General features: G+C 40.8%; 52 protein-coding genes and 1 pseudogene (1 of these 53 running past the window's edge). 22 read left to right on the top strand and 31 right to left on the bottom strand.

The window, feature by feature from the left end; genetic code table 11:
- Window positions 1-386: the 5' portion of a GNAT family N-acetyltransferase gene (locus CWC16_RS17235; protein WP_138542414.1), read on the bottom strand. The gene continues 103 nt to the left of window position 1, outside the view; only the first 386 of its 489 coding nucleotides appear in the window; the start codon lies at window positions 384-386; its stop codon lies off the left edge, out of view.
- A 147-nt stretch (window positions 387-533) separates the two neighbouring features.
- Here CWC16_RS17235 and CWC16_RS17230 point away from each other — a divergent pair, with 147 nt between their 5' ends.
- Window positions 534-1,739: an anhydro-N-acetylmuramic acid kinase gene (locus tag CWC16_RS17230; protein WP_138542413.1), complete on the top strand. Its 1,206-nt coding sequence runs from the start codon at window positions 534-536 to the stop codon at window positions 1,737-1,739.
- 20 nt (window positions 1,740-1,759) lie between these two features.
- Here the strand turns inward: CWC16_RS17230 and CWC16_RS17225 are convergent, their stop codons facing one another.
- Window positions 1,760-2,245: a hypothetical protein gene (locus CWC16_RS17225; protein WP_138542412.1), complete on the bottom strand. Its 486-nt coding sequence runs from the start codon at window positions 2,243-2,245 to the stop codon at window positions 1,760-1,762.
- Between the two features lie 702 nt (window positions 2,246-2,947).
- Here CWC16_RS17225 and CWC16_RS17220 point away from each other — a divergent pair.
- The 3 genes from CWC16_RS17220 (at window position 2,948) to CWC16_RS17210 (ending at window position 4,233) form a co-directional block, all read left to right on the top strand.
- Window positions 2,948-3,151 carry a hypothetical protein gene (locus tag CWC16_RS17220; RefSeq protein WP_138542411.1) on the top strand — a complete coding sequence of 68 codons (204 nt, stop codon included), beginning with the start codon at window positions 2,948-2,950 and terminating at the stop codon, window positions 3,149-3,151.
- Window positions 3,152-3,190: 39 nt separating this feature from the next.
- Entirely contained in the window at window positions 3,191-3,481 is a 291-nt protein-coding gene (locus CWC16_RS17215) for a hypothetical protein (protein WP_138542410.1), read from the top strand.
- Window positions 3,482-3,609: 128 nt separating this feature from the next.
- Window positions 3,610-4,233 carry an SMI1/KNR4 family protein gene (locus tag CWC16_RS17210; RefSeq protein WP_138542409.1) on the top strand — a complete coding sequence of 208 codons (624 nt, stop codon included), beginning with the start codon at window positions 3,610-3,612 and terminating at the stop codon, window positions 4,231-4,233.
- 329 nt (window positions 4,234-4,562) lie between these two features.
- Here CWC16_RS17210 and CWC16_RS19920 read toward each other — a convergent pair whose 3' ends face one another.
- From CWC16_RS19920 to CWC16_RS17200, 3 genes are all read right to left on the bottom strand, one after another.
- Window positions 4,563-4,700 (bottom strand): hypothetical protein, encoded by a 138-nt coding sequence (locus CWC16_RS19920; RefSeq protein ID WP_171037680.1) that lies wholly within the window; start codon window positions 4,698-4,700, stop codon window positions 4,563-4,565.
- A 298-nt stretch (window positions 4,701-4,998) separates the two neighbouring features.
- Complete coding sequence (locus CWC16_RS17205; protein WP_138542408.1) at window positions 4,999-5,289, bottom strand: hypothetical protein; 291 nt, start codon at window positions 5,287-5,289, stop codon at window positions 4,999-5,001.
- On the bottom strand, window positions 5,289-5,534 hold the full coding sequence (locus tag CWC16_RS17200; protein ID WP_138542407.1) for a hypothetical protein: 246 nt from the start codon (window positions 5,532-5,534) through the stop codon (window positions 5,289-5,291). The genes CWC16_RS17205 and CWC16_RS17200 overlap by 1 nt, the downstream gene beginning before the upstream one ends.
- Before the next feature lie 118 nt (window positions 5,535-5,652).
- Here CWC16_RS17200 and CWC16_RS17195 point away from each other — a divergent pair, with 118 nt between their 5' ends.
- On the top strand, window positions 5,653-6,048 hold the full coding sequence (locus CWC16_RS17195) for a hypothetical protein (protein ID WP_138542406.1): 396 nt from the start codon (window positions 5,653-5,655) through the stop codon (window positions 6,046-6,048).
- A gap of 119 nt (window positions 6,049-6,167) precedes the next feature.
- Here CWC16_RS17195 and CWC16_RS17190 read toward each other — a convergent pair whose 3' ends face one another.
- From CWC16_RS17190 to CWC16_RS17165, 6 genes are all read right to left on the bottom strand, one after another.
- Window positions 6,168-7,259 carry an OprO/OprP family phosphate-selective porin gene (locus CWC16_RS17190; RefSeq protein WP_138542405.1) on the bottom strand — a complete coding sequence of 364 codons (1,092 nt, stop codon included), beginning with the start codon at window positions 7,257-7,259 and terminating at the stop codon, window positions 6,168-6,170.
- Window position 7,260: 1 nt separating this feature from the next.
- On the bottom strand, window positions 7,261-7,848 hold the full coding sequence (locus CWC16_RS17185) for a DUF4956 domain-containing protein (protein ID WP_138542404.1): 588 nt from the start codon (window positions 7,846-7,848) through the stop codon (window positions 7,261-7,263).
- A gap of 1 nt (window position 7,849) precedes the next feature.
- Window positions 7,850-8,767: a polyphosphate polymerase domain-containing protein gene (locus CWC16_RS17180; RefSeq protein WP_138542403.1), complete on the bottom strand. Its 918-nt coding sequence runs from the start codon at window positions 8,765-8,767 to the stop codon at window positions 7,850-7,852.
- 84 nt (window positions 8,768-8,851) lie between these two features.
- Complete coding sequence (locus CWC16_RS17175; RefSeq protein WP_138542402.1) at window positions 8,852-11,413, bottom strand: CotH kinase family protein; 2,562 nt, start codon at window positions 11,411-11,413, stop codon at window positions 8,852-8,854.
- A 235-nt stretch (window positions 11,414-11,648) separates the two neighbouring features.
- On the bottom strand, window positions 11,649-12,776 hold the full coding sequence (locus CWC16_RS17170) for a zinc-binding dehydrogenase (RefSeq protein WP_138542401.1): 1,128 nt from the start codon (window positions 12,774-12,776) through the stop codon (window positions 11,649-11,651).
- 43 nt (window positions 12,777-12,819) lie between these two features.
- On the bottom strand, window positions 12,820-13,497 hold the full coding sequence (locus tag CWC16_RS17165; protein ID WP_138542400.1) for a glutathione S-transferase family protein: 678 nt from the start codon (window positions 13,495-13,497) through the stop codon (window positions 12,820-12,822).
- A 166-nt stretch (window positions 13,498-13,663) separates the two neighbouring features.
- Between CWC16_RS17165 and CWC16_RS17160 the strand changes: the two genes are divergently transcribed.
- The 4 genes from CWC16_RS17160 to CWC16_RS17140 all read left to right on the top strand — a co-directional run bounded on the left by CWC16_RS17160 (window position 13,664) and on the right by CWC16_RS17140 (window position 18,232).
- Window positions 13,664-14,590, top strand: a complete 927-nt coding sequence (locus tag CWC16_RS17160) for a LysR family transcriptional regulator (protein ID WP_138542399.1) — start codon at window positions 13,664-13,666, stop codon at window positions 14,588-14,590.
- Between the two features lie 225 nt (window positions 14,591-14,815).
- Window positions 14,816-16,780 (top strand): hypothetical protein, encoded by a 1,965-nt coding sequence (locus tag CWC16_RS17155; RefSeq protein WP_138542398.1) that lies wholly within the window; start codon window positions 14,816-14,818, stop codon window positions 16,778-16,780.
- A gap of 94 nt (window positions 16,781-16,874) precedes the next feature.
- Window positions 16,875-17,333: a TlpA family protein disulfide reductase gene (locus CWC16_RS17150; protein WP_138542397.1), complete on the top strand. Its 459-nt coding sequence runs from the start codon at window positions 16,875-16,877 to the stop codon at window positions 17,331-17,333.
- 452 nt (window positions 17,334-17,785) lie between these two features.
- The gene (locus CWC16_RS17140) at window positions 17,786-18,232 is read left to right on the top strand and encodes a hypothetical protein (RefSeq protein ID WP_138542395.1); all 447 of its coding nucleotides are present in this window, start codon (window positions 17,786-17,788) and stop codon (window positions 18,230-18,232) included.
- Between the two features lie 123 nt (window positions 18,233-18,355).
- On the opposite strand, the gene CWC16_RS17135 is transcribed toward CWC16_RS17140, so the two are convergent.
- Window positions 18,356-19,234: a LysR family transcriptional regulator gene (locus CWC16_RS17135; RefSeq protein WP_138542394.1), complete on the bottom strand. Its 879-nt coding sequence runs from the start codon at window positions 19,232-19,234 to the stop codon at window positions 18,356-18,358.
- Window positions 19,235-19,356: 122 nt separating this feature from the next.
- Between CWC16_RS17135 and CWC16_RS17130 the strand changes: the two genes are divergently transcribed.
- Entirely contained in the window at window positions 19,357-20,427 is a 1,071-nt protein-coding gene (locus CWC16_RS17130) for a YeiH family protein (protein WP_138542393.1), read from the top strand.
- Between the two features lie 26 nt (window positions 20,428-20,453).
- On the opposite strand, the gene CWC16_RS17125 is transcribed toward CWC16_RS17130, so the two are convergent.
- The 4 genes from CWC16_RS17125 to CWC16_RS17110 form a co-directional block, all read right to left on the bottom strand.
- Window positions 20,454-21,761: a DASH family cryptochrome gene (locus tag CWC16_RS17125; RefSeq protein ID WP_138542392.1), complete on the bottom strand. Its 1,308-nt coding sequence runs from the start codon at window positions 21,759-21,761 to the stop codon at window positions 20,454-20,456.
- 116 nt (window positions 21,762-21,877) lie between these two features.
- The gene (locus tag CWC16_RS17120; RefSeq protein ID WP_138542391.1) at window positions 21,878-22,216 is read right to left on the bottom strand and encodes a transcriptional regulator; all 339 of its coding nucleotides are present in this window, start codon (window positions 22,214-22,216) and stop codon (window positions 21,878-21,880) included.
- A gap of 151 nt (window positions 22,217-22,367) precedes the next feature.
- The gene (locus tag CWC16_RS17115) at window positions 22,368-23,078 is read right to left on the bottom strand and encodes a winged helix-turn-helix domain-containing protein (protein ID WP_138542390.1); all 711 of its coding nucleotides are present in this window, start codon (window positions 23,076-23,078) and stop codon (window positions 22,368-22,370) included.
- A gap of 50 nt (window positions 23,079-23,128) precedes the next feature.
- Window positions 23,129-24,856, bottom strand: coding sequence for a DUF885 domain-containing protein (locus CWC16_RS17110; RefSeq protein ID WP_138542389.1), 1,728 nt, complete (start codon window positions 24,854-24,856; stop codon window positions 23,129-23,131).
- A 228-nt stretch (window positions 24,857-25,084) separates the two neighbouring features.
- On the opposite strand from CWC16_RS17110, the gene CWC16_RS17105 reads away from it, so the two are divergent.
- Both CWC16_RS17105 and CWC16_RS17100 read left to right on the top strand, forming a co-directional pair.
- On the top strand, window positions 25,085-25,672 hold the full coding sequence (locus CWC16_RS17105; protein ID WP_138542388.1) for a DUF4202 domain-containing protein: 588 nt from the start codon (window positions 25,085-25,087) through the stop codon (window positions 25,670-25,672).
- A gap of 39 nt (window positions 25,673-25,711) precedes the next feature.
- Complete coding sequence (locus tag CWC16_RS17100) at window positions 25,712-26,212, top strand: TFIIB-type zinc ribbon-containing protein (protein WP_138542387.1); 501 nt, start codon at window positions 25,712-25,714, stop codon at window positions 26,210-26,212.
- A gap of 110 nt (window positions 26,213-26,322) precedes the next feature.
- Here the strand turns inward: CWC16_RS17100 and der are convergent, their stop codons facing one another.
- From der to ndk, 9 genes are all read right to left on the bottom strand, one after another.
- Entirely contained in the window at window positions 26,323-27,789 is a 1,467-nt protein-coding gene (gene der, locus CWC16_RS17095) for a ribosome biogenesis GTPase Der (protein ID WP_055016097.1), read from the bottom strand.
- A gap of 74 nt (window positions 27,790-27,863) precedes the next feature.
- On the bottom strand, window positions 27,864-29,042 hold the full coding sequence (bamB, locus tag CWC16_RS17090; protein ID WP_055016096.1) for an outer membrane protein assembly factor BamB: 1,179 nt from the start codon (window positions 29,040-29,042) through the stop codon (window positions 27,864-27,866).
- A 10-nt stretch (window positions 29,043-29,052) separates the two neighbouring features.
- Window positions 29,053-29,673 (bottom strand): YfgM family protein, encoded by a 621-nt coding sequence (locus tag CWC16_RS17085; protein WP_138542386.1) that lies wholly within the window; start codon window positions 29,671-29,673, stop codon window positions 29,053-29,055.
- A 19-nt stretch (window positions 29,674-29,692) separates the two neighbouring features.
- Window positions 29,693-30,973: a histidine--tRNA ligase gene (gene hisS / locus CWC16_RS17080; protein WP_138542385.1), complete on the bottom strand. Its 1,281-nt coding sequence runs from the start codon at window positions 30,971-30,973 to the stop codon at window positions 29,693-29,695.
- Between the two features lie 137 nt (window positions 30,974-31,110).
- Window positions 31,111-32,229 carry a flavodoxin-dependent (E)-4-hydroxy-3-methylbut-2-enyl-diphosphate synthase gene (ispG, locus tag CWC16_RS17075; RefSeq protein ID WP_138542384.1) on the bottom strand — a complete coding sequence of 373 codons (1,119 nt, stop codon included), beginning with the start codon at window positions 32,227-32,229 and terminating at the stop codon, window positions 31,111-31,113.
- Window positions 32,230-32,234: 5 nt separating this feature from the next.
- Complete coding sequence (locus tag CWC16_RS17070) at window positions 32,235-33,131, bottom strand: RodZ domain-containing protein (RefSeq protein WP_138542383.1); 897 nt, start codon at window positions 33,129-33,131, stop codon at window positions 32,235-32,237.
- Window positions 33,128-35,023 (bottom strand): type IV pilus biogenesis/stability protein PilW, encoded by a 1,896-nt coding sequence (gene pilW, locus CWC16_RS17065; protein ID WP_138542382.1) that lies wholly within the window; start codon window positions 35,021-35,023, stop codon window positions 33,128-33,130. Before pilW ends, CWC16_RS17070 begins: the two co-directional genes overlap by 4 nt.
- Before the next feature lie 125 nt (window positions 35,024-35,148).
- The gene (rlmN, locus tag CWC16_RS17060; RefSeq protein ID WP_004586995.1) at window positions 35,149-36,279 is read right to left on the bottom strand and encodes a dual-specificity RNA methyltransferase RlmN; all 1,131 of its coding nucleotides are present in this window, start codon (window positions 36,277-36,279) and stop codon (window positions 35,149-35,151) included.
- 184 nt (window positions 36,280-36,463) lie between these two features.
- Window positions 36,464-36,895, bottom strand: a complete 432-nt coding sequence (gene ndk / locus CWC16_RS17055; protein WP_004586996.1) for a nucleoside-diphosphate kinase — start codon at window positions 36,893-36,895, stop codon at window positions 36,464-36,466.
- 217 nt (window positions 36,896-37,112) lie between these two features.
- Here ndk and trhP point away from each other — a divergent pair, with 217 nt between their 5' ends.
- The 5 genes from trhP to CWC16_RS17030 all read left to right on the top strand — a co-directional run bounded on the left by trhP (window position 37,113) and on the right by CWC16_RS17030 (window position 44,212).
- On the top strand, window positions 37,113-38,504 hold the full coding sequence (gene trhP / locus CWC16_RS17050; RefSeq protein WP_138542381.1) for a prephenate-dependent tRNA uridine(34) hydroxylase TrhP: 1,392 nt from the start codon (window positions 37,113-37,115) through the stop codon (window positions 38,502-38,504).
- A 9-nt stretch (window positions 38,505-38,513) separates the two neighbouring features.
- The gene (locus tag CWC16_RS17045) at window positions 38,514-38,768 is read left to right on the top strand and encodes a YfhL family 4Fe-4S dicluster ferredoxin (RefSeq protein ID WP_138542380.1); all 255 of its coding nucleotides are present in this window, start codon (window positions 38,514-38,516) and stop codon (window positions 38,766-38,768) included.
- Window positions 38,769-38,900: 132 nt separating this feature from the next.
- Entirely contained in the window at window positions 38,901-40,226 is a 1,326-nt protein-coding gene (locus CWC16_RS17040; RefSeq protein ID WP_138542379.1) for a methyl-accepting chemotaxis protein, read from the top strand.
- Window positions 40,227-40,550: 324 nt separating this feature from the next.
- Window positions 40,551-43,478 (top strand): TonB-dependent receptor, encoded by a 2,928-nt coding sequence (locus tag CWC16_RS17035; protein ID WP_138542378.1) that lies wholly within the window; start codon window positions 40,551-40,553, stop codon window positions 43,476-43,478.
- A 98-nt stretch (window positions 43,479-43,576) separates the two neighbouring features.
- A complete protein-coding gene (locus CWC16_RS17030; RefSeq protein WP_055018266.1) occupies window positions 43,577-44,212 on the top strand; it encodes a methyltransferase family protein in 636 nt (211 codons plus the stop codon).
- Here CWC16_RS17030 and CWC16_RS17025 read toward each other — a convergent pair whose 3' ends face one another.
- From CWC16_RS17025 to CWC16_RS17015, 3 genes are read right to left on the bottom strand one after another with little or no spacing between them, the layout of a single operon-like run.
- Window positions 44,213-46,246, bottom strand: coding sequence for an EAL domain-containing protein (locus tag CWC16_RS17025; RefSeq protein ID WP_138542377.1), 2,034 nt, complete (start codon window positions 46,244-46,246; stop codon window positions 44,213-44,215).
- A gap of 3 nt (window positions 46,247-46,249) precedes the next feature.
- Window positions 46,250-46,783 (bottom strand): YfiR family protein, encoded by a 534-nt coding sequence (locus tag CWC16_RS17020; RefSeq protein ID WP_138542376.1) that lies wholly within the window; start codon window positions 46,781-46,783, stop codon window positions 46,250-46,252.
- Between the two features lie 8 nt (window positions 46,784-46,791).
- Window positions 46,792-48,852, bottom strand: a complete 2,061-nt coding sequence (locus CWC16_RS17015) for a TonB-dependent receptor plug domain-containing protein (RefSeq protein WP_138542375.1) — start codon at window positions 48,850-48,852, stop codon at window positions 46,792-46,794.
- A 479-nt stretch (window positions 48,853-49,331) separates the two neighbouring features.
- Between CWC16_RS17015 and CWC16_RS17010 the strand changes: the two genes are divergently transcribed.
- From CWC16_RS17010 to CWC16_RS17000, 3 genes are all read left to right on the top strand, one after another.
- Window positions 49,332-50,348 carry a Kelch repeat-containing protein gene (locus CWC16_RS17010; RefSeq protein ID WP_138542374.1) on the top strand — a complete coding sequence of 339 codons (1,017 nt, stop codon included), beginning with the start codon at window positions 49,332-49,334 and terminating at the stop codon, window positions 50,346-50,348.
- The gene (locus CWC16_RS17005) at window positions 50,345-51,061 is read left to right on the top strand and encodes an SIR2 family NAD-dependent protein deacylase (RefSeq protein ID WP_138542373.1); all 717 of its coding nucleotides are present in this window, start codon (window positions 50,345-50,347) and stop codon (window positions 51,059-51,061) included. The genes CWC16_RS17010 and CWC16_RS17005 overlap by 4 nt, the downstream gene beginning before the upstream one ends.
- A 121-nt stretch (window positions 51,062-51,182) precedes the next feature.
- Complete coding sequence (locus tag CWC16_RS17000; protein ID WP_138542372.1) at window positions 51,183-51,980, top strand: response regulator; 798 nt, start codon at window positions 51,183-51,185, stop codon at window positions 51,978-51,980.
- A gap of 172 nt (window positions 51,981-52,152) precedes the next feature.
- On the opposite strand, the gene CWC16_RS16995 is transcribed toward CWC16_RS17000, so the two are convergent.
- Complete coding sequence (locus CWC16_RS16995; protein ID WP_138542371.1) at window positions 52,153-53,466, bottom strand: M20/M25/M40 family metallo-hydrolase; 1,314 nt, start codon at window positions 53,464-53,466, stop codon at window positions 52,153-52,155.
- A 414-nt stretch (window positions 53,467-53,880) separates the two neighbouring features.
- On the opposite strand from CWC16_RS16995, the gene CWC16_RS16990 reads away from it, so the two are divergent.
- On the top strand, window positions 53,881-55,203 hold the full coding sequence (locus CWC16_RS16990; RefSeq protein ID WP_138542370.1) for a hypothetical protein: 1,323 nt from the start codon (window positions 53,881-53,883) through the stop codon (window positions 55,201-55,203).
- Window positions 55,204-55,345: 142 nt separating this feature from the next.
- Here CWC16_RS16990 and CWC16_RS16985 read toward each other — a convergent pair whose 3' ends face one another.
- Window positions 55,346-56,026 carry an SDR family oxidoreductase gene (locus CWC16_RS16985; protein ID WP_138542369.1) on the bottom strand — a complete coding sequence of 227 codons (681 nt, stop codon included), beginning with the start codon at window positions 56,024-56,026 and terminating at the stop codon, window positions 55,346-55,348.
- A 228-nt stretch (window positions 56,027-56,254) separates the two neighbouring features.
- On the bottom strand, window positions 56,255-56,935 hold the full coding sequence (locus tag CWC16_RS16980) for an SDR family oxidoreductase (RefSeq protein WP_138542368.1): 681 nt from the start codon (window positions 56,933-56,935) through the stop codon (window positions 56,255-56,257).
- Window positions 56,936-57,217: 282 nt separating this feature from the next.
- Between CWC16_RS16980 and CWC16_RS16975 the strand changes: the two are divergent.
- Window positions 57,218-57,568: pseudogene (locus tag CWC16_RS16975) on the top strand (mechanosensitive ion channel family protein); the annotation flags it as partial.
- Window positions 57,569-57,671: the final 103 nt, after the last annotated feature.

Here is a 57,671-nt window from a genome sequence, read left to right as displayed (position 1 = left end):
TTTATAGAGCCGGTATTGCCAGCAAACACAGCGCCAAAAATACGGTTTAGGTTTGAGTTTTTAAAGGCCTCATCGCAAATTTGTGTAATTGCGTGAGTTATTATTCCTCGCCCCCAAAAGTGATTATTAAGCCAATAGCCTATTTCGCCACTGCGGCTATATTCAAACTCTCCTGGCGTTATGCCAATGCACCCGGCAAATTGCTCATTTACAATAATTGCTTTAATAATCCCATTTTTAGCGCCTTGGTTTATCCACCAATCGGCATCGGCCTGCGTATACGGAAACGGAATTTTAGACGATAGAAAACGCGTAACCTGTTCATCGTTTAAGGTTTTAATAATGTGTGGTGCGTCTTGTTGTTTAAAGTCTCTTAGGGTGATCATTGTTTTAATTAAGTGTGTGGTGCATACGAGGCAACTTAGCAAGCAATTAGAGATTGCACAATCACAAAGATTAACTGTTTACGCCTATAACTTTGTTTTAAAGTACTCTAATATAAGCAAAATATGATACCTGTTTAAGATACCTTTATGCACCCACACATAGCCGCCCTTTATAATAGTGCCCAAAAACCAAGTCGTTTAATTATAGGTTTAATGAGTGGTACCTCGTTAGATGGGCTCGATGTAGCACTGTGTAAAGTAACGGGCGCAGGTATAAATACGCAAATTGAAGTTTTAAATTTTACCACCGTTGACTATAACAACGAGTATAAAACTAAAATAAAGCAGGTATTTGCCAAACGAGAGTGCGATTTAGAACTAGTAACCTTACTGCATCCGTGGGTAGGTAAACTCCATGGCGATATGGTTAATCAGTGCTTACATACTTGGCAGGTAAAGCCGGCAAGTATTGATGTAATAGCGAGTCACGGGCAAACCATTTACCACTGCCCCCAGTCGCAGCATAATCATAAAGGCTTTACTAATGGCACATTACAAATTGGCGATAGCGACCAAATAGCCGTTACCACCGGCATTACAACAATTGGCGATTTTAGGCAAAAACATATAGCAGCTGGGGGCGAAGGCGCACCACTTGCGGTATATGGCGATTACTTGTTTTTTTCAAGCCTTGTTGAAAACCGTATTTTACTTAACATGGGTGGTATAGCTAACTTAACTTTTTTACCCAAAAGCGGTGATGCAAACAGTGTATTTAGCTCTGATATTGGCCCGGGTAATACAATAATGGATGCCTATGTACAAAAATATTTTGAGGGGATGCATTTTGACGACGGTGCAAAAATAGCAAAAGCAGGGAAAGTAAATATGCCTTTACTTCATGCATTATGCGCAGATGACTTTTTTAATTTAAGCATGCCCAAAACAACAGGGCCAGAAGTGTTTAATTTAGCGTATTTAAAAGCGGCTCAAGGACTCACCAATACGCTTGACTTAACTCACCACGATGTAATGGCAACACTCAATGCATTTAGTGCTAATGTAATAAGCGATGCAATAAAACAGTGTGCTAAACACGAGGCAAATTGTGTGGTGTATGCCAGTGGTGGTGGAATACATAACCCACTATTAATGGAGCAGCTTTTAAACCTTTGCCCAGAGTTTAAGGCGTTTAAAAACACACAGGTATTAGGAATAGATCCCGATGCTAAAGAAGCCGTGTTATTTGCTATTTTAGCCAACGAATGCCTAGCAGGTGAGCAGCAACACCTTAATAATACCGCGCAAGGTATTGCGGGAGTGACTATGGGAAAAATAAGTTTTCCCGACTAACCGCTATTGATAAAAGCGCTTTAAAACAATGATAAAAAGGTCGAGCCTACCCCAGCAAAATACCGGCGAAAACCGTGTGGTTTTGATTGCTCGATATTTACGAGTGGCGCGTTATAGCCGCCCTCAAATGCGTTAATATTCATATCAAACTGAAGGCTATTTTTTAATGTAGCGTATTTTCCGTGCAACATAAGCTGCATTACAAAACATTGGCTATGGGTAATTTTGTTTAAAGTAAGGTTAACGTAACCGCGCTCTAAATCGGCTTGCGTAATAACGTTCTCAGTAAAATACTGAGCGCCACGTGCACTTGGATGTGTTGCGCTAAGCGAAATAACATTACCTTCATGTACAGCATCTGGCAAATCGCATTGCAATGTAATTGCATGAAGCGCATTGGCTTGTACCGAAAGATTTTCGTATTCCATGGTGTGGCTCATAGCCGCAGACATCGGATCATCAAGTGATTGCAGTGCAAATGTTAGTCGCACTAGAGGTGTGGTCATTTACTTCGTCTTCTAGATTATAAAAAATACAGTTTGAGTTTAAATTATCGCCTACTTAGATTGCAGTTTTATGACAAATTGCACTTAATCGGATAATCGCTGCTTTTTGATCAAAAAAGATCGTTATAATGTTCTTTCTCATTCAGTTTTGGAATGGTTTCTCACACATCTGGAATGAAGAGCTATATGTGGCAAGGCTTGTAGTAATGGTATTGTGTTCCTTATTTGGGTTTTTCTCATAGGCTTCTCTTCATAGGGAATAGAATGTGGTTTTTAGGCTTTACCTAATTAAAGCATTAAATAGAGATTCCAAATTAAAATTTCATACTTATCTTTTTTGATTTAATACGGTATGCATTGCGGTTGAATGTTGTAGCACGTATTAAAAGAGTGCCCGCACAAGCCAAGCTATCTTATGCTAAAAATGTAGTAAGGCCTTTATGAGCGATAACAGGTCATTGAGATTGGCTAAATATCGTCGTTAATTGATTGGTTAAACTGCACTTTGCGCATATATTCATGAAAATGAGCGCTGCGCGCAAATTGGATTATTTAAGTTTACCTAAAAACTTTAGAAAACTTAGTAATAGTAATACCTTAGGTAATTTGTTAAAACTATATAAAGTAGATAAGTGAGCGTTAAGTCGGCAGAAATATGCGCGATGAGCGCACTATTAAATTGTTATAAGCCCAAGGAGTATTATGGCTACCACCGAACTAGAAGTAATCGATACAGCAATAAAAATTGGTTTGGGTAGTTTAATTACCTTGGCAGGAACATTTCTGGTTACTTGGCTAAATCACAGAAATGACAGGAAGAAAGAATCTCGAAAGCGTTTCTATGATTCATTAGAACTTATAAGTACAAATATAGAAGAAACCACTCATGCATCTTTACGATATTAGGCTCTAATTGTTGAGTGGGTGAGAAATAATGATCAGGGTATGGAGTTAACGGACAAGCGAAGCGATGAACTAGTAAAAACTAAAGATGACTTATTTGACCAGTTTAAAAACTTAACGGTTGCTGAATCAAAGCTCATGTTGCTTGGATTAACGGATATTTCCAGTCAAATACGTGATTATGGAGAGTTCTTAAAAGAACTTCGCAGAAAATACTACGATGGTAATACCTCACTAAAAGAAAGTGATATGAATGCAGTCAGAAGTAAACTGCTAGACAAAAGAAAATTACTTTTTAGCGAGTTAGCTAAGGCCTACAAAAAGGGCTTATAACAAGCACTTCAAATCGGAACAAAAACAGCGGGCTATGTTTCGTTCCTCAACAAAATTTTAGCCCACTATTTTTGTCCGCTTAAGTGGGCGTTAGCTGCAATAGATTTGGGTTCAACTGGAGAGTATATATGTTAGAAAAAGCAACGGAATGGTTATCGAATCATGCACCTAAAATTGTAGAGGCGCTTCAAGAACCTGCATCGACAGATAAAATTAAAGAACTGGAGATTTTAGTAGGTAAAAATTTACCTGAAAGCTTTTGTACTTTATATCAAACGTATAATGGAATAAATCCAGATATGTTTGCTAATTTTGCGTACGGCATGCCATTCATTTCAATAGAGCAAACAATTAGTCAAATTACGGAATTTGAACTACCTAATGATAAAACCAATTTAAGCTATTCAGATGATGGTATCAAAGCAGGTTATAGCTTTGGAAAGTTAAGGGTTCCTATTGGTGATGATTCGGGAACCTGTTTAATATGCGTAGATCTCGATCCCGACATTAATGGTACTTATGGGCAAGTAATTTTAATAGACTATGACCATAATATAGCTCTCAAACTTGCTGAATCAGTAGAGAATTATATTGAAACATTCACATCTGATTTACTTTCAGGTAAATATTCTCTTCAAGAGGATGCGCTAGAAGATGGTGTACATTGGCTTCAACCAGAAAGCGAAATTGATCCTGGTAATTGGTTTAGTTCGCCTACTTGGCAATATGTGCCTGGTCATAATTGCAGCTAACAAGCTGTTAAACAAGGACAATGCTCCTCACCCGTTTTAGTGGACACCTCCTCATCACTTTGAGGAGGCTAAAATCCCTAGATATACCCAACCTAGAAAGACAGGTTAAAGGGGTCACCCATTAGAAAGTTCCGGTCAAGCAGGCAGCTGTGTTTTCTTGATCTTTTTATTCAAAAAACCAAGTGTTGTTATTTTTAAACTCAATTTAAATATGGCTACGCACCTAGTAATGAACGTCGATTGGTGTGAATATGCACCAGTCACCCATATGAATTTAGGCAGTTTAATTAAGCATTATTGATGATTAATTAAGGCCCTTGGCTTTCGCCTCAGTCATCGTTTAGTACCAATGTTAGTCCAGTTTCTGGCTGTGGGGTTAAAGGGGTCAAATCTTGACTTAATACATCAAGGTTTATCAGTGCCTGCTGATGCTGCACTAGCAAAGTTTGCCAGAGTACGCCTATCAAATTAACTATATCCTTAAACCTTTAATGTACTTGAGTGGCTAGCAACGTACGGGTGATCTCTTCCAGCGTTAATTGAGAAATTAGCTTAATTCCAGTATTGAATGGGGAAATATTCCAACTTCCTATTGGAAATTCACTTATCAAAGCCTCGCCTTATATAAAGCCCTGTTTTAAGCTCAAATGAGAAAGAATATAGCGAGGTTTGTAATTTATCCGCTGTGGTAGATAAAGCATTTATTACTTAAAACCTAATATTGCAAATGTTCTCATAGAGAGTGTCTAGCTTATTTCTTATTTATTAAAGTGGGGCAGACCACCATACAGACTGAAATATAATGACAGGACTAAGCATTAATGCTGAAAGCCAAAATATTAATGCTTGAAGTTTATTTTTGCTAACACGGTACGAGAAAAACCATAAAACAGAGCTGATGATAAGTATAATGAAATATAAGAATACTCCGTAAATTCCCATTCCTTTACCGGCTAAAATAAAGCTTTTGAATGTAATGACTAAATACGTTTCTGTAGTCGCTATTAATAAAATAGCGGCTAAAAGAAGGGTATTTGCTATTAGTTTTCTACTCATTAGCGTAAACCTAAAGCATAAAGCTCGTTAGCTAATGTATTTCGACGTTTATCACTTATATTTGTGGGTTCTGCGTAATAAAAGTGACCTTCAGAATTTGGCATTTGCCCTGCCAGTGTAGGTAGATTAGAAAAAAGTTCAAAAACGCTCATATCTGCAAAAATTGGATCTCCGTATTCGTTTAGATCAATTATAATTAATTTTTTTATTTGGACTATATTTCTTAATCGCTGTAAAAACTCCATACTGATAGGACTCCCAATTAAAACCAAATTATCAATAACAGTACCTTTTATAGCGTATTTTACTCTATTGACAGGCTGTTCTATAGCTAAAAGCGCTGATTCGTTTTCTTTAAGCGAAATGAGTGCAACACAATACTTGCTTGAAACAACAACGCAGCCCACTATTAAAGTTATTGCTGATATGCAAGGAGCTGACGAGCTAGAATTAGTAAGGGTTTATGATTTAACGTGTAATGGTGTTAACTATCAAGTCCCTGCCGTTAAGGGAGATATCGTAAATGCGGAATCTATTGCTGAACACATAGAGTATTTTATATTTAAAAACGTAGGCGATGATTTATCAGCGATTAAAACAATCGGATCTATTGAGGTTAAAAGGCGAAGTGATGGTATTGTAGTGAATGAGCATCACATCGACCCATCACTGACCAGTTTTAATAAAAACCTGTGTAATAGTATTAACCGCAGCGGCGATATGGATTACCCAATACAATTTGTTGATGCTGGTGATTAGTATTTATAAACTAGCTTAAATGTTATTTATTAAGTAACTACAAACCCCCGGTGTTAAACGTAACGTTGAACACCGGAGTTTTAATGTTTTAGCCTAACCGACTAAACACGCAAAGCGCATTAAAACGAATATTGCAGCCTTAATGAGATTGCGTTGCCTGATGTGATAGTACCGCCCGCCTCAAAGTAATCGGCTTTAATGTAGTCGGCCATAAATTTTATGTTTTTGTTTACGGTGTAGTTAACGCCAAGGGCGTAGGTTTTTGCGTCTTGGTTTTCTTGCTTGAGTTTTAGTAAGCTGTAGCGGCCTGTAAGTTCCCAGCCTGGCTCTGAGCTTGCGCCTAGTTTTGCGTTTTTATATTTTCGGTATCCGCCCGATAGCTGATAACCAAATTGCAAATAGCCGCCTTCGTAATCGTTAGTTGTATTTTCAATACTGGTTACTTGTGCTTGTTGCCACTCGGCCATCATGGTAAATCTGTCTTTAAGCCATAGTAGCTCTACGCCTTGTTGCGAAAGGCTATCGGCATTAATTTTATCGCCTTCTATTAATGAGTCGGCGGTATAAACTTCAAGTGGTTCATTTACTCTAAATTCGTTGCCATCGTACTGCCTTTCACTAAATGCAACCCCAAGGTGTAATAAGTTAGTATCTTGCTGCCATGGCACCCAAGCTACGCGCCCTGTAATAGCAGACGTTGCTTCGTTTTCGTCGGGCTCGTAATAGCCTAGTTGCCAATTTACTGAGGCTATGTCTCCCGATAGGCTAATGCCTAAACTACGCCCTGGTGAAAATGCTTCACTTATCATGCTGCGCTCAAGCATTAATAAATTACGAGAGCTAGTTAGTTTTTCTAGGCCAAAGCCTTCTTTTTGCTGGCCTATGGTTAAATCGGCATATTTCCAACCAGAGTATTTTAAGTAAGCGTCTTTTATTTCGGTTTCGCCATCGGCAAAGCCAAGTTGAAATTTACTTTTCCAGTCTTTGCTTATGTCTGATTTAAAACTTAGGCGAGCACGGCGTATTTCAGAGGTGCTTTCTGAGCTGTTGCTGTCGTATTGATCCTCTAATAATGCGGTATCAAATTTGTTGTAGTCGAGCATGATATAGCCACTTAAATCTATATCGTCGTTAATTTTGGCAAAACTTGCATTACTAACAAAGCAAAGTGCTGAAAGTGCCGCATAAGTAATAGTTAATTTAGAGCTCATGTTAGGCTACCTTTGTTTGTTTTTCGGCTAAGTAACTTACTTTTAGTTGCGCTACGTCTCTTAAAAAGTCGATGTGTTCTATATCTACGGCAACGACGTTTAGACCCGTGCGCTGCTTTAAATCGCTGATCAGTGTGGCTTGGTTTTGCGGGGTTATGTTTTCAATGCGTTCGTAGCAAACGCTTTGTACTTCGTAGCGTTTTACAAATACGCTTGAGTCAATCAAAAAGGCAATTAAGCAAATTATGCCATTAAGAATGCTTAGCTCAATTAGGCTCATTTGCCCTACAGAGGTCAGTAAAGCAATGGCAGTAACAAGGAATAGGTAGGTCATCTCTTTAATAGAAATAGACTCAGTGCGGTACCTTAGCATGGTAAATACAGCAAATAGGCCAAATGCAAATTCCATCGACATATCAACGTCGTGCAGCAAAAAGGTGATAATAAAAACACCTACACCAAATAAAATAAATGAGCCTGCCACCACTGCATTTTTACTAATCCGAAAGTAACAGCCATAGCAAAGTACAGCCAGCGATAGGATGTTTACTAAAAAGCGGGAAAGAAAAATAAGATCTAATTTTGTCATTTTAATTATTCTCTAAAGGTAAAAGCGGGTTAGTGCGGTTAAGGTGTTTTAAACGGGCTAAAACAGGTTTAAAGCGGTTTACTTTTAAGCGCTCGGGGTAGAGCAAAGCGCAGCCAATGCAGTATTTACTAAACGATGCCGGGAATATGTGGTGTTTACTCATGAGCTTATAAAATGGCGAGTGTTTTGTTTTTTTATTTTGTTTAAGCTCGGCAATAAAAAAGCCCGGTAAGGTTATTTTGTTATCGCCTTTTGGGGTGTTGTACCACAGGTTAAAATCAAGCGTTAAGCGCTCTGCTTTTTCTTCGTTAGCTAGGGCTATGCGGTTATAACCACTTTGTTGGCTTATGTTTAAATCAGCAAAATTGTTTTGCATTTGCTCTTTTAGGAAAGCCGCGCAATCTGTTTGCTGGTTGTTACCTTGGGAGAGCTTAATACGTGTTTTAACGGTTCTGCTTTGGTTGTTTTTTAGTTTTACTTCTAGGTATTCGGTAGCTGTATCAACGTAACGCCTTTGGCGTACTTTATAGCGATTAAGCTTTCCGTTATGGTGGGCTGTATATAAATCAAGTTTAGGGGTGTCAAAATACTGATTATAATAAGAAAAAAATCGTTTTCCTTGTATATCTAGCACACGGTAATGACCTTGAAGGTGAGCGAGTAACTCCGGTAAAAAAGACAGTGGCAACATAAACTTGCTGTCTACACGGTTCATTAAATTAGCGTTATTAAGATCGTTTAACCCATAACCTTCAAATGGGGTGAGTAGATTTTTAACCTGTATTGAAAGCGCATCGGTTGACTGCGTTTTTGCAATTGTGGCGGGTTTAGTTTTTGCATTTATTGCAGTCAGTACTGCAGATGAGGCTGAAGCATCCTTTTCAAAAAATTCATCCTTAATTTGAGTTTGAATGGTCATAATTTTCTCAGATTATTAAATTACAAAGTAATAAATTGCAGTACCTGCATGGGTGCATGCAGGTACTGCTAAAAGGATGGATTATTATCTAGCGCAAAATCCGCTGCCGTCGCCAGCTGAAGGTAATGAGCCATCAAGCTGCGCGGCCATATTTGCTACGCGGTACTGCATAAACGACGTTAAGCCATAAAACTGCCCTGTAGTTGATGTGAGGTTTTGCTCAAAGTAATCTGAGCCATAAAAACTGGTAGGGTCGTTTTGTACGTGCTCACGAATTAGGTCGGCTATTTCATTTACGCGGGCACTAAAGGTGTCGCTTGAAAGTGAGCCATTAATAAGCTGTGTTAAGTAACTGTGGTATGTATCAAGGTTATTTTGATCAGCAAATACATTAGCAAGCATTGGGCGTTCATTTAATGCGCCACTTACGGGCTCATCTATATAAAGCTCTCTTATATCTACGCTGTTACAGTCCATATTAAAGGTGCCGAATGATTCGTTAAAATCCCATGGCAAAATACTAAATACACCGTCTTGATCATAAATATAATAGTTATGAGCAAGTGTACCGTGGTAACTATCAAGGTTAGATAAAGAAGTGCTTACCGACATATAACGCAGTAATGTATCTTCATCTATGGCGTTGGTTTCGCCGGCATCGAGCGATTCTACAAAGTTAATAAATGCGCCGTTATCGGTGCTCTCTTCGTTGGTTTGTAGGTTTATATCCGTATAGCTATGTATGTCGTCGCCTAGCCATAGCAAATCACTGCCTGTGCCATCTGGTTTGTATAAATCGCCATTACTGTTGGCAAAGTGTTTTTCTAAAAACTCACTATCAATGGCCTCTACCATTAAGTACAAACCAAATAGCTCCCCGTTTACATAAAAATTAACGTAAGCATGCTCAGGGGTAGGTACACCCATTTCGTCCATTAGGTCGTAGGCGATTACTTCACGCATGTACGACGGGTCGTTAAACGAGTTTTGTAATGTAAATTTTTTCAGCCCAAAAAAGGTTTGCCCCGACACGTATTCGTTAATATCAACCTTAAAGCTGTAGCGGTCACTGCTTGAGTTAGCTACGGTGCTTAAACTAGAGCCGCCTTTAGTACGAATTGCCACGCTGTCTAGCGTTACCCCGTTAAAGGTAATACTGGTTTCGTGGTATTCCTCGTCCAGTGGGTTGTCTAGGATGTCTTGCCAGTTTTCGTCGGTAATTGTAATAGAAAGCGTATTAACAGCTGTGGGTGTAAATGCGTTTGCAACTGTATTTTCACTACTTGGGGTAGGTGTTAAAAACGCATGAGTAAAATCGGTACTGTTACTTAGGCCGTAACTAAAGCCCGTGGCTACATCGCTCTCGTCCCAATCAATGTAGTCAATTACTTCGTCGTTGAGCATTAGGCTTAGCTCGTCTTCTTTGCCTAGCTTAAAGGGTACGTAGTAAGTGCCTGGATCTTCGTCGGTGGCATAAATAGTAATGTATTGGCCTGCGTATAAATCTATGTCGGGAAGGGTTACTGGGTCTATATCGTCGCTTTCATCAATAACTTGGTAGTTGGCTAAGTTAATTGTATTGTCGCTGTTATTGTATAGCTCAAACCAGTCGTTGCCATCGTCTGCGGTGCTTGCCACCACTTCGTTAATAACGAGTGGCCCGTGAGTTGCTTTGCTGTTTTGGCTAAGCTCTGTTGGAGTTAATACCGCAGTTGCATCGCTGCCATCTGGATAGCGGCCATAACTGTAACCACTTAGTGCTTGGCCTTTTTTCCAAGCGAGTTGTTCTATAATTACGTTGTTACTGTATAGGCTTACGGTATCACTTGAGCCCAACTTAAACGCTACGCTTGGCAGGTCATCTAAATCGTCGGTACTTGCGTAAATACGGTAAAACTCACCGGGCGATAACGTAATATCAGGCAATGCAAACTGCTCGTTACTGTCATCACTCAGGGTGTAGTCTGCTAGGTAAACATCAGTGTTACCCGTTGCATAAAGTTCTATCCAGTCCTCACCGCCGCTGCTATCTTTAGCTACTACTTCGTTTATACGCAGTGGGGCATCTTCAGCAATTAGGGTTGTAACAAGTGTAGAGGTGTCGGCTGTTTGGTTAGCTGCGCCTTCTGTTGGCGTTAATGTTTGCGCTGTGCCGGTACCATCGGTGTATAAGCCGTAGCTAAAGCCCTCAGCGGCCTCGCCTTCTTCCCAATCAAGTACAGAGACGGCAGTGTCGTCCTCGTATAACGTGACTGCATCGTCGCTACCTAATTTAAAGGTTACGTAATAGCCGTTGTCGGGCGGTGTGTTGGTTTCATCAATGGCTTGAATAACAATAAACTCACCTTGCGAAAGCGAAACGGCAGGTAAAGCTTGGGGCTCTCTGTTGGCGTTATCATCAACAAGCGAAAATACCGATAAATCGGCTATGTCTGCAGTGGCGTAGAGTTCTATCCAGTCGTAGGTGGTATCACTTGGGCTTGCAACAATTTCGTTTATAACGAGTGTGCCGGTGCTGTTGGTTATTTCAGTTTGATCAGTGCTTTGCTCTGAGTTGGTGTCGCTACTTTGTTCGCTACCACCACAACCATACAAAAAGGCAGTAGAGGCAATAACTGAATAAAATAGCATGGGTTTTATGTTCATTGATGCGATCTTTTTTATTTTATTAACGTCGCAAAACTATAAAAATAGAAGGTGCAAACAATGTGTAAACATTCAGTAAGTTACGTTTTTGTGATGATTTTATGAAGGGTTTTAATAAACTGTGATGAGAGGCTTTATACTGTGCATTAACCTCACAGCTAGCCTGTGATTAGCATGTGTATTTATAAAGCAGATACTGCTATAAGTATCTGCTTTATAAGGGTGTAGGTTATAATTAAGCGTGTGGTTTAACTAAGAATTTTTCGCCAGTGGCTTGTTTAGAATAAGCGGCAATTGACTCCAGTTTTAATACCTCAGCGAGGGTAACCTCATGTGTATAATTGCTTGCAAAGGTGGTTGTTATTTCATCTGCTACACGTTTACGCATTTTCATTACAGTTTCAGTGCCTAATTTTCCTAAGGCATTAAATAGTAAAAAGCCACTTACAGCCCATGCAAAACCAAAATTACGATTAAGTGTAATAGGCCCGCGATCTAACGCACCGTATATATATGCTTGTTTAAACGTGTCTGAGCCATATAGGCTATGTTCTTTCATATCGCGTGCGGCCGCTACTTCCATACAGTTTAGTATATCGCTTGTTAATTGGCCGCCACCAATTGGATCAAACGAAATAGTCGCGCCAGTTTTAATAATGGCCGCTGTTAAATCGTCAATAAACGTATCACTGCTTGAATTTACAACGTATTTAGCGCCCATATTACGCAGTAGGGTTTCTTGCTCTGGCTTGCGTACAATATTAATTAAATCAACGCCATCGGCAATACAAATGCGGTTTAACATTTGCCCTAAATTAGAAGCCGCTGCTGCATGAATAATGGCTTTATGACCCTCGGCGCGCATGGTTTCTACCATGGCTAGTGCGGTAAGCGGGTTTACAAAAGACGACGCTCCCTCTTTAGCGGTAGTGCCTTCTTTTAATTCTAAACAGCTTTGTACTTTAGTACATAAATACTGACGATACGTACCACCACCAATAACAGCCACAGTTTTACCCATTAATGCTTGTGCCGCTGGCGATGAACCCGCAGCCACTACTGTACCAGCACCTTCATTACCTACGGGTACAGCTTTGCCTACGCGTTTTTCAAGCGATGGCATAAATTGCGCAGGTACATTTGCTGTAATAACAGGGCTGTGATCAGTTCCCGTTTGTTTTGCTGTGCTCATATCGGCTGCGCTAAATAGCACACCTAAATCAGATGGGTTCAGCGGTGCGGCTTCTATACGTACTACCACTTCATCGGCCTGTGGTGTTGGCATATCTATATTTTTTATAGCAAGCGTTAGGGTGTTGTCGTTGTTAATTGTTGAAGTAAGTTGTGTATTTGTATCTGTCATAATATTGTTCCTATAAATTGAGAATGGGTAGCGTATAGCGTAATTACTTGCTTTGAGCTGCCTGTATTTGTGCTGTTACTTTTTGCATAAACTCAGGCATATTTGCTTGGCGATCTGCCTCTATTTGCTGAGCAATGGTCGATTGGCTCATTTTTGCTTGCCATTCTTTCATACCTGGGATTTCGGCCAGTACATCCCAGTTAAGCTCTTTTGGCGTAAATGCGTTAACCACTGTATTTACGTAGTAAACGTAAATATCTGCCATGCTAAATTGCTCGCCTGCTATCCACGGCGAAAAATGCGTTAATTCACAAAGGGCGTTTACACCGCGCGTTAATAATTTGCGAATGTCGTCTTTCACGTGTTCAGGGGCAGGTGAGCCTGTAAATACATACGGGATCAAGCGTCTGCTTGGTAATTCAAAGTAAAGCTCACTTGTTTTCATAAGTTGGCGAACAAAAGCACGTTCGGCTGAATCTTCAGGGTATAGCGTGTTGCTTGGGTAGGTTTCTTCAAGGTAGTCGCAAATAACGCTCGACTCTGCAATATTTAGCCCATCAGCGGTGGTAATAGCCGGTACTTTTCCCATAGGGTTTACAGCTAAAAACTGCTCGTCGTTGTTGTATATGAGGTGCTCATTAAATGGCAGCTCTTTGTGTAAAAGTACATGCTTAACCAAGTTGTAATAGTTACTAGCTGCGAAGCCGTGCAAAGTAATCATAATGTAGCCTTTGGTTTTAAGCTTTAACTATTGGCGTTAAATAAATTAAAGCGTGTAGATAAGTTAAGGTTATTATTACTTGTTTTAATTTGCTTACATATAGGGGAAAATGCGAATCACTTTTGCCTTTAAGGCAATAATAAAGCTTACTTAACACAGAGGCAGCATGGATCAACTAAAAGCCATACGGTATTTTATAAAAGTAGTCGAAACAGGCAGTTTTACTAAAGCAGCAAAAGCGTTTGGTGTGCCGCCTTCGTCGTTGTCGCGCCGAGTAGCCGATTTAGAAAAAAGTTTAGGCGCTACGCTTTTAAAACGCTCAACCCGCATTGTTAAGCTTACCGAAGTTGGGCATATTTACTACAACGATATGCAGCAAATTTTGGGGCAACTGGCGCAAAGCCAAGAAACAGTGCGCAGTTATCAAACTACACCCATGGGGCGATTATCAATTAGTTGTATGGTTGGCTTTGGCGACAAAATTTTAATGCCGCTACTTGATGAATTTAGTGTTTTGTATCCCGAAATTATACTGGATGTAAGCCTAAGCGATGAGCTTTCTACCCTTGGGCGTGACGACGTTGATATAGCCATTCGTGGAGGGTATGCACCTAACGAGCGCGTGTTAGCAATTAAGCTTATGGATAATGGCTTTATACCAGTTGCATCGCCTGGCTATTTACAAAAATACGGTATGCCTAAAAGTGCTATGGAATTACAGCAGCACCGTGGCCTATATTTTAAAACACCCTCAGGGCCTACGCCGTGGTTATGTAAAATAGATGAACAATGGCACGACGTATCAGCGCCTGCCGTTGCTATTTCAAATAATGGGAATTGGCTGGCTAAAAAAGCCTGCAACGGAGAAGGGATTTTAATGTCGACTCGGTGGGCACTTAAATCCTACCTTGAAGCGGGTGAGTTACAAGAGCTTAAGTTTGAACATGAGTTAGCAATAACGCAAAACACCAATATGGCCGTTTATCTGTTGTACCAAAAGCAGCGCTATTTAGTGCCAAAGGTAAAAGCGGCGGTCGACTTTTTAGTGCAAAGGATAAAAGAAACAGATGAAAGTAATAAGCGAGCAGAATAGCGCTTAAAAGTTGAGTGGGTTGTAAATAAACAAAGTGGTGAATGGTCGAATGGCGATTCGCTTATTCGACCTACGTTTATTCGGTTTTGATTTATGTTATTTATGCTTATTAAATTTATTAATGGGTTGTTTGTATAATTAATAGGTAAAAACCTCTCCTTAAACTAAAGATTCTTATGCTGTGTCCGATAGATTACTTAATAGGTTTAGCGATTAAGGAAAATCATGGTTAACAGCACTCTTGGCAACCACGCCAATTTAAGCGCTTTACTTGCTCAATCAGTTAATAATACGAGTCAAATCTCTTTGGCGGCGCCACAAAGTAGCGGTGACCTTCAAGCTATTAATGATTTACACACTAACGCGCCTAAAATAACCGACGAGCTGCTTAGCCAGTTAAATAACGAAACTATTGACGAAGCACTGGCTAGTAATCAAAAAGTTGAGGATGTTTTACAGCAGCAATTAACCTCACTATTTACAATATCGAGCACACCAAGCCTTAATAACTATAAACCCTCCAATGAAGAACTCGCCCTGCGCACCGTAATTACCTCTCAGCATGAGGGATTATTAAAAAACGAAAGCAGCGATAAATTAATTGAGCGATTAAATACTTCGGTTAAAAATATTCAAGGTGCTTACGCTAATACCAGCGATATTTTGTCAAACTTGGGACAACTTGGGCATGAGCAAAAAACTTTTTTAGCCTCAAGTCAGCAACGTGTTGAGCGCACGCTTAACCCATACATGGAAAGCCTTAATCGCGCAAAATACGGGGATGACGATAACTACCTGTTTGAGCTCTCGGTAAAAACTAAAGAAGGTGATGTTATAAACATTACCTTTAACTCATCGCAAGGTTATGACGAAGAAACCGGTGAAGCGATAGATGGCTTTGGTATAAGTTACGAAGTTAGTGGCAATTTATCTGAGGCTGAACATACGGCTTTAACGCAGGTTATGTCGGGTGTTGGTGAAATGGCCGATGAGTTTTTTAAAGTAAGCGAAAACTCATTTAACCCTATTACTGTGCCAAATCAATCAGACATGAGTTTAGACTTTTTAGCCGGCTTTAATAGTCAGCAGCTAGCGGGTTTTAATGTGTCGTTTTCAACAACGCAAAATGATGCGCTTGATTATGGTGAGAACACACTTGATTTAAGTTACTCCATTGATGAAGCATCAAACCAGCAAGCACTTGTGTTTAAAGCCGAGAGTGGGCAAAACGACATTGATTTTGCACTCGATATGTCAACCATTGGCGCTAAAGACACGCAGCAAATGCAGCTGTATTTAGCGTCGCTTGATGAAAGCTTAGAAGATAGTCGAGTAAACAGTACCGAGGATAGTAAAGACTCGGCATTTGCTCGTAAGGGCGACGAGGCAATGCAACAAGGTTTTGTATTGTTTAAAGGCGCTTTTGCGAGTATGTCAGCGGCGGCTGAGCGTTATAGCAATTTGGAGTCGCTTGCAGAACAGCACTTTAATGACGGGCGCGCCATGGTTGCCGATTTAGTTGATAACATGATTACAAACGATGCCCGTTACCAAGGGCTCGGTAATAAAGCACCCAATACTTTAGGGGAGGGTATTTCTAAGCTCGCTGATTTTGATGCCACTTTTTCATATGCGCTGGATAACGGCGACTATCAACCTAAAAGTACCATTGAGCTAAGCCAAGTAACTGAACAAGCCCAATTAGGGGATCTTAGCGGTGTAACACAAAGTAAAAATGTAAGTAGCTATTTTGATTATCAATACAGTCGCCCCGACTACTACGACAAAGAAGAGAGTTATAACGTAGGTACCGCCGTTAAAAATAAAGAACTTGTGGGGCTTGATCAGTCACACGAGGTTGATGTTGATACAAAAATGTTTGAGTTTAACCCGCAAACCAATCAATACGAGCTGCAAATGGCGATGCAAGAACAAACCATTAGCAAAAGTGACATTCGCTTAATTGACGATATTTGGCTCGAAGAAAACGAAAATAGCTACTCTATGCATAAAAAAGAGCGCGATGAGAGTGATGACAAGCAAGACGATTTTATAGAAACGAACCGCCACTCGCATACTAAGCTTGTAACCTTAATTGGTGATTTAGATAAGCTAGCTGAGAATAAAGACGTAAGGCGAGAATATTTAACTAACTTATCGCAAGTTAACTTTTTTATGGATAAAAAGTAACGCCTGAGAGCTGTTCACTCCACGCTCAATATTGGGTATAGTCGTTTGATATCTAAATTAATACTTAATTAAATACCCAATTAAAGAGTACCTCATGTTTAAAAAATTAATTTTACTGTGCGCTTTAAGCATGCCGCTTGTAAGCTGCGCTGCTACAGCGCCATTTTCGGGCGAGATAAGTACGCAAGCACTGCTAAGCGACTACGACAAATTTAACGAACAATACAAAGCGTATACCCCAACAGCACAAGATATAGCCTTAATGCAAAAGCTAGAAGGCAAGGCATTAGTTGTATTATTTGGCACTTGGTGCCACGACAGCCATCGCGAAGTGCCAAAGCTTATTAAGTTACTTGATGAATCTAAGGTAAAACTTGCAAGCGTTAAATATGTGGCCGTGGGTTACAACAAGCAAGACGATGCAGGCATTGCACAGGCGCACGACTTGCAATACACCCCAACGTTTATAGTAAAAGACAATGGTAAAGAGTTAGTGCGCGTAATTGAAAAGCCAACGGGTACGTTAGCGCAAGATTTAACACAGGGCTTGTAAGGTCTATTCTTATGTTATGGCAATTCAATTAAAAGGATGTATAAAGTTTGGTTTTCTGTGATTTGTTGCTAATAACAGCCTGCCATTTAACATCAATTAGTTAAGTGTTATGTGAGCATCAACTCGCGATTTTTTATAATTAATATGGATATTTATGAAGTGCAAAAAGTGTAAATCAGGAATTACCTCCCCAGTTGTTAAAACGACAAATATTAACGGGACTCCAATCGCGTCATCATCTTGCCCAGTCTGCGGTGAAAATTTAGATGGTTCAAAAAGGTATTGGGTTTTATTAATTATTTTACTTATCGGCATTGGTGTAGCATCAAGGTATTTTTCTTGAGCCTGGTTATATTAACCAAATATGTAAATGAGCAAGGCATTGGTTTTGTTCATTAGTCACTTATTTTATCCGACTCATTTTAGTCCTTTATTTAAAAGTTATGTGACTTATGAAATTAATGCGAACTGAAAAAGTTCAATTGTGGTTTATGATAAATGCCAACAAATTATATGTAGCTGCAGCTATTTTTGGTGCTATTTTTATTTTAATTTGGGGGGATGCTTCTCAATGGGAGTACGAGGAAGATAAAAATCACTTCAGCACCTTTTTTTTATCAATTGATAGCCGAATTAGTTTTGTAAGGCATGGTTATTCAGGTACCAGTTTAAGAGTTGTTTTAAACTTTGATGCCGAAGGGCTCACTCTGGATGAAATAAAAAATATAACGCCAAAATATAAATATTTGATTCTTGAGCGCATTTGCAATGATTTAGAGAGTTTGAAAGTTTTAGAAGACGGCTACTATTTTGATGTGGATTTAAGGGATACCAGTTCTGAACACATGTTTAAAAATTATTTTAATTTAATAGTGAAGCATGAAAGGTGTATCACGTAACACAAGTGAGTTTTAACTTAGCTAATAGGCATTAGAAAGACTAAAGGGCTCAAATTTTGATTTCAAGGATTAAACTTTATGTAAATTTTCTACTGGTGCCTCACTACTAACAGATTGCGAGCACTACTCACTAAATAAACTTTTTTCGAATGCTTGCGCAGCATGTGAAGACGGTCTGTCTTTATAATGCAGTTGATAAAGTGGCCGAGATAGTTGCTCGTTATTTTTTTGGCTCAGGCGTGTTAATTTACCTAGCTGCACTAAATCCTCAGTAACTACATTTGGCAATAAAGCGACCCCCATACCTTGAGCAACAGCCCTTGCTATGGCTTCGTTGCTGCCCAATTGCATACTGCGCTCAGCCTGCACGCCATGCTTTGCTAATAACTTAACCGACATTTCTAACGTGCCCGAGCCTGGCTCACGTAATAACCAAAACTGTTTGTTTAGCCATGTTTTTAAGTTTTTCGTGGGCTTAAAGTTACTAGGTATAACAACACTCATTAAATCGTTTTGCCAGTGTTTACTTATGATATGCGGCTCGGTAGGTGTGCCTTCCACCAATGCTAAATCTATAGTGCACTCTAGCAATGCGTTCTCAATTTGCGCGGTATTAGCCACTTGTACTTCCACTTTTATATGTGGGTACTGCGCGCAAAATTTGGCTAAATAGGGCGGTAGCCAATAACTGGCAATGGTGGTGCTGGTGCCAATAACGAGCGTGCCGCGCTTAAGCCCTGTGCGCGATTTTATATCGTCAATGGCGGCTTTTTCTATAGCAAAAATACTACGCGCATGTTCAAAAAGCGCTTGCCCACCTTCACTTAAAGTGAGTTTTTTGCCTTTAGATGCACGTTCTATAAGTTGAATATTTAACTGATGCTCTAGCTCTTTTAAAGCCTTTGATACAGCAGGCTGACTTATAAAAAGCGCTTCGGCTGCACCTGAAAAGCTACCTAATTTAGCCACTGTATAAAACACCCTAAGTGCATGTAAGTTCATTGTATAACCCTAAACTGTATAACTTTAAGTTATCAAATCATGATTTTAATATATTGGAGTTATATTTTGGCCTTTATTAAAATAAAGTCAACTAATTAGAGTTGTTTGATTGAGGGAATAGTATGCTTAGCGCTATTAAAAATTTGGGTATTAATACTAAGCAATACGGCGATACGCGCTGGTGGTTAGGTATGCTGCTGGTGGTTGTTTTGGCGGGAGCATCTGTTGCATTAAGTAAGTTACAAATAATGCAAACTGCGCAATTTAGCTCACTCACTATTGGTATTGTGCTTGGCATTATTGTGGGTAACAGTGTGTTTTCGCGCATAGCTACGCGTACCGATGTGGGGGTTGATTATGCTAAAAGTATATTGCTTAAAGCGGGCGTTGTGTTGTTTGGTTTTAGAATAACTTTTACGCAAGTAGCTGGTGTGGGCTGGAGTGGCTTACTAACCGACGTTGTTATGCTTGTAGGAACGTTTATATTAGCAGTGCAGCTAGGTAAGCGCGTATTTAAGCTCGATGAGCAAACAACCATACTAATAGGCGCGGGTAGTTCTATTTGTGGCGCCGCAGCGGTAATGGCAACCGAGCCTGTTATAAAAGCACAGGCGCATAAAGTATCAGTAGCGGTAGCAACGGTAGTGGTGTTTGGCACGTTAAGTATGTTTGCTTACCCAATAATGTTTGATTATATGGGGTTGAGTGAGCACGCTTACGGTATTTTTGTTGGCTCAACTATACATGAAGTTGCGCAAGTGGTTGCAGCGGGCACAGCGATAAGCGCCAATGCGGCCGACACCGCCGTGATAGAAAAAATGCTACGCGTAATGATGCTTGCACCATTTTTAGTTGGTTTATCGTTTTGGCAAAGTAAAAAGCATGCAAAAGCAAACAACAACAGGCACAGCAGCGAGCAAAAAGCGGGTATTACAATCCCTTGGTTTGCAATGCTATTTATAATGGCAAGTGGCGTGCATTCGTTATCGGTTATTCCTCAAGGTGCTACAAACGCCATTGTATGGTTTGACAATATATTGCTCACCATTGCCATGGTCGCACTTGGGCTGCGAACCCACGTTGGCGCTATTCGCCAAGCGGGTATAAAACCACTGTTATTAGCAGGCTGTTTATTTTTGTTTTTAACCTTAGGTGGCTTTGCCGTTAATGTAGGCATTGTGCAGCTGTTTTAAATATAACCTGATGGAGGTTGATTGGCTTATATAGGCCAATCAACTTCGTTTAAGCTATCCAACTGCGCGCTGGTATTTTTATTACCTTGCCATTTATTAGTGTAAATATCGTGCGGATCAAACTGCGCGGTTTGCTTTTCAATATTAAAGTGGCGACCGCCACGCGGGTCAACCCCTACACCGGCTATGTACTGCCAGTTGCCCCAGTTAGCCGCTACGTCGTAATCAATCAATTGCTGTTCAAAATAAGCCGCGCCGTATCGCCAATCAAGGCTAAGCTCGTTTACTAAACAGCTTGCTGCAATTTGCCGTGCTCGGTTTGAAATGTAACCCGTAGTGTTTAGTTCTTCCATAATGGCATTTACAAGTGGGTAAGGCGTTGTGCCATTACACCATGCTGCAAAACGTGTAGGTGAAAAAGTAGTGAGTGGTTTAGTCTGTTTTTGGCCTTTAAAGCTAAACAGGCTGCTACCTGCTTTAAGTGCATGCCATTTAAAATACTCTCGCCATAGCAATTCAAATTTAATCCAGTAAGTAGACTCGTTTGCCGTGTTGCTTTGCTCGTAATCTTCCACGGCTTTGTAAACTTGTTTTGCACTTATACAGCCAAAGGCAAGCCAAGTACTAAATTTGGTGGTGTTGTTAAAGCCATCAAGTTCGTTGCGAGTCGTTTTATAAGTGCTTGGCATTACACCTGCAAAATACTGCTTTAAATGTGTTTGCGCGCTGTTAAGCCCGCCATGCATTACGCCTTTATTTGTTACACGTTCTATAGGTTTTTTGGCGCATAAGGTTATTGGTTGAGGGAGCAAACCGTTTGGCAAAGTAGAAGGTGTAATGGGGCTATTGGCGGCCTCTACCTTTTTACGAAACGGGGTAAAGTGTTTAGGTAATTCGCTTAAATCAAAGGGGAGGTCGCTTTGTTTATAGAGCGTGTCTTGCTGCGTTCCTGTAAATTGTGTATTTGGGCAATGTGCTTTGAGTAAGTTTATTTGGCGTTGCTCGTACAGGCCAAATTGCTCGCTGTATACCACTTCATCAATATTTTGCGCAGTTATACGCGCTTTCAAAACCGATACGGGTTCGCCTTCAAGCACATGCAGGGTTTGGCCTCGCTCAATAAGTGCTTGTTGTAATTCGTACAGGCTTTGCATTAAAAACTGCTGCTTATGTATGCCGTAAGGTTTTTGTTGGTAGTTATTATTTTTAAACCAGTGCGGGTTTATAACAAATACAATATCAAGCGCGCATTGCTCGGATGCAAGGCCACTAAAAATAAGGTTATCGGTTAGGCGTAAATCGTTTTGTAGCCAATATAAAATGCGTTTGCTCATACTTAATGCTCTGGTTTTTGTAATCATTAAGTTTACGAAGCAAAAGCGGGTAGGGATTGATTTTCACTTGTATTTTATTAAGGAAGGATGAGCAAGTGTGACTTGCTCATATAGGTTTACTTACAAGATTGAGTTGCTTGGCGTATGTTTTCAGATATATAGGCAATTAAATAAACAAAAACAGTGAGTGGTAACCCAAATATAAATAAGGCAATTTTGTACTTATTAGCAACAGTTGATTTAGGTAATGTAATTGCAAAGCAAACGCTCATGGCTAACCAAAATAAAGCTAAAAGTGGTGATATGTTTGATTGAGAGTTAGATAAATCACAAGTGCCGAATGAAATACTGGCAATAGATGCGTTACCTATTTCTATACACTCGTTGCTGTTGATAAGGCTTAATGTAATTACTGTTATGGTTAATACTAGTAATAGAGGTAATAAGTGTTTCATATTTTTTCCTTAATTGTTTAATTTTGTGAGTCGCTCTATAGCGCCTAAACAAATTAAAACGATTGGCAAAAAATAACGATAACAAAGCCATTAACTAGTTATTATAAAGTTATAACCATGGTATTACCTTGGTTATAACTTTTATAAGTCATTATGATTCAACAGGTTGTGTTTTTACTTCAGCTATAAGCTGATAACCTCGCTTCATTACAGACTTTATATATTTGGGGTTTTTTGTGTCGTTATCGTTAAGGGCTACACGTAGTTTGCTAATAACTCGCCTAACTGCGGTGTCGGTTACTATTTGATTCTCCCATACATTATTATGTAACTCTTCTAGGCTAACTATCCTTGGTTGTTGTTCAACTAAATAGCTTAGTACCTGCATGGATTTAGGCTCTAATGTGAAGTGATTATCTTCTTTAATTAAAGCCTGTTGCATGCTGTCAAAAATGTACTCACCAATTATTTGCTGCTTAACGCTCGGTTTTTCTATAACAGGTTCTGCGCAATCATGGTTAGGTTGGGCTTTATTTTTTGCGGTGTTTGAGTATTTTTTATAAACGCGAGATACCACCATTCCGGCTAAATTCATTAAAAGCACTAGCGGGCTGAGTGGGAATGCACAGAGAAAAAGTAAATATTTGAAACCTACGTGTATATTTGGTTTATTAAGAGTCTGTCCGAATAACACGTTTAAAAGCATCCATATAATAAAATAAGGCGTAAGGGAAATTGAATCTGTTTGCTCCCCACAAACGCCATATTCTACGCTTTCAATGTAGTTTGGTGCGTCTAAACAAAACGCATTAGCTTGGCTGCTAAATAAAATGAGTGATATAAAAATAAGTAGGTGTTTCATTAAAAAGTCCATTTAGAAAGAGGCGGTAAATAATACCGCTACTTTTAATGTTAAATAGCCGATTTTTGTTTTGCTATCCAATCGTTTATTACGTCTTCAAGTACTGCCATAGGGAGCGAGCCTTGACCTATTACAGTGTCGTGAAAGCTGCGAATATCAAATTGTGTGCCGAGTTCTTTTTCGGCTTTTGCACGTAATTCGCGTATTTTTATTTCGCCCATTTTGTAAGAGAGCGCTTGGCCTGGCCATGAAATATAACGATCTATCTGATCCTCCACGGCGCTCTGTGGTAAAGCGGTGTGACTGGCTAAGTAATCAATCGCTCTTTGGCGGCTCCAACCAAAGGCATGAATGCCGGTATCAACCACTAAGCGCACTGCACGCCACATTTCGTAACCTAAACGGCCAAAATCACTGTATGGGCTTTGATAAAAACCCGCTTCTTTACCTAAGCGCTCTGTGTACAGTGCCCAACCTTCGCCAAATGCAGAGTGGCTAAGTGTGCGTCTAAATTCGGGTACATTTAACTCCATAGCAATGGCATTTTGTAAATGATGCCCAGGTATGGCTTCGTGCAGGCTGAGTGCTTCTAAATTATATAAAGGCTGCAGTTTAGGTGTTGAGGCTAAAAAGTAAGTGCCAGGAGAGCGGTTATCAGCAGGTGGCATATAAAACGCACCACGACTCGCTGAGCCTTTTATAGTAAAGGTATTACGCGGTAAATGGCCAAAGTAAGTGGGGAGTTTGCCATACATTTTTTGCGTTATAAAAGCGGCTTTTTCTAGCAGGTCTTGCGCGTCTTTTGCGTAAAATTGCTCATCGGTCGCTAAAAATTCTAAAAACTCACTATAGGTGCCATCAAATTCTACTTCATCAATAATATTTTGCATTTGCGCTTTAATGCGCGCAACTTCTTTAAGGCCTAGTGCGTGTATTTGTTTAGGTGTGGCGTTTGTTGTGGTGTAGTAATTAACCGTGTACTTGTAGTAATCAAGCCCGCCTTTTACGCTTGCAATGCCCGGCTGCGTTCTACAATGTGGCATATAGTCGTTTTCAAAAAAGTCGTAAAAATGCTGATAGGCAGGAATTACTTTATCTTTAATTACAGCTTGGGCTTTTTGTTTTAAGCTTGCTTTTTGCGCTGCGCTAAAGGTATTAGGTATACGCGTAAAGGGCTCGTAAAGGGCGCTGTTTTTGGGGTTGTTAACTATGTGCGCGCTAATGCTTTGGCTGTAATTTTCAAAGGTTTTACAGTAATGGGTAAAGCCTGTTTTTATACCTTCTTTCATTAAATCAATATTTTGCTGATTAAAGCGTGGGTAGTCGGCAAGGCTGATTAAAAATGCGTTGTAATCATCTGCTGTTAAAAAAGCCATATTAGCGGGCGCTTCTGCAAAGTAAGTATGCCAGCCACTTAAAAAATTAACCGGAAAATACTTATCTTGATAGAGGTAGCTTTGTTGCTCGGTTTCTCGCTCATATTTAAATAAGCGGTAGTTCATTAGTTGATCGTTGTTGAGCGTTTTTGGGTCTATGCTGGCTAAGCTTTTTAGTACGCTGTTGTTATAAGCTTGGCGCTTAGCAATGGCTTGCTCGCTCCAATTGGGTAATGTGCCATTTGGTTTCCAGCCGTCTGGGTCGGTTCGAAAAAATATTTTTTCAGCTTTGGCGTTTTGCCAATGGTTATCAATAATGGTTTTTAAATCGATGTTACTGTCGGCAAGGCTTGGTAGCGAGGTGGCTGCTAAGCACATAGCTAAAATACTTTTCTTAAACATATTATTCTCATTTTTAGCGCGTTGATTTTTATTAGTTTACGCACATATGTTATTTTTGTTTCTAAGATAATAACAAGTTAGCTTAATCAATGCGCCTACTTTTATAACCTGTACTTTTTAGTGTAACTTTTTGATTGCACAAATTTCACTGCGTAACTGAGTGGCGCACTAGTTTATTGTTTTATCAGCGTTTAGAATGATTAAAACTTATTATAAAAAATGACCGTCATGTTTAATAAAGTAATCGCCTTAATTGATGAAGCAAACAACCAAGACCCTAACAGTGAGCAACTTAATGGGGAGAGTGTTCCTAAAGAGTATTTATACTCACAGCGTATGAGCAACATGCTTAGCCGATTTAAACCCGATGCCGATGAACTCATGCAAATTGCAGTGCGTGCACAGCATATTCAGCGCTGGAAGTCGCCGCGTAGTGACTTTGCAATGAATAAGCAGGGCTATCATCAGTGGCGCGGTGCACTTTATATATTTCATGCAAGTAGTGTTGTAGCGCTTATGCAGCAAGCTGGGTACGGTGAGGCTGAGCAAAACAGAGTGTACGATGCAGTGGCTAAAAAGAATATTAAACATAACCCCGACAGCCAATTAGTAGAAGATGTAGCTAGCCTTGTATTTATTGAGCATTACATGCTCGGGTTTGCTAATAGCAAGCCTGATTACGATGAGCTGAAATGGATAGGGATTATTCGCCGTACTTGGCAAAAAATGTCAGACGAAGCACATGAGTTTGTATTGGCTGGACATATTACATTGCCACCACCGCTTGTTGGGCTTATTCATAAAGCACTTGAGTAAAGTAGTGTAAGTTAAGTATTAAAATAAAAGGATTTTAGAATGTTATGCCCACGCACAAATACCTCTCTTGAGCCGTTATTAATTGGCGGGATTACTGTTTACACGTCAGCACAAGGCGGCGTATTTTTTGATAACAGCCAAATTTTTAAGTTTAGCTCGCCTGAGTTAAAGCATGGCCAGGTGCTACTTAAGTACTTGGGTGAATATAGCGAGAGTGAATACGATGTATCGCAACGAATTAATTGCCCAAAGTGCAAAAAAGTGGTGATGATGCGCCGGTTTTTTTCACCGCTCAAAGTGGTTGAGATAGACGAGTGCCCAGGTTGCGCTGGCATATGGCTTGATAGCGGGGAGCTTGCAAAAATACACGAAAACCATTTAACCCCCAAAGAGCGAAAACTGTTAGCCCACGAAATGGCAACCAATCATGGGTTTATATCTATTAAGCCGCCAAAATCTAAGTATTACCCCAAAGCGCCTAAAAATAGCCAAGACACCACGGTTGAGCGGCTGGTGCAATTGGCATTACTTAATCTTTAATACCAAGCCTCAAAATAAATTACTCAATTAAGCTAATTGGTATAAAGCATAAAAAACGGCGTACTAAAAAGTACGCCGTTTTTTTTGAAATAAATTAATGCTTATGCAGTTTATTTATTACGGTTTTCTTTAGCAAAGGCACGAATTTTACGTTTTTGCGAAAGGGTTACTTTGTTAGTACGCCCTGCAAATGGGTTATCACCTTCTCTAAATTCAATTTTGATTGGGGTACCCATAATTTTAAGTGCTTTACGGTAGTAGTTCATCAGGTAGCGTTTGTAGCTATCTGGTAAATCGTGAACTTGGTTACCGTGAATTACAATACGTGGCGGGTTATAACCACCCGCATGTGCGTACTTAAGCTTAACACGACGACCACGAACAAGTGGCGGCTGGTGATCGGCCTGTGCCATGTCCATAATACGGCGTAGCATTGCGGTGCTAATACGTTTAGTTGCTGACTCGTACGCTTCATCAACCGACTCAAATAAGTGACCAACACCTGTACCATGAAGCGCAGATATAAAGTGTAAGCGTGCAAAGTCAATAAAGCCTAAACGGCGATCAAGCTCTGTTTTAATACGGTCTTTAACGTAATCATCAAGCCCATCCCATTTGTTCACAGCAATAACTAATGAACGCCCTGAGTTAAGCGCAAAACCTAATAAACTTAAGTCCTGATCAGAAATACCATCGCGAGCATCAACAACAAGTAGTACAACGTTTGCATCTTCAATGGCTTGAAGCGTTTTAATTACTGAGAACTTTTCAACTACGTCGCTTACTTTTTTACGCTTACGAACTCCTGCGGTATCTATTAAAATATATTCTTTGTCGTTACGGGTCATCGGAATATAAATAGAGTCGCGGGTGGTGCCTGGCATATCGTATACAATTACACGTTCTTCACCAAGTATACGGTTTGTAAGTGTAGACTTACCTACGTTAGGGCGACCAATAATAGCCAGTTTTACTGGTTTATCGGCAAACGCTTGATGGTCTGTATCGTCGCCTTCGGCTTCTTGATAAAGGTCGATTAATTCTTCGTCATCATCAGCAACGTCCTCGTCAAGCGCGGCAAGCTCTGCAATTACAGGTTGTAGCGTTTGTTCAAGCAACAGTGTTATACCACGGCCATGGGCTGCCGCGATATGATGTACTTCACCTAATGATAATTGGTAAAATTCAGCACAGTTTGAGTCGGCGTCAATGCCGTCTGTTTTGTTGGCAACCACAAAGCACTTTTTCTCTTGCTTTCGCAAGTGATTTGCAATGGCTTGGTCGGCTACGGTCATGCCTACGCGGGCATCAACTAAAAACAGCACAATATCGGCTTCTTCAATGGCGAGTAATGACTGATCAGCCATTTCGGTTTCGATGCCTTCTTCGGAGCCATCAATACCACCCGTGTCTACCACGATAAATTCATAGCCATCGTAATTAGCTTGGCCATATTTTCTATCTCGTGTTAAACCTGGAAAATCGGCTACGAGTGCATCACGAGTACGTGTTAAACGGTTAAATAATGTGGATTTGCCCACATTGGGTCGCCCAACTAGAGCGATCACGGGAAGCATAAACTACCTCTTTAAAAAACAACAAAAGGCTTCGCAGTGCGAAGCCTTACAAAAAACCTTTAAGTGTTAGCTAGTTAGTTCGGTATTGTAACCGCGCTAACTTCACCATCACGGGTGTATAAAATTAGCTTGTCGTCGGCTACAACCGGCTCTACAAAAAAGCCCGAGCTGTCAAATTCTTCACGAGATACTAACTCGCCAGTGTCTTTGTTTAACCAATGCAGGTTACCTTCTTGGTCACCTAAAGCTAAATGGCTACCTGCTACTGCAGGGCCTGTTAGGTACCAACCACGCAGAGCGGGTTGGCTCCAACGTTCAATACCTGAATTTTTATCTAGTGCGTAAATTACGCCTTCGCTATCTACTAGGTAAATAGTTTGGGCATCCATCGCTATTTCGCGATAGCTGCTGTATTCACGTTTCCATACAACATTACCTGAGCGAATATCTACCGCTGCTAGGTTACCGTTATATGCAATAGCATAAGCGTAAGGACCGCTAATAATAGGTTGCGTGTCTACATCCACTAAACGCTCAAATTCTGATGCGCCTTTAGCAACGGCAATTTCTGCGCTCCATGCTGAGTAGCCGCTTTCTGAAATAAGCACGCTTAGTTTGCCTGTTTCTAGGCCCAGTAACACCCCACCGTTTGCTACAGTTGGCGAGCTTTGGCCGCGTAAAGTAAGCGGTGGCACTTCTTGCTCAAAGTTCCAGCGTTCTTCGCCTGTATCTGGGTGAAGTGCTAATAATTTACCCGAGCCTAAGTTTACAAAAATTAGGCCATCGCCTGCGGCTGGTTTAGACAGCGCTTCGCCAGGTACATTTTTACGCCATACTTCTTCACCGGTTTCACGGTCAAGCGCAATAATAAAACCGTGCTCAGAGCCTACGTAAATTTTACCATAAGCTTGTAGTATACCGCCTGATAATTTTGCAGTGCCGTTATCTGACCATGGCCAAAACGATACGTCTTCACGTATGTCGGTTTCCCATAGTGTATCGCCATTAGTAAGCGACAGCGCTTCAATTTGGCCTTCGCGGCTGGCTACATAAATAGTGTCTTTGTAAACAGCAGGCGATAAGCGAGAAAAATAATGCTCTACACCACTGCCAACCGACTCTTGCCACACTACCTCTGTTTCAAACTGATTAACAATTTCAGGAAGTACTAACTCGTCTTCGTCATCACTTGATGAGCAACCCATAAGTGTTGCCATACATAGTGCGAGCGTTGCTGTTGTTATTTTTTTCATACCTAAAACCTTATGCCGCTGGGCTAGTTACTGCTAGGTCGTCTAATTTAATTTGTAATAAAGGGTTTGTTGCTGAGCCCGCTGCTTCAGCCGCTGCTTGGTATGCAGAGCGAGCTTGGTCTTTATTACCTTGCGCAATGTAAATATCGCCTTTAAGTTCTGCTACATTGGCGCTGTATGCCTCTGGTAGTGGCGAGTTTAAGGTGCTTAGAGCTTCGTCAAACTTACTTTGCGCAAGTTGAATACGGGCTAAACGCGTAATTGCGATGGCTTTAAGCTCTTCGCTTTGGGCGTTTGTAACAATCCAGCTTAGTTTTTCGCTAGCTAAGTCTAATTTTTTTGCATCAACAGCGTCTTTTGCCGCAACAAAAGCGGCTAAAGTTGCATAGCTTGTGTCTTGGTTGTTTTTAATGAATGTATCGGCCGCGCCAAGTACATCGTCACTTTGTACAAGTGTTGTATATTCGTCAGACGCTTGCTCAGCCGTTGTAATTTGGTTTTGGTTGTAGGCTTTCCAGCCGTATAATCCGCCTAAACCCACAATTACACCTAGCGCAAGTGAAATACCGTTTTCGCGAAAAAAGCGCTTAATGGCTTCTGCTTGTTGTTCTTCTGTTGAATAAATGTCCATTATTACCTCTTAAGTTAGCTTAGCTATTGATAAGCTCAGCTAATAGCGCTTTAGCTTGTTCTAATTCTAGTGTGACTTGCTCTTTACGTTCACGTAAATATTTAATGGTCACAACGCCTTTTTCTAATTCATCTTCGCCGATAATAACAGCCACTAGTGCATCGCTTTTATCAGCTCGTTTTAGTTGTTTTTTAAAGTTACCGCCGCCAGCATGCACCATAACGCGTAAACCTGGCACGTCGCTACGCAATTGAGCTGCAATGGCTGGGGCTTGAATGCTTGCTTTGTCGCCCATTGCCGCTAAATATACATCAGCATTGCGGCGAATGTCACCTACACACTCAAGTGCTTGGAGTAACAGCACTAAACGCTCTAGGCCCATTGCAAAACCTACCGCTGGGGTGGCTTTACCGCCAAGTTGCTCTACTAAGCCATCGTAGCGTCCGCCGGCACATACTGTACCTTGTGCGCCAAGGCTATCTGTTACCCATTCAAACACGGTGCGGTTATAGTAGTCTAAACCACGTACTAACTTTTCATTAACCGTGTATATGACGCCAGCTGCGTCTAAACGTTCACATAAATTTGCAAAATGTTCTTTTGATTCAGCATCTAAATGCTCAGACAATTTAGGTGCATCCACTAAGATTGCTTGCACGTCTGGGTTTTTGCTATCAAGTACACGTAATGGGTTTGAATACATACGGCGTTTTGAGTCTTCGTCAAGCACGTCGGTATGTTGTTCAAGGTAGGCAACCAGTGCATCGCGGTAATCGGCGCGCGCTTCGTTAGATCCTAGCGAGTTAAGCTCTAAACGTACGTGCTCGCTAATGCCAAACGCTTTCCATAATTGGGCTGTTAATAAAATAACTTCTGCGTCTATGTCGGCTGTGGCAATACCAAATGTTTCTAAACCAAATTGGTGAAACTGACGGTAACGACCTTTTTGCGGGCGTTCATGGCGAAACATTGGGCCCATGTACCAAAGGCGTTGCTCTTGGTTGTACAGTAAACCATTTTGGTTACCTGCACGTACACATACTGCGGTGCCTTCTGGGCGAAGTGTTAGCAAATCGCCGTTACGATCGGCAAAAGTGTACATTTCTTTTTCTACTATATCGGTTACTTCACCAATAGAGCGTTTAAATAAGTCGGTTGATTCTACAATAGGAAAACGAATTTCTTGATAACCGAACGATGCCACTGTCTCGCGTAAAATGTTTTCTACTTTCTGCCAAACTTGCGTGTCGCCCGGCAGACAATCGTTCATACCGCGAACTGCCTGAATTTGTTTTGCCACTGATAAATCCTAATTACTGTTTATGTGTAATAAAAAAATGCTTACACAACAAGAATGCTAAAAATTGACCTGACATTATAGCGTTTTAGCTATAAAGGTAAACGCCAAACACCGCTGTTTGGCGCTTTATGCGGTATTTATTCGACTATTTTAACGTCGATAGGTGTTTGCTGCTCTTTTTGAGCAATAAAGTCGCGCACGTAGCCTTCAAGTTGGTCAACAATGTTGTTGTTATCAATACGCGCTTTTTGACGCTCGCCATTAATGTATAAACCTGAGCGACGATTTGCACCGGCAAGGCCAATATCACTTACTAGTGCTTCACCTGGGCCGTTAACGACACAACCAATTACTGAAACAGACATTGGCTCAACCACATCTTCAAGGCGTTCTTCAAGCTGGTTCATGGTGCTCACTACATCAAATTCTTGGCGTGAGCAGCTAGGGCAGGCAATAAAGTTAATACCGCGTGAGCGTATACGCAGCGATTTTAGAATATCAAAGCCTACTTTTATTTCTTGTACTGGATCGGCAGCAAGCGATACACGCAACGTATCACCAATACCTTCAGCAAGTAGCATACCAAGGCCAACAGCTGATTTAACCGAACCTGAGCGCATGCCGCCAGCTTCAGTGATCCCTAAATGCAATGGCTGATCTATTTCTTTAGCCAGTAAACGATATGCGCCTACCGCTAAAAATACGTCTGACGCTTTTACGGATATTTTAAACTGATCAAAATCAAGGCGACGTAATATATCTACATGGCGCATTGCTGATTCGAGTAATGCCTCGGGTGTTGGCTCGCCGTATTTTTCTTGTAAGTCGCGCTCTAATGAGCCGCCATTTACACCAATACGAATAGGAATATTATGCTCGCGCGCTGAGTCTACAACAGCTCTAATGCGCTCTTCACTACCTATATTCCCTGGGTTTATGCGCAGGCAATCTACGCCGTATTTTGCCACTTTTAACGCTATGCGGTAATCAAAGTGAATATCGGCTACAAGCGGTATACTAACTTGCTCTTTTATACTTTTAAACGCTTCTGCAGCATCCATTGTTGGTACAGATACACGCACTATATCGGCGCCGGCATCTTGTATTGATTGGATTTGCGCAACCGTGGCATCTATATCTAGGGTGTCGGTATTGGTCATCGACTGCACGGCAATAGGGGCTCCGTCACCAATAGGCACGTTGCCTACATTGATGCGGGTTGATTTTCTGCGTTTAATTGGAGATTCTGAAAACATAGCGACTACTCTGCTAATGGTAATTTAAATTTGGCTAAACGATTTTTAGGATAACCAGAGATATCAACTGGTTCGCCGTTTAGAGAAACACTAACTACGTCGTGCTTACCTAGCACAACTGAAAAAGGCGGGGTACCGCTTACAGCCATTTTATAGCCTGCTTTTTTTACGCCAAATGCAATGCGCTCACCCTCGCCATCGTGTATTTCTACCCAGCTCTCATCGTTAAACACCATGTTAATTGTACTGATGTTACTTTGCGTGTCGGGCTCGTTAGTGGCTGCTTGGGTGTCAGCGGCAATAGGCGCCGTGGCATTAACGGCTTCACTTAAGGGGACTTGTTCAGCGCTTATAGGCATCACCGCCGGTGTGCGCTCAACAGCCTGCGTTGCTTGCATCTGTGAGGTGTTCTGACTTTCGTTATTTAGCGCGTTGTTAGTTTGCTGGTTATCTAAAATTGAATTTTCAATATTGATTGTGCTTGTTTGCTCATCGATAGGGGTGGCATTTTGCCAAAACCATAAGGCAGATGAGCCAATAACAATGGCTAAAATAATGTAGCTCACCAGCATTAGGCGGCTGTCGTGGGCTTCTTTTTCTGTGCGGCGCGAAAAGCTTTGCATGTTAGCCGGCTTTGTAGGCTCAGGCGGTGCAGGCAATCTAGCTAATATAGGGGCGCTATCGACGTGTAGTTCACGGCAATAGTTTTTAATGTAGCCTTTTACAAAGGTAATAGGGCCTAACGTTTGGTACTGATCGCTTTCTAAGCGTTGTAACTGAGAAATAGAAAGCTTAAGTGGGCCAGTAAGTGACTCTAAGCTTACATTAGCCTGCTCTCTGTGCGCTTTTAATAGTTGCCCAACACTTGGCTCATCGCTTTGTTGCGTAGTTTCTTCTGTCATAATAGGTACGAATTTGGATCCACTAGTAATAGTCTGTGCCCAGGTGTAAGTTCTATATCTGGGCTTAATTTATTCCATCGCATTAATTCATCAATTAATACATGCCGCTGGGTAGCTATGTCGTAAAGGGTATCGCCAGCTTTAATCTCGTAATAAATATTAGGATCGTTTAAATAAATTTTACTTCCGTTGATAACACGATCCGACTCCTTTAGACCATTCCACTGCAGGAGTTTTTGTAGTTTAACATTGTATCGCACTGAAATGCTAAATAGGTTTTCACCAAACTCAATAATATGAAAAGGCACCTTTAAGGGGGGGACTTTTGGATTAAGCATTGGTGGCACTTGTTTTACACTTGGTTGATAGTTTTTGAGTGTAATGTCTTGGTTGTAGCTGTATGAATTACCACTAAATACAGCACTGTCTTTTTTAGCCTCGTAAAATACAACCGCATTATTTAAGCCCGTATTCTGTGGGCCATTTGCAGCAGAACGTGCATTTTGTGGAGTATTAAAGTTAGCTTGTTTTGGTGCGCCAAATGAAATTATTTTTACTTCGTCATCCTCTTTAGCTGTTTGTGTAGCGGCAGTTTTTGGCGGCTCAGCTTTGGTTTTAGACGTGTGTTGCGCTTGGTGATCCGTTGTTAATGCCATAAGCACGGCTGCGGTATCTGTTTTAGACTCTGCAGGTGTAGGCTTGTTTACCTCTTGGGCAGGTTGTTCTTTGTTAATTTCAGGCATCTGGGCAGTATTTTTTAAGGTTGGAGCCGCTGCCGCAGCTGGCACTACTGCTTTAGTTGTTGTAACTACTTTAGTTTGCGCGGGTTGTGGGGCTGGCGTGAGAGTGTTAGCGTCATCACTTTGCTCAGCTACGCTTTTTTGTTTGTTTACAGCGGCGATGGTTGCCTGCGCGCTTGGCGTCTCATTTAATACTGAGCTTGAAGGCTCAACCCCTGAGGAAATTAAGCTGGTCGAATTATCGGTAGTTGGGCGTTTTTTACGAATAATTTTAATTTTTGGTTGCTCAACACTAATTTGCTCTTCGCCGTACTGCTCTTGAAGCTCTTCAAGCTGCGCTTTACGGTATTTTTCGCGTAGAATTTCAAACTCAGTTTGTTTGGTACGATTATCGCGAATAGCATAGGCTTGCTTACTTGTCGGATAAGTTTGCATTATGGTGGCGGCAATTTTTTCTGCTTCTTCTATTCTGCCCATTCGCTGCTTAATTAAATAACCAAGCAATAAAGCCCGTGCAGAGACACGGCCGGTGTCGTCATGGCGCTTTAGTACTTCGCTGGCTTTATGCAAATCGCTTTTAGCATAAAAAAGGGCGGCTAAGCTTATTAGGGTCGATGTACGTTGCGAGCTGTGATTAAGTGCTTGTTTAAAGTAACTCTCTGCATTTTCAAAGTCGTTAAATTCAATGGCACATAATGCAAGGTTTTCGTAGCTTTCGGCAACGCGTATATAGCTTGGAATATCAATTGCTTTTAAAAACTGATCGGTTGCGCGATCATACTCTTCAATGCTACATAAAAACACACCGTAGTTATTAAGCGTATTCGGATCGTCAGGCTTAATTGCTAGTGCTTTTTGATAGGCTTTATCGGCACGCTCTTTTTCGCCTACTTGTTGGTAATAATAAGCAAGAGAGTAATGTACTTCAGGCAGATTAGGGGCAAATTCTATAGCTCGCTCAAGGTTGTACTTTGCTTGCGAGTTGTTGCCTGTTTCTAAATATTGTAAAGCGAGGGCGATACGAGTGCGTGCTGCGCCTGCATTATTGATTTTGTTTTCGACGACGGGTTTGTCACTGCCGTTATAACTACTTTCACTTACACATCCGCTAAGGGCTAGTGTTGAAAGTGTTAAAGCAAGTAAAGATCGCATTACCTTGTCTCTGTTTTTCTATCCATAGCGTCTATCTTACCTAAAACCCTTAGTGTTGCATCATTTATTTAAAAATAAACAACTTAACCACCCTGCATAAGCTATTTACGCAGGGTGGTTACAGATTACGCCTGCTGGATATTTACACTAATGGCGTTATCGTCGCGCATTTTCTTTTTCGCCATACGCTTAGTACGGTCAACAACATCGCCAGCTAATTGCCCACAGGCGGCGTCAATATCGTCACCACGGGTACGGCGCACAATACACGTAATACCCGCTGCTTGCAGTACTTTAGAGAAACGGTCAATACGGCTGTTGCTAGAGCGTGTGTATTCGTTACCTGGGAACGGGTTAAATGGAATAAGGTTAACCTTAGAAGGTGTACCTTTAAGCGTTTTAACCAGCTCATGAGCTTGGTCGGTGCTGTCGTTAACCCCGTTTAGCATAACGTATTCAATGGTTACGTCTTTATTGGCTTTAGAGCCATCGATATAACGACGACACGCCGCTAAAAATTCTTCAATAGGGTATTTTTTATTAATTGGTACAAGTACGTCACGCAGTGCGTTATCGGGTGCGTGAAGTGAAATAGCAAGTGCGACGTCTATTTTTTCTTTTAGTAAATCAAGCGCAGGTACAACCCCTGAGGTACTTAATGTTACGCGGCGCTTAGATAAACCAAAGCCCCAGTCGTCCATCATTAGCTCCATTGCTGGCACGACGTTTTTAATATTAAGTAGTGGCTCGCCCATACCCATCATTACTACGTTGGTAACAGGGCGTTTTTCGCTGTTGCCATCAAGGCCTATGTCTTTAGCTACACGCCAAACTTGGCCAATAATTTCCGATACTTTAAGGTTACGGTTAAAGCCTTGTTGCGCAGTTGAGCAAAACGTACACTCAAGAGCACAGCCCACTTGTGAAGATACACATAAAGTGGCGCGGTCTTTTTCTGGGATCCATACCGCTTCAACTTCTTGGCCGCCATCCAGCACTAATGCGTACTTAATAGTGCCGTCGCTTGCTTGCTGGCGAACTGAGATTTCTGGCGCAACAATTTCGCATTCGTTTTTAAGCTTTTCTTTAAGCTTTTTATTAACGTTGCTCATATCGTCAAAGTTATCAACGCCAAAATGATAAATCCATTTCATCACCTGGTCGCCACGAAATGGCTTTTCACCGAATGATACAAACAGCTCGCGCATTGCATCTCGGTTTAAATCTAATAAGTTAATCTTTTTTTGCTCGGTCATGAAACAACCTCAATCGGTGACGGTGGAGATAAAATTTACAAGGACGAATTGTACACAATTCACCCACTTTAATCATTAAGTAAAATATCAAAAATGTACTTAAGGATACTTTACGTAATGACTAAAAAAGGGCTCGAAAGCCCTTTTCTTACTTTGCATTACAGCGTTAGCTGTAAAACTCGAATTAACGAGTACGTGGGCAAAGCTCTTCATCAGCGAAGAAGTACGCGATTTCGCGAGCAGCAGATTCAACAGCATCAGAACCGTGAACAGCGTTTTCGTCGATGCTATCAGCGTAGTCTGCACGTAAAGTACCTGCTAGTGCTTCAGCTGGGTTAGTAGCACCCATGATTTCGCGGTTTTTAAGAACAGCGTTTTCGCCTTCAAGAACAGTAACCATTACTGGGCCAGATGTCATGAAAGATACTAAAGCACCGAAGAAAGGACGCTCGCTGTGCTCTGCGTAGAAACCTTCAGCTTTCTCTTTTGAAAGGTGAACCATTTTAGCTGCAACGATTTTAAGACCCGCAGTTTCGAAACGGTTGTAGATTGCGCCGATGTGGTTTTTTGCTACTGCATCAGGTTTTACGATTGAGAAAGTACGCTCTAAAGCCATCTTTATGCTCCAATAATTTTTAAATAAAAGTGTGAATATTTACGGGCGCGAATTATACGCGTTTTAATTGAAAAAACCTAATTTTATTAAAAACCAGTTTGGTTGCAGTTTTATGATCTTGATCAAAAGCTCATTGTTTGGCGCATTTATAATGCCGCGCTTGTAAATTAATTAATCACATAGCCGATGAGTACTCGGTTAGCTGTATGGAGCGTTTATGCCAGCTGGTTCTTCTATCACTGCTTTTATACCTGAACTGTTATGCCCTGCGGGGAGTTTAAAAAACATGCGCTACGCCTTTGCATATGGAGCTGATGCCGTTTATGCCGGTCAGCCTCGCTACAGCTTGCGGGTACGCAATAACGAGTTTGATTTAAAGACACTACAAATAGGCATTAATGAAGCCCATGCGCAAAATAAAAAGTTTTATGTGGTCTCTAATATTGCGCCGCATAACAGCAAAGTTAAATCGTATTTACGTGATATAGAGCCGGTGATTGCGATGGAGCCCGATGCGCTGATTATGTCAGACCCTGGCTTAATTATGTTGGTACGTGAAAAATGGCCCACTATGCCTATTCATTTATCGGTGCAAGCAAATGCCGTTAATTATGCAAGCGTGCAGTTTTGGGCAAAGCAAGGTATTGAGCGGGTTATTTTATCGCGCGAGCTTTCGCTTGAAGAAATAAAAGAAATTCGCACACTATGCCCAAATACTGAACTTGAGGTGTTTGTGCATGGTGCATTATGTATGGCGTACTCTGGGCGTTGTTTGCTCTCAGGTTATATAAACAAGCGCGATCCAAACCAAGGTACATGCACTAATGCCTGCCGCTGGGAATACGACGTTAAACTAGGTGTTGAAAATGAATCGGGTGAAATGGTTCATAGAATTGATCCTAAAACAGTGATACCAACGCTTGGTGAAGGTGCGCCAACCAATAATATTTACATGCTTGAAGAGCAAGGACGCCCTGGTGAATATATGCCCGCCTTTGAAGATGAGCATGGCACCTACATTATGAATTCAAAAGACTTACGCGCCGTACAGTATGTTGAAAAGCTGACAGAAATGGGCGTACATAGTTTAAAAATAGAAGGGCGAACTAAGTCGTTTTATTACGTTGCCCGCACTGCGCAAGTTTACCGTAAAGCAATTGATGATGCGGTTGCAGGTAAGCCGTTTGATCCTAACTTATTTAAAACACTCGAAAACTTAGCGCATAGAGGCTACACCGAAGGCTTTTTAAAACGCCATGCTCATCAAGATTACCAAAATTACGAATATGGTCATTCGGTATCGACTAAGCAGCAATTTGTAGGAGAGGTGTTAGGGCGCGACGAAAAGGGGTTAGTAAACATAGACGTTAAAAACAAATTTTGTGTAGGAGATTCTTTAGAGCTAATGACCCCGCAAGGTAACATCACATTTGTACTTGATAGCATGCAAAACAAACAGGGCGAAAGGATTAGTGATGCAAAAGGGTCTGGGCATAGTGTAAAAATACCATTAGATGAGAGCATTAATGTAGAGCATGCCATTTTGATGCGTAATTTAGATGAGCAGCAAGATACGCGTAACCCTTATAAAAAAATAGCAAGTGTGTAAGGGATAGGCATGGCACTACTTATTAGTGATAAATGCATTAACTGTGATGTATGTGTAGATGAGTGCCCCAACAGCGCGATTTTTATGGGGGAAGAAATCTATCAAATAGACCCAAATAAATGCACAGAATGTGTGGGGCATTACGATAAACCCACTTGTGTCATAGTGTGCCCTATCAATTGTATTAAAAGCGACCCTTTAAATAAGGAGTCACTTGAGCAGCTCGCACAAAAGTATGTAAACCTTGTTGAAAGTGATAGCTGAACACATAAAAACAAGCATATGCTTAAAAATAGAGTAAAAATTTAGCTTAAACTACTTATTAATTATCGCGTTATCATTAATACCTTCTATACTGGAAGTAACTTTATTTAGTGTTTTTTGGTAGGGAAATTAATGTTTTTTTCAAAAGGTAAGCAAAACGAAATAGCCGCTTTAAAAGCCCAGCTGTATCCCTTGGAGCAGGTATGGGAAGGGCTTTACAAAGAAATGCTGGTACTTAATGTACTTTATGATGGGCGCATTTCGCATGCTAACGATAACTTTTTAAACGCATTAGGTTATAACGAAGATAATTTAACAAATAATCAGTTAGGCGATTTTATTTCTGAGCAGTCGCGGTTATCACCTGAATACGAAGAACTTGAAAAAGCATTCCAAAAAGAAGGCCACTGGAGTGGTGCCATAGAGTTTATACGCCAAGATGGCAATGCAGAATGGCTAAGGTTAATAGTGCACCCAGTGGTGGGCGAGCAAAACCAGTTATTGTATTTTTCTGTGTTTGGCACTGTACTTACCAAAACGATTGCGACTTCTCGTGAGCAAAGCGACACAATAAAAGCGATTTATCGCTCTATGGCCGTGATTGAGTTTGATTTAGCGGGGCACGTATTAACGGCAAACGATCAGTTTTTGTCGGCCATGGGGTACAGTGAATCAGAAATAATAGGTCAGCATCACCGAGTGTTTTGTGAAACCGAAGAAGCTAATTCGGCTGAATACCAAGCATTTTGGAGTAAATTAAGGCAAGGCCAATTTATTGCAGATAGGTTTAAGCGGATAGATAAGTATGGCAACGTGATTTGGTTAGAAGCGACTTACAATCCAATATCAAATGATGCGGATCAACTTTATAAAGTAATGAAGTTTGCCACCGTAATTACTGAGCAAGTAAACCGCGAAATTGCTATATCGCAAGCTGCCGAAATTGCCTACGGCACCTCTACAGAGACAGATAAAACCGCAGAGCGTGGTAGTAGCGTGCTACAAGAAACAGTTTCTGTTATGAATGAGTTAGCCGTAAATATGGAGCAAGCCGCTAATGAAATATCGGCACTTGATCAGCAGTCACAACAAATAGCCAGCATAGTGCAAAGTATTAGTAGTATCGCTGAGCAAACCAATTTGCTTGCCCTTAATGCCGCAATAGAGGCTGCGCGTGCAGGAGAGCAAGGGCGCGGGTTTGCTGTAGTAGCTGATGAAGTAAGGCATTTGGCGTCAAGAACATCAAAAGCAACAGAAGAAATTGTGGAAGTTGTGCAGCGCAATCAATCCCAAACTCAAAGTACAGTGGCCGTTATTGAGCAAGGTAAAGAAAAAGCCGAGCAAGGTTTAGCACTTTCTAAAGAGTCCGGTGATGTTATGGCTGAAATTCAAGATGGAGCACAAAAGGTAGTAAATGCGGTGGGGCAATTTACCAGCCAATTAAACTCTAATAGTTGATTGGCTATAGTGCGATAAAAAACAAGCATATACTAAAACCGCGTTCGCGGTTTTTTGCTTTATGGCGTATTTTACACAATACCCTAGGCGTTTTTTTACACTTAAAACAGCGTTTAAAACTAGCCATATAAACCAAATAGGCTCTAGGTAGTGAGGTGTAAGTCAGTTTTTAAATCATGATAAGGGGAAATTAAGCCATACGTTAACAATAGATTAAGTTTCGCCATGTAAACTTTGCGAGAATTTACTATTGCGTACCTCAATACGTTGACGGAATCACTTATTTGCTTAGCTAAAAGCAACATAAATGGAATAGCTGTAAAAATGATTAATTGCCCACGTCATTACCCCTTTTCTAAAATATATAAATCTTTGTTTTGTGTATCCCTTATTAGCTCAAGTTCGCTTAGTTTAGCCGATGGTGTTACCTCACAAAACGCTAAAACTCAGCTTAAAAAAAACATGGAAGTAATTGAAGTGCGAGGAATACGCACAAGTATGGCTGAGAATTTAGATGTTAAGCGGATGTCTGGCTCTGTGGTGGATGCAATTACAGCCGAAGATATCGGGAAATTTCCTGATAAAAACGTAGCGGATTCGTTGCAGCGAGTGCCCGGTGTTGTTATTGAACGCGACGGTGGAGAAGGGGCATCGGTTAGTATTCGCGGCTTATCATCTGAGCTTACATTTACTCAGCTTAATGGCAATTTTATAGCGTCATCACCCGGGGAGCCTTCTCGTTCGTTCGATTACACTTTACTACCCTCTGCCATGATAGAAAGCGTAGAAGTGTATAAATCGCCAGAAGCACGTTTAGATGAAGGCGGAGTGGGCGGCACAGTATTAATGCATAGCCGCAAGCCTTTAAGCATGGAGGCAAACTCAGGTGTATTTAACGTTGAATCTACTTACGGTGATGTAACAAAAGAATACGAGCCGCAATTTACTGGCTTATATTCATGGAAAAATGACGACGACACCTTTGGCGTATTAGTGGGTTATACCTATCAAGAGCGTACTAATCGCACATTAACAGGCAGCACCGATGCCAATGTATGGCGTTACACTGGTGACAGTCAACCTACTGATATTAATGGAAATGCCGTTGATAACAATAATGGCTGGGATACTATTAATGATGCCAGTGGTAAGAGTTACGATGGCGTGTGGTTTCCGCAGGTAGTACGTGGTTCAGTGCTTAATGAAAAACGTGAGCGTGAAGGTATTCAATTTAGTACGCAGTGGCGACCAACTAACAACTTAGAGCTTGGCTTTAACTACTTTGGGTTTACGCTTGGGCAAGACAGAACTGAATCAGTCATTGATATACCAGAATGGTCACTCAATCCTGATTTTTTAACCGCCGTTACACTTGATCAAACAGGCACTATTGCAACGGGTATGCAATATAATGCCAGTGCTAGCGGTGTTGAAAACGATATGCAGTTTCCGTGGATGCGTGGCAGTTATGTACGCGAAGAGTCTACCTCCGATACGTTTGATTTTAATTTAACCTACGAAGGCGATACCTTTAAAGCACGTTTTGTTATTGGTAACACTCAATCTGAGGGTGGGCCTGAAGAAAGCTGGGAAGCAGCATATAAAAGCTCAAACGCTGGTGAAAACCAAGCCGTTATAGAAAATGCAGCTCAAACAGCTGGCTGGTCAATAGCGCAAGATAATGTATCACTTAATATTGACCCAAATACATTCGCTAACTTGCAAAGTGGTTTGGGCGGCGGCCGTGATGCTGGCTCGTCAAATTCAAGCTTTGTTCGCAGCGAACTCGAAGAGGATTATTACCAGGCCGACATCGACTTTTATGTTGATTGGGGGTTTTTAAAAACCATTAGAACCGGCGCTAAATATCGCCACGCTAACTTACACCGCGAGACCGGCAATACGTTTTTTTTAGACTCTAACTTTGATATTGCTGCAGGTGAAGCAAGTGAGCAAGGTATAACGCAATTTGATAGCTATCAATGGAATGGCGGTATGCCCCTTGCCGAGGATGTGTTTATTAATCAAACCAATATAGTGGGCGGATTTAATATAAACCAAATGCCCAGCATAGATTGGGATACATATCGAGATTTAGTAACCGACAACTACACGCCTTATACCCGCATAGAAGATAACTTTGTATACGATATTGAAGAAAAAATATCCGCGTTTTACATTCAAGGCGATTTTGAATTTAGTGAAGTAAGAGGTAATTTAGGTGTGCGCTTAGTACAAACTAAAACATTAACCTCTTCTACCGATTTATATACTTATCAACGTGACCACACCAATGATGAAACAGGCGAGCCGGTAACTGGCGATGCGCGCTTTGTAGAAGATTATCAGTTGGTTACACAAAAAAACACCGACACTCAAATTCTACCCAGCTTGAATATAGCGTGGGATGCCACCGACGATTTAGTGATTAGAGGCGCTATTGCTAAAGTGATGGCGCGACCAGATTACAGCGATTTAGGGTCGCAGCAGCGTATTACGTTTGTATCAAATGAATGGGCAGATGACAGAGCTGCATTTAACGAGCTTGCAGGCTTTAGTGGCAGTGGCGGTAATAAAAATTTAAAACCTTTTGAATCAGTGCAGGCCGATTTATCTATTGAATATTATTACGCCGAGGGCTCAGCATTGGGGCTAGCGCTGTTTCATAAAAAGGTTGATAACTTTGTTGTGCCGCTGGTAATAGATATGCAGCAAGAGTTTGCAGGCAAAGAAAATATAGTAGAAAGCGGGGTAATTACCGTTGCGCCATACAGCACCGTGGGTAACGGCACTGATGCAGTATCAAAAGGGGCTGAAGTATTTATACAACATGCATTTGCAGGTGGTTTTGGCTTTTATGCTAATTACACCTATAACAAAACCAATAAAGCCGATGTAAGTGTAAATGGTGAAGAATTTGGCCAATCGCCATTAATTGGAAGCGCTAAATACCAATACAACACCTCCGCTTATTACGAAGGCGAGTACTTTACTCTTCGCGCGTCGTACAATAAACGCGGCGAAACAGTACTTGGCTTAAACAGTGGTTTAAATGTATATCAAGACCCTTACGAGCAAGTTGATGTAAATGCCGCCATTAATATATCTGATAGCTTAAGTTTAACAGCCTCTGTTATTAATTTAACTAAATCGGAAACTGTTACGCGTTTAGGTAATGATACCGATGCGCGTTTATTAAGTTCAAGTTACTCAGGTAGGCGCTACTACGCGGGTATAAATTATATTTTTTAGGTAAAAACCCACTATACGTTTTTAGCACACTAACCTTGTTAATAGATAGCATGGCTATTATGATGAAATTATTATAAAAGGATGAAGAAAATAAATTAATGAGCTACCAACCGTTTATAGATGATTCTGCTTCGCTAATCGAATTTACGCGTGTGTATTTAGCGCTTTTTTACACGTTTGTGGCGGGGTTTTACACAGTTAGAATTATTTATAAAAACCGTTCAACGCCTGCGGGTGTTATTTTTCCTGGCGCTAAGTTTTGTACTAGCTGGTGGAATCATATGGCGTTTAAGTTTTTTCGGGCTGCTATATGGTTAGTGTGTGTGCTGCGTGTGTTTGTACCTGCCACCGACAACTACTTAGGTATGTTTAATTCCTTAAATGGGTGGCCAGGTGTTATGTTTGGCAATATTTTGCTCACGGCGGGCTTTGCACTTAGCATGGTGGTGCATTTTCATATGGCGTCACTTTGGCGCTCGGGTATAGATCCAAATGGACCGCAAACGCTTAAAACCACAGGCTTATATAGTTTTTCGCGCAATCCCATGTATGTAGGTGTGGCAACTGCTCAGCTGGGATTCTTTTTAGCCTTACCGAGTGTATTTAGTTTAATTTGCTTGGCCGTGGGCTTAATTGCACTTTATAAACAAATAGTGGTTGAAGAAGCACATTTAGCAACACGCTTTAATAGTGACTACCTAAACTACAAGCAAACCGTACCGCGCTGGCTGTAATTATTCGGTGGTGGCTTTTATTTGCAGATGGCTATTTATAAAGTTTTGCTTTGAAAGTGGCTTTGAATATAAATAGCCCTGAATATAGTCACAGCCCAATGCAATTAATTGCGCTTGTTGAGTGGGTGTTTCTACCCCTTCGGCGACCACTTCTACCCCTAAGTTATGCGCCATTGTAATTATGGCTTTAATTAGCGCTATACTGCTACTATTGGCTTCAATATTTTGTACAAACGATTGATCTATTTTAAGTATATCAATGTCTAATTGTTGCAGGTACGCAAGCGATGAGTAGCCAACCCCAAAGTCATCAATGGCAATGTCTATAGCAAGCGCGTTAAGCCGCTTTAAATGGTGTTGGATTGCGTTATCTGGGTCCATTAAGCTGTTTTCAGTTATTTCAATTAGAATTGTGTGAGGGGGCAATTTATAAAGTTTGCATGCCTCTACCCACTGTGTAACCCACACACCGTCGCGGTCAATTTCTAAAGGTGAGGTGTTTACACTAATTTGCACCGGTGTATAACTTAGTTTATTAAACTCTACAGCATCACGAACAGCTTGCGATTTAACCCATTCTCCTAGCTCTTTTATTAAGCCATTTTGTTCTGCTACATCAATAAATTCGGCAGGGCCAATAATGCCTTTTTTTGGATGATTCCAACGGATCAGCGCTTCCGCTTTTTTCAGCGTATGTGAATGTGGGTCCCATATTGGTTGGTAGTAAAGTTCAAACTGGTTTTTATGCAAGCCGATGCGTATCTCTTCTATAAGACGACGTTTTTCAATAGCGAGCTCTTCCATTTCATAGGAAAAAAATTCGAACCTATTGCGCCCCTTACTTTTTGATAAATACATTGCTTGGTCAGCTCGTTTGATCAACGTTTCTACCGAGTCGCCGTCTTGTGGGAAAAATGCCACGCCCATACTTGCAGTTACCTGAACATGCTCGTTTTTAATAGTTATGGTTCGGGTAAGGCTTTTCATTACATCGTGAGCTATATGGGAGACCGTTGTTGTATCGTTTACTCCTTTAAGTATAAGGGTAAATTCATCACCGCCTAAACGCGCCACTATATCTTGCTGTTTTAAGCAGCGGCGAAGTCGCTTAGCCACCTCGCGGAGTAATAAATCACCAAAGTCATGGCCTAAGCTATCGTTTACCTCTTTAAAGCCATCTAAATCAATAAACACCAAAGAAAATGGTTGCTCAGGGGGACTTACAAGTTGTTGCAGGTGCTCGTAAAAGTAGCGGCGGTTAGGTAGGTCGGTTAGGCCATCTTGATAGGCATATTGATGCAGCTGAACATTGGCATTTTCGAGCTCTTTTGTTCTTCGTTTTACTTGGCTTTCAAGTAGGTTATCGCGCTGTTCTATAGTGTGTAGCATGGTATTAAAACAGCTGGTTAGCTTACCCACTTCGTCCTTTGAAAGCTCTTTAGCTCGTAAACTATAGTCGTTAGATGAGGTAATCTGCTCCGCAGTTTGTGCTAAATATAAAATGGGGTTTAAAAAACGTTTTCTGAGCATTAGCGATACAAGCAAACTTAAAATAAAGCTAAAAATCATTAATACAATAATAAACCGGCCATAAAAAGCGGCTCTGTTGTCTAGGTCACTGTCGTCGGCGCGCACAATAAGTGTACCATAGCGCTGTGCATCAATTTTTAGTGGTGTTTTTACTTCTGTAGTATGCGCAGCTGAGTTTTCTTTATTGTATTTAGGTGCTGCAACGCTTGCGAGTTGTTGGCTAAAATTGTCTAGCACTTCTACAGAAACAATGTCGGAGCGCATTAATAGCGGCTCAATGAGCTCTTTAATGGCAGCAATATCGTAAAAAATTAAGGCCGTACTTATATTGGGAGCCAATATTTGAGATAGCGATTTTAGGCTTTGAGTTTGTTCTTCTTTAGCTGTTTTGAGCTCATACGCGCTAAAAACAGCAGTTACGGTCGCCGTAGAGATAAGCGCAACACTCATTAAAATAAACAGCAGCTTTTTGCTCATTGAGTTAAGCGAGAAGTAGTTTTTCATTATTTACCCCTCAACTACACGAGCTAGGCGAAGCACTTTTGAGCTCATAGTAATGCCTGCTTTTTTGAGCTTGTTAGGGGCAACTTCAAAGCGTACCTTACTACTTGATAGAAAAAATCGAATATGTCCATTTGCGGCTATAAAGCCATCGGTTTCGCCAACTACCATTGTATTTTTTAACTCAAGGGCAGAGTGAGCCTCTAACCATAATTTGTAGGTATTATCGGTAATAAAGACTATATCACAGTCCTCAAGTACGGTTCTCTTAAGGGGGGTGTATTTATTACGTAGGTAGCGATTATGCACTTTGCGATTTTCTAAAGCGGCATTGGCTATGGCTATAAATTGGCTATCGGGACTACAGATTAAAAAATCGGGCGTGTTTTCTTTAGCTGATTGCCATTGGCCTAATCGGGCAAAGTTATATAAAAAGCCTGCTTTAAGTACATATTCTTTTTGCACAGCAAAGGCGCTTGGGCTTGTACAAAGCCCAAGGCATAAAAATAGGTAAAGCAGTCGATTTAAAAGCTTAAGCATTGGCTCTCTTAAAATGTTGCGCTAACAGAAAACGTAACACATTCGTCGATATAGTTTGGCACTGTAAATGTTTCGCGAGTATTGCCGTATTCAATATGGGCGCCTGCAAATAAGTTTTTGCCTGATACGGCTGTGGCCCAGTTGTTGTTTATTTTCCAGCTCCATGTAAGGTCTACCGCCGTGTAGTTATCTGTATTATAGGTGCTTGAGTTTTCGGCTCTTAATGTAGCAAAAACAGTATGCTGTTCATTTAGATGATAGTTGAGTTTTGTAAATAACTGCCTGTTTATCGAGTCGTAGCCAATAGTGGGGCGCGTTGCATTAGGTAAATCATAATCTATTTTAGTGTAGCTGTAGCCAATTTCGCTGCTTAAATCGTCTATTAGTTGTATCGAAAATAACAAATCACCGCCGGTGGTGGTGGTTTCACCGAGCGAGACAAAGTCGTAGTCTAAGCTTGTTCTTTGCAATGCCGCAAACACTTGAGGTATTTGCCCTAAAAGGTAAAAATTTAATGCAGGTATAAATTGTTCTACGTGAGGGTTTAAGCTAATTACGGCAACATCATCTGCTTGCGTATTAAACGCAGAAACATCTAAAGACCAGTCAGCCTTAGATACACGGTAACCTAGCTCGTAGGAGGTATAGTTTTCAGCTTTTACTTTATCGTTACCATTTAAAAATGTGGCTATATGGTATTCATCTATTTCGGGTACGCCCGATTGCATACCAATGACGTCTGAAATTTTTTGGCCATTGACTCTAAAGTTATCATTATATTCAATCAGGGTAGGAATACGGACACTTCGAGAAATTGAGCCCCAAGCTAAGTGATCGTGATTTGGTTGATAGGTAAAACGAACTAAAGGTTGGTTTTCCCAGCCGGTTAAATCGTTATGCTCTATTTTTGTACCAACAATGAGGTTTAACGTATCAGGTATAACACTGTATTGTGCTTGTAGCATGGCACCGTATTGATAAAGATTATCCAAGTCTTTATCGCTATTAATAAAAATACTATCTTGGAAAGAAATATTATTAAAGCGATAATTTAGGCCCCAATCTACCTGTAATGCACCGGCAATAAAGTTCATTTGATAATCAATATCAATCGATTCAAAATCTTCATTTATATAGGGCTGATCGCCTTGCTGTTTAAGCCACGACATTTGCAACATTTGATTTGCATTCTCAGAAAGGCGATGCTCAATACGGGTCATTAAGCGCGTGTCGCGCCTGTCAGCGGTTGTTGGAAACTGCTGGCTACGATTCGACGAATCTAAAACGCCAGTAAGGTTTTGACCGTGCTGCGTGTGAGTATGATCCCCCTGGAAGAGTATTGACCACTCATCGCTGGGCGTAAAATCGGCTCTAAAGCCACCGGAATGTTGCTTAGTAAAGTCATTCGGTTTAATGCGACTGCCTTTTTTAGAAGGTGCAGTATTTTTAGTATTGTAATAGCCCCTGTAACTACCAATATCTGAAATATCGCCGCCACGGCGAAGGCTTATATCAGCATTAATTTGATTACCTGTAATTGCTTTAGCGTATGTGTTGCGTGTATCTATGCTGTTTTTAGTAATGATATTAATAACGCCGTTATTTGCATTATTACCCCATAACAACCCACCCTGACCTCGAATAACTTCAATGCGCTCAATGTCGTATAAGGGCACATGTAATGACTCCCAGTATACAGCGGCGAATTTCGGCGTATATAAGCTTTGCCCATCTATCATTACCAGTAATTTGCTTGAATAACGAGAAGCAACACCGCGGGCAGAAATAGCCCATTGATTGTTATCAAGCTGTCTTACGGCAAGCCCTGGCACCATTTTTAACGCCTCAGGAATAGAGGTGGCTCCCGAACTTTCAATTTGCTCTTTGCTTAGTACGTAAATAGACGAGGCTGTATTAAAGGCCGATTGTGCTCGTTTCATTGCAGAGGTGGCCTGCACATCCATTCCCATTAACGCATCAAGGTCTAAGTCATCGTCGTTTAATGGGTCTGCAACGAGCATTGGTGAAACAATAAGAATTGAGAACAACAACGTTTGAGGTACTTTCACCTAGGTTTTCTCCACACGGTTCAAAAATCAAAAACAAGGTATGTTTTTGTAAAACATTTTACGCCACAAAATATTAACATACTTTATGTCTATAAAAGTACACTTTATTATTAATTCAAAACAAATCATTTTGAATTAACTAATAAGAAAAGGGTAAACCTAAAGAATTAAGTTATTGCTTTGTTTACCTTAATATACAGCACATCTGTATAAAAAAGGTACAAGTTAAGCAATGGAATAAAGAGCGGTTGCTATGAACTCGCATTAATACAGTTTAATGATTTATTTACACTTATTAGGTAAAAACGATTTATTTATGCCATATATAGCACTTACATTAATATGCTTATTAATCGATAGTATTTGTATTGCTGTAGGTAAACCCAGTGAGATTACTTAAATAACCTGATGATTACTGGTTCATAAAGGTAAAATAAATTACCCTAAGTGCATTAGTCACTTTTATATTACTTGTTTTTATGAGCCTTCTTTTCTCTGTTGTGTTAGCAAGCCTTCCTGCTTTACCCGAACCCGTTGCAAACAATGCCGTAGCTAAGGTTACAGTACAAAACCAACGCTACTTTTTAAGTTTTATGGGGCTGGGTAAAAGCAAACAGCATACCGATGTACACAACAAGGTGTTTTCACTTAAATTAGGTGAGAGTGCATGGCAGCAGCAAGCGAGCGTACCTTCAAGCTTACCCTTAAAAGGGCGTTTAGCGAGTACTGCTGTGGGCTTAGGTGAATACGCTTATATATTTGGTGGTTATACGGTAGATAGCGATCATACTGAAATTTCAAGCCCCGATGTTTACCGCTTTGATATAAAAAGCAATACATACAAACACCTTGCAAGTATGCCAGTACCAGTTGATGACAGCGTAGCGCTAAGTTACAAAGAGCGCTACATATACCTTATTAGCGGTTGGCATAACGATGGCAATGTAAATTTAGTACAAGTATACGATACCCAAACTGACACATGGCAACAGGCCTCACCGTTTTTAGGAGAACCTGTTTTTGGCCAAGCAGCAGCCATTAGTGGTAATACTATAGTTATTTGCGATGGGGTTAAAACCCAGGCTAACCCAGATTCACGTCGCTCGTTTGCAGGCGTTGCGCAGTGTTTAAAAGGCACTATTAATGCAAGCAATCCGCTAAAAATAGATTGGCGTACTTTGCCACACCCTACAGGTGAGTCGCATTACCGTATGGCTGCGACTAGTTACAATGGCAATATTTACATGCTGGGTGGCTCTAATAACCCGTATAACTACAACGGTATTGGTTACAATAAAAAGCCCGCTCCGGCGAGCAGCCATGTGTGGCGTTTTAATATAAAGCAAAACTCGTGGCAAGTATTACCTAATGTAGCTGTTGGCAGTATGGATCACCGTGGCTTACTTGAGCACAATGGGTTTTTATATCGTATTGGCGGAATGAACAACCAACAGCAAGTAATAAGTGATGTATTAGGGTACGAGGTAACACAGTGAATACGCTTTATATTACCGGCGCAGGGGTAAGCGCAGCCAGTGGCATACCTACATTTAGAGGGGAAGATGGCTTTTGGACTATAGGCAGTAAAAATTATACCCCCATGGAAATGGCCACGCGAGCTATGTATCAAAATAATCCACGCGAGTTTTTAGCTTGGTATTACAACCGTTTTGCAGCCTATCGGAATCACGGCCCTAATGACGTTCACCATTGGCTTAGCGATAAAAATTTAATTACCCAAAATATAGATGGCCTTGATGGCAAAGCAGGTAACAAAAATTACATTGCTATACACGGCAGGCTCGATCAAATGACATTATTTCATGAGCAAGGCGAAGCAGTTAAACCGCTTATGACCCCGTGGGATAGCGTAGACGAAAGCCGCCTGCATGACTCTCTTTTTGAGCTATTTAATATTCAAAACCAAATGCCTGAGCTAAATCATTCATTTAAGCCCTTTGTTTTGTTATTTGATGAATACTACACCGAGCTTTACAGAATAACAGAAGCGCAGCAGCGTATGCTCAATGCCGATAAAATTGTATTTATGGGCACCTCGTTTAGTGTCAATATCACGCAAATGGCAATTGAAATAGCACGAAATTACGATATACCCGTTGAGGTAGTTGACCCTGAGCCTGCACATATTTTGCACGCTAACGTCACGTATAAAAAAATGAATGCGTTAGATTACATTCAATCTAATTAATAAGTGCTATATTTTAAGGGGATTGCTAATGTTTTCTCAAATATTACAATCCCTTTATATAATATTAACGAGTCAATAATGTTATTATTATCCTGATTATAACAATACCAAAGAGACTTGAATGAGCGACTTAACTGCAATAGCAAATTTGTCCATTTTACTTGTAGAACCTTCAGAGGTTCAGCAAAAAATAATAATAAAATCGCTTTTAGAAAGCGGTGTAAAACAAGTTGAAACTGCAACAACACAAACTCAAGCGCTTAGTTTATTAGCAAGTTATCACCCCGACTTAGTAATAAGCTCTATGTATTTATCTGACGGCACTGCCGATTCACTATTGCAGGAAATAAGGTCAAACCCTACCACTGAGCATCAACCTTTTATGCTTATATCGAGCGAGCGTAATAAAAAATACCTTGAGCAATTACGTCAATCGGGCGTGTTGGCTATTTTACCCAAGCCTTTTAGCGCAAAAGCAATTACCCGTGCTCTAAAAGCAACGCTCGATATTATAAGCGAAGAAGAAGTAGAGCTTGATCATTTTGATGTAACGCTACTGCGAGTTTTAGTAGTAGATGACAGCCGCTTTGCACGTAAACACATCATACGCGTACTTGCTGGCATGGGTATTCCTGCGCCGGTAGAGGCCGAAAATGGTAAAGAAGCGATAGAGCAGCTCAATGAGCAATCGTTCGACTTAATTGTTACCGACTACAATATGCCTGAAATGGATGGTCGCGAACTAACGGAAACAGTACGTGGCTCAAATGCTTACTCGCATATTCCTATTTTAATGGTGAGCTCAGAGGCAAACGACACCCACCTAGCTAATATTGCCCAAGCGGGTGTTGATGCTATTTGTGATAAGCCGTTTGAACCCGCCACAGTGCGAGAATTACTGTATAAAATAATGTCTTAGTAGTTCAAAAAATGGCTAACATATCATAAGTTAAACAACTAAAAGGCCACAAAACATATATTAACTGCAATCCAGCTATCAAATACGCGCCAGCTAAATGGGGAGCTTAATATCTTTTTAATTTTGGCGCGAAAAACACCAAGCTACTTATTGGCAAACCGAAAGCCTGCGTTTATAGCTGCCCTAATCTGTATATAAGCAGCGCTGTTTTAGCGGTGTTTTTATTTAGGCTGGTTAAATCGGCGGTTTCGTTTTTAGTGTGCGCGCCACTGCCCATTAAGCCTAGCCCATCAAGCGCCATATCAACATGGTTTGCAGCAAACGAAATATCAGCAGCGCCGGCATTACGAGGGTTTGCAGCCACCACTTTGTTATAGCCTAAGTCTTGGCTTGCCTGGCTATACAGTGCAAGCAGCTTTTTATTACCTTCGGTGAGTCCCATTGGTGGGTAGCCGTCTTCAAAAATAAGTTCGGCTTGGCTGCCATTTAAGCTTTTAGCCACTATTTGCTGCATCACTTTTTTAGCGCCTTCTACCTGCTTTGGCGAAAGCGCTCGTAAATCACCCGCTACATGCACGGTTTGTGCAATTACATTACTTTTACCAAATGCCGTGGCTGACGAGTTAGCACTGTCGTACTGTGCATCAGTGCCGCCCACAATAAGCCCAGGGTTAAAGGTTAAATTAGGTTGCGTGGCAAGTTGCTCTCTAAAGTCATTTAAAATACGCGACGCCTCGTAAATAGCGCCATAGCCCACATTGTCACTAAATATTTGCGATGAATGTGCAGCATTGGCCGTTACATTTAATGTCCAGCCGGTATAACCACGGCGCGCTGCCATCGCGGTTTTAATATTGTTATCGCCATTTTCATAGCCAAGCACTACATCTGCCCAAATTGCGCCATCTACAATAGCTTGTTTAGATAAGGTAAGCGGGCGACCGCTGCTTTCTTCATCGCCAGTCAGTAATACTTTTATGCTTACATTTTCAAGTAAATTAAGGGCTTGTAAGCTTTTAAGTGCGGTAATTATTATCGTGTTGCCACCTTTCATATCGGCTACACCTGGGCCGCTCACGGTGTGTTCATCAATTTGTTTGTAGGTAGTAAAGTTATCGTGTTTGGCAAACACAGTATCAAGGTGGCCGATCATCAGTATTTTTATTGCATCGGGGTTTTTACTCTCATGCGTAGCGAGTACATGCCCTGCACGGTTAAACGTGCTGCCATCTAACCACTCAACCTTAAAACCAATCGCTTTTAGTTGCTCACTTGCAAGCGCGCCTACCTTTTTTACGCCTTCAATATTAAGTGAGCCGCTATTAATGTTTACCGCTTGTTTTATCTCTTCAAGTGCTTGGGGAATATTCTTATCGACCTGTTTTACTATTTCACGCTCATTCTTATTAAGCGCCGCATGGCTTGTAAGCGACAGGGTACTTGCAAGGGTAAGAATAAGTGCTTGGCTAAATTTTAAAAGTGACATAACAGCCTAATAATTGACGAAAAGAATATTTAATATGAAGTAAAAATACACAGGATTCAATAGGAGTAGATTGTGATTTGTAACTAATTTTATAAGTAAGAATTAGTTACAAGTTTAATAATTATAGGGTGTACGCGTTATTAGTTTAAATAATGGTATTTAAAATATAATTTCTTAATTAATAATCACGGGTATAACTAATCAGCTATACGTCTGATATTACAGATCTCCCTCGTTTTGGGGTTTTGCTCCATTTAGATAAGGTAAGGCGAAGCTAGCTATCTGTTTACATGTGTTTATTTTATAGCTAGGATGAAATCACTGTAATATAGGGACATTTGTCGGTTTGTAAAACGACAAATATTGTAGGCTAAATAGTTAGCTGTAATGGAAATATCGGTACAAGGATTATAAATGTCAGATTTAATCGTAAAAGAAGAACTTCAACTCCCATCGTTACCTACAACAGTTTTACCTGCATTAGCCGAGTTAACAGCCTCATTGGGGATACCTAGAAATGTACTGGCAAGTAGTGAGGAAATTGAATATGCATGGAAAGACCTACCTCGTGAGTTAAGGGAAATCCCAAATGATTTACGTGGTGAGCTTATAGCTAGAATGTGTGTTGCTGTAAGTACTGGGTTATTTGACGGTGCAATGAATTATGCTTGGAATGCTGCAATTTTACAGTTACGCCAAAAAATAAGAAATTTTGGACTAGCTGTAGTTGCTCAAATTCAACAAAGTGACTTCGAAGAAAGACACTTATTAGAATTACAAGATAGTAGATTATTAGAGCTGTGTTTAAAACTTAATATTATTAATGAGGACGGTTTCTTCTTCTTAGATCAATGCCGTGACGTTAGGAATAATTTTTCTGCCGCTCACCCAACAATGGGCACGGTTAATGATCGTGAATTTACAACATTCTTAAATCGTTGTGTTAGATATGCTTTAGCAGATTCATCTTCACCAAAAGGTGTTGATATTGGTTCTTTTATTTCTGCTGTTAAAGGACCTAGGTTTAACCTTAATCAATGCAACATATGGATCGAAAGGTTACAGGAAACTCATGATGCTCAGCGACAGATGTTACTTAATATGGTTCATGGAATATATTGTGATCCTGCTACACCAGAACCTTCACGGTTAAACTCACTTGATATATGCCACGGATTAAAAAATCAACTAACGTCTACTGTAAGATCGGAACTGATTAACAATCACTCTGAATATGTTGCAAAAGGTCTAGAAGATAAGCATGTTGCATCATTGCAGTTTTTTGAAAAGTTAGGGTTGTTAGGCATTCTAAATGAGTCCGAGCAACATACTGTTTTTTCACGTGCCATTGACAGGTTGTGGAATGCGCATAATGGAATGAATAACTTTTACAATGAAGCTCCTTTTGCAGAACGCTTACTTGAATTATCTCAACAAGGTGCAATCCCAGAAACAGTGCAGGAACAGTTCGTACAAACAGTCGGTTCTTGTCGCACTGGAAATGGTTATGGCGTTGCTAATAATGCAGTTTCATATTACAACAAAATAATCCAAGGATTTTCTCCTAGAGAAATTGCCACCTTAATTCGAAGCGCAGGAGATAATTCGAATCCTTTAGGACGTAGAATTCGCAATGACTCTAGTTGTAAAAGAAACTTCAAATCATTGCTCAATTTAATTGACGCTTCTAGCGTTCCTAGCGGAGTAAAAACAGCTTATGATCAGTTCATACGCTAATAACAGCTAACAAAACTTTTAAATGCTAATGACCTATAATCCATTCTTACCTACTAACATCTAACCCAAGCTAAGCAATAACAACCATCAGGTTTAACGCTATTGGCATTAAACCTGAGAGCTCAAACTCAACCAATTAACGTTAATTAGTTGGCATCAAATAAATTTCGCGTACGCTGTTGCGCTGGTTTGCCTCTATTGCAAACAATACCGCGTCGGCTACGTCTTGCGGGTCGAGTTTGTCGGGCTTAGCTTCATCAAAAAATGGGGTGTTTACCATGCCAGGGGCTATGGTGGTACAGCGGCCATTCCACTCGCTCATTTCCTCAGCTAAATTTTGCCCAAACCCGTAAGCAAACCATTTGGTTGCACCGTAAATAGAGCCTTTAATAGGCTTACGACCAGCGGCTGAGCTGGTTAATATAAAGTGGCCTTTGTTTTGGCGTAAATGTGGCAGTGTTGCTTTTGCCGTCCACAGCAGAGCTTTAATGTTTATGTCTATCATGGTTGACCATTCATCAGGGTCACCCTTTTCGGTGCCTGCGGTTGAAACGCCCATACCTGCATTGGCAAATGCGGCATCTAGTCGGCCAAATTTTTCGAGCCCTTTTGTTACTACGTTTTCAAGCTCGGTAAAGTCGGTGGCATCTGCGGGTACACTCAGTGCGTTATCTTCACCTAATGATTGTACTAATTTAGTTAATTTGTCTTTGCTTCTGGCTGTAAGTATTACTTTGTGGCCGTTATTAACCAGTGTTTTAGCAGTTGCTTCACCTATGCCACTTGAAGCACCTGTAATGAGGACTATTTTTTCTTTCGCCATGATTATTTCTCCTATGTTTACATATTCAAAATGATAAGAACGGTTTAACTAATATGTGCTGTTTACTGTAACAGTACTGGGTTAACAGGGCTTGAATGGAGAAGCTTGTTTATCTTTTGAGGTTGAATTTGCAGCAGTGTGTTTGGTATTTAAGCAAGAGGCATAAGTACAGCGCGATTAAACATTCCTTGGGTAGAACCAATTTTAATTCTGAAAGGTCAGGCCCCATTAATTGGTTGGCCTTAGGTGTATTTCTCTGATGTTATTGCGCTGGTTTGCTTCAAGTGCAAAGAGTACGGTGTCGGCAACATCTTGTGGGTATAATTTGTCGGGCCTTGCTTCATCGGTAAATGGGGTATTAACAGCCCCTGGGGTTATGGTGGTACAGCGCCCGCCCCATTCGCTCATTTCTGCTGCTAGGTTCTGGCCAAAGCCATAAGTAAACCATTTACTTGCACCATATATAGAGCCTTTAACAGCTCTGCGGCCAGTGGCTGAGCTGGTTATAATAAAGTGGCCTTTGGTTTTACGTAAATGGGGGAGGGTGAGTTTAGCGCTCCACAGCAGGGCGTTTATGTTTATATCAAGCATAGTTGCCCATTCGTCGGGGTCGCCTTTTTCTATTCCTAATGTGTTTAGCCCTTTACCTGCGTTTGCAAATGTAGCGTCTAAGCGGCCAAATTTGTTAAGCCCTTTTGTTACTACGTTTTCAAGTTCGTTAAAGTTGGTTGCATCTGCCGGTACGCTGAGTGCGTTATCCTCGCCTAATTCTTTAACTAATTTTGTTAATTTGTCTTCGCTTCTGGCGGTAAGTATGACTTTGTGGCCATGGTTAACCAGCGTTTTGGCGGTTGCTTTGCCAATACCGCTAGAGGCACCTGTAATGAGGATTACTTTTTTGTTTGCCATTGTTATTTCTCCTATGTGAGCCTATTCAAAATAAGGAAAGTATTTACGGTAACTTTTGTACTAACACTAACAGGGTGTGGTTAACCTAAATTGAATAGTAACGTCAGAGAAACATAGCTTTTATTTAATGCTTTAATTTAATACAAAAACAATAGGTATAACTAATTTATAGCTATATACTCGCGCGGTTTTTTAGCCATTAGGGTTAAATTGTGGGTTTAGCGCATTTAGCTTTGCTCATTTTTAAATTGTGCTGAGTGTCAGCCGTTTTTTGGAATATGTATGAAAGATAAACTTATTGTGTTTTGGCAAAGCCATTCAGAAACAATCATCACTTTAGGTTACAAAGTGGTGTTAGCTTTGGCTATTTTAGTTGCAAGCGCGCTTATTGCACGCTCGGTTAAAAAAGCGATTAAAAACTCTAAGTCGCCATTAAAAAAAGTAGACGAAACGCTACTGCCGCTTCTATCGAGCATTGCGGGGTATTTAGTTTACATAATTGCTTGGCTGATTATTTTAGATATTTTTGGCGTTAATACGGCAAGCTTAATAGCGCTAATGGGCGCGGCGGGTTTAGAGATTGGTTTGGCGCTTAAAAACACTTTAAGTAATATAGCCGCTGGCATTATGCTATCAGGGCGTGCTGACCTTTGCGGATTGAAATTTGTTCAATCTAGGGGCGGTTAAATCGCGACGCGAGGTTTGTAACCTAGTGGGCTAAGTAAAAACCGAGCAA

The organism is Pseudoalteromonas sp. S3776 (assembly GCF_005886915.1).
Lineage (GTDB): Bacteria > Pseudomonadota > Gammaproteobacteria > Enterobacterales > Alteromonadaceae > Pseudoalteromonas.
Note: the sequence above shows the minus strand (reverse complement) of the source record. Positions and strands in the feature narration are given on the sequence as shown.

Bases quoted from the DNA above. Each gene is read 5' to 3' on its own strand.
- CWC16_RS17185 (WP_138542404.1), bottom strand. From the start codon at position 7,848: ATGACAAAATTAGATCTTATTTTTCTTTCCCGCTTTTTAGTAAACATC.
- CWC16_RS17135 (WP_138542394.1), bottom strand. From the start codon at position 19,234: ATGAACTTACATGCACTTAGGGTGTTTTATACAGTGGCTAAATTAGGT.
- CWC16_RS17085 (WP_138542386.1), bottom strand. From the start codon at position 29,673: ATGGACATTTATTCAACAGAAGAACAACAAGCAGAAGCCATTAAGCGC.
- CWC16_RS17140 (WP_138542395.1), top strand. From the start codon at position 17,786: ATGAAATTAATGCGAACTGAAAAAGTTCAATTGTGGTTTATGATAAAT.
- CWC16_RS17175 (WP_138542402.1), bottom strand. From the start codon at position 11,413: ATGAACATAAAACCCATGCTATTTTATTCAGTTATTGCCTCTACTGCC.
- CWC16_RS17205 (WP_138542408.1), bottom strand. From the start codon at position 5,289: ATGAGTAGAAAACTAATAGCAAATACCCTTCTTTTAGCCGCTATTTTA.
- CWC16_RS17215 (WP_138542410.1), top strand. From the start codon at position 3,191: ATGGAGTTAACGGACAAGCGAAGCGATGAACTAGTAAAAACTAAAGAT.
- CWC16_RS17100 (WP_138542387.1), top strand. From the start codon at position 25,712: ATGTTATGCCCACGCACAAATACCTCTCTTGAGCCGTTATTAATTGGC.
- CWC16_RS17165 (WP_138542400.1), bottom strand. From the start codon at position 13,497: ATGATTACTTTGCACGGCTTCGCAGCTAGTAACTATTACAACTTGGTT.
- ndk (WP_004586996.1), bottom strand. From the start codon at position 36,895: ATGGCTTTAGAGCGTACTTTCTCAATCGTAAAACCTGATGCAGTAGCA.
- CWC16_RS17170 (WP_138542401.1), bottom strand. From the start codon at position 12,776: ATGACAGATACAAATACACAACTTACTTCAACAATTAACAACGACAAC.
- CWC16_RS17150 (WP_138542397.1), top strand. From the start codon at position 16,875: ATGTTTAAAAAATTAATTTTACTGTGCGCTTTAAGCATGCCGCTTGTA.
- CWC16_RS17210 (WP_138542409.1), top strand. From the start codon at position 3,610: ATGTTAGAAAAAGCAACGGAATGGTTATCGAATCATGCACCTAAAATT.
- CWC16_RS17105 (WP_138542388.1), top strand. From the start codon at position 25,085: ATGTTTAATAAAGTAATCGCCTTAATTGATGAAGCAAACAACCAAGAC.
- CWC16_RS17200 (WP_138542407.1), bottom strand. From the start codon at position 5,534: ATGGAGTTTTTACAGCGATTAAGAAATATAGTCCAAATAAAAAAATTA.
- CWC16_RS16990 (WP_138542370.1), top strand. From the start codon at position 53,881: ATGTCAGATTTAATCGTAAAAGAAGAACTTCAACTCCCATCGTTACCT.
- CWC16_RS17155 (WP_138542398.1), top strand. From the start codon at position 14,816: ATGGTTAACAGCACTCTTGGCAACCACGCCAATTTAAGCGCTTTACTT.
- CWC16_RS16995 (WP_138542371.1), bottom strand. From the start codon at position 53,466: ATGTCACTTTTAAAATTTAGCCAAGCACTTATTCTTACCCTTGCAAGT.
- CWC16_RS17010 (WP_138542374.1), top strand. From the start codon at position 49,332: ATGAGCCTTCTTTTCTCTGTTGTGTTAGCAAGCCTTCCTGCTTTACCC.
- CWC16_RS17125 (WP_138542392.1), bottom strand. From the start codon at position 21,761: ATGAGCAAACGCATTTTATATTGGCTACAAAACGATTTACGCCTAACC.
- CWC16_RS17045 (WP_138542380.1), top strand. From the start codon at position 38,514: ATGGCACTACTTATTAGTGATAAATGCATTAACTGTGATGTATGTGTA.
- CWC16_RS17130 (WP_138542393.1), top strand. From the start codon at position 19,357: ATGCTTAGCGCTATTAAAAATTTGGGTATTAATACTAAGCAATACGGC.
- CWC16_RS17030 (WP_055018266.1), top strand. From the start codon at position 43,577: ATGAGCTACCAACCGTTTATAGATGATTCTGCTTCGCTAATCGAATTT.
- ispG (WP_138542384.1), bottom strand. From the start codon at position 32,229: ATGTTTTCAGAATCTCCAATTAAACGCAGAAAATCAACCCGCATCAAT.
- bamB (WP_055016096.1), bottom strand. From the start codon at position 29,042: ATGAAAAAAATAACAACAGCAACGCTCGCACTATGTATGGCAACACTT.
- CWC16_RS17025 (WP_138542377.1), bottom strand. From the start codon at position 46,246: ATGAAAAACTACTTCTCGCTTAACTCAATGAGCAAAAAGCTGCTGTTT.
- rlmN (WP_004586995.1), bottom strand. From the start codon at position 36,279: ATGACCGAGCAAAAAAAGATTAACTTATTAGATTTAAACCGAGATGCA.
- CWC16_RS17220 (WP_138542411.1), top strand. From the start codon at position 2,948: ATGGCTACCACCGAACTAGAAGTAATCGATACAGCAATAAAAATTGGT.
- CWC16_RS17040 (WP_138542379.1), top strand. From the start codon at position 38,901: ATGTTTTTTTCAAAAGGTAAGCAAAACGAAATAGCCGCTTTAAAAGCC.
- trhP (WP_138542381.1), top strand. From the start codon at position 37,113: ATGCCAGCTGGTTCTTCTATCACTGCTTTTATACCTGAACTGTTATGC.
- CWC16_RS17190 (WP_138542405.1), bottom strand. From the start codon at position 7,259: ATGAGCTCTAAATTAACTATTACTTATGCGGCACTTTCAGCACTTTGC.
- CWC16_RS17225 (WP_138542412.1), bottom strand. From the start codon at position 2,245: ATGACCACACCTCTAGTGCGACTAACATTTGCACTGCAATCACTTGAT.
- CWC16_RS17070 (WP_138542383.1), bottom strand. From the start codon at position 33,131: ATGACAGAAGAAACTACGCAACAAAGCGATGAGCCAAGTGTTGGGCAA.
- CWC16_RS16985 (WP_138542369.1), bottom strand. From the start codon at position 56,026: ATGGCGAAAGAAAAAATAGTCCTCATTACAGGTGCTTCAAGTGGCATA.
- CWC16_RS17180 (WP_138542403.1), bottom strand. From the start codon at position 8,767: ATGACCATTCAAACTCAAATTAAGGATGAATTTTTTGAAAAGGATGCT.
- CWC16_RS17000 (WP_138542372.1), top strand. From the start codon at position 51,183: ATGAGCGACTTAACTGCAATAGCAAATTTGTCCATTTTACTTGTAGAA.
- CWC16_RS17195 (WP_138542406.1), top strand. From the start codon at position 5,653: ATGAGTGCAACACAATACTTGCTTGAAACAACAACGCAGCCCACTATT.
- CWC16_RS17115 (WP_138542390.1), bottom strand. From the start codon at position 23,078: ATGAAACACCTACTTATTTTTATATCACTCATTTTATTTAGCAGCCAA.
- CWC16_RS17120 (WP_138542391.1), bottom strand. From the start codon at position 22,216: ATGAAACACTTATTACCTCTATTACTAGTATTAACCATAACAGTAATT.
- CWC16_RS17020 (WP_138542376.1), bottom strand. From the start codon at position 46,783: ATGCTTAAGCTTTTAAATCGACTGCTTTACCTATTTTTATGCCTTGGG.
- CWC16_RS16980 (WP_138542368.1), bottom strand. From the start codon at position 56,935: ATGGCAAACAAAAAAGTAATCCTCATTACAGGTGCCTCTAGCGGTATT.
- CWC16_RS17035 (WP_138542378.1), top strand. From the start codon at position 40,551: ATGATTAATTGCCCACGTCATTACCCCTTTTCTAAAATATATAAATCT.
- CWC16_RS17160 (WP_138542399.1), top strand. From the start codon at position 13,664: ATGGATCAACTAAAAGCCATACGGTATTTTATAAAAGTAGTCGAAACA.
- CWC16_RS17230 (WP_138542413.1), top strand. From the start codon at position 534: ATGCACCCACACATAGCCGCCCTTTATAATAGTGCCCAAAAACCAAGT.
- CWC16_RS17110 (WP_138542389.1), bottom strand. From the start codon at position 24,856: ATGTTTAAGAAAAGTATTTTAGCTATGTGCTTAGCAGCCACCTCGCTA.
- der (WP_055016097.1), bottom strand. From the start codon at position 27,789: ATGCTTCCCGTGATCGCTCTAGTTGGGCGACCCAATGTGGGCAAATCC.
- pilW (WP_138542382.1), bottom strand. From the start codon at position 35,023: ATGCGATCTTTACTTGCTTTAACACTTTCAACACTAGCCCTTAGCGGA.